49 protein-coding genes, 1 tRNA gene and 1 rRNA gene (1 of these 51 running past the window's edge) are annotated in these 57,671 nt (G+C 45.0%); 39 read left to right on the top strand and 12 right to left on the bottom strand.

All coding sequences use genetic code 11. The features are described 5' to 3' along the window. On the bottom strand, positions 1–1,881 hold the 5' portion of the coding sequence (locus tag BN8899_RS03785) for a HelD family protein (RefSeq protein ID WP_065218371.1). It extends 240 nt beyond the left edge of the window; 1,881 of the gene's 2,121 nt are visible here — the first part of the coding sequence; the start codon lies at positions 1,879–1,881; its stop codon lies off the left edge, out of view. 203 nt (positions 1,882–2,084) lie between these two features. Next, entirely contained in the window at positions 2,085–2,852 is a 768-nt protein-coding gene (locus BN8899_RS03780; protein WP_187376760.1) for a LuxR C-terminal-related transcriptional regulator, read from the bottom strand. 125 nt (positions 2,853–2,977) lie between these two features. On the opposite strand from BN8899_RS03780, the gene BN8899_RS03775 reads away from it, so the two are divergent. Further along, positions 2,978–4,129, top strand: coding sequence for a bacteriophage abortive infection AbiH family protein (locus BN8899_RS03775; protein ID WP_231932257.1), 1,152 nt, complete (start codon positions 2,978–2,980; stop codon positions 4,127–4,129). 228 nt (positions 4,130–4,357) lie between these two features. On the opposite strand, the gene BN8899_RS03770 is transcribed toward BN8899_RS03775, so the two are convergent. Then, on the bottom strand, positions 4,358–5,401 hold the full coding sequence (locus BN8899_RS03770; protein WP_065218369.1) for an alcohol dehydrogenase: 1,044 nt from the start codon (positions 5,399–5,401) through the stop codon (positions 4,358–4,360). A 558-nt stretch (positions 5,402–5,959) separates the two neighbouring features. Between BN8899_RS03770 and BN8899_RS03765 the strand changes: the two genes are divergently transcribed. Further along, positions 5,960–6,271, top strand: a complete 312-nt coding sequence (locus BN8899_RS03765; protein ID WP_018338199.1) for a hypothetical protein — start codon at positions 5,960–5,962, stop codon at positions 6,269–6,271. Between the two features lie 246 nt (positions 6,272–6,517). On the opposite strand, the gene BN8899_RS03760 is transcribed toward BN8899_RS03765, so the two are convergent. After that, positions 6,518–6,590: transfer RNA gene (locus tag BN8899_RS03760), tRNA-Phe, on the bottom strand. 317 nt (positions 6,591–6,907) lie between these two features. Here BN8899_RS03760 and BN8899_RS03755 point away from each other — a divergent pair. Further along, positions 6,908–7,201: an RNA recognition motif domain-containing protein gene (locus BN8899_RS03755; RefSeq protein WP_040371738.1), complete on the top strand. Its 294-nt coding sequence runs from the start codon at positions 6,908–6,910 to the stop codon at positions 7,199–7,201. 74 nt (positions 7,202–7,275) lie between these two features. On the opposite strand, the gene BN8899_RS03750 is transcribed toward BN8899_RS03755, so the two are convergent. Continuing rightward, positions 7,276–9,786 carry a heavy metal translocating P-type ATPase gene (locus BN8899_RS03750; RefSeq protein ID WP_065218368.1) on the bottom strand — a complete coding sequence of 837 codons (2,511 nt, stop codon included), beginning with the start codon at positions 9,784–9,786 and terminating at the stop codon, positions 7,276–7,278. Between the two features lie 84 nt (positions 9,787–9,870). Beyond that, positions 9,871–10,446 (bottom strand): helix-turn-helix transcriptional regulator, encoded by a 576-nt coding sequence (locus BN8899_RS03745; RefSeq protein ID WP_187376758.1) that lies wholly within the window; start codon positions 10,444–10,446, stop codon positions 9,871–9,873. Between the two features lie 242 nt (positions 10,447–10,688). Between BN8899_RS03745 and BN8899_RS03740 the strand changes: the two genes are divergently transcribed. After that, the gene (locus BN8899_RS03740; protein WP_316244987.1) at positions 10,689–11,741 is read left to right on the top strand and encodes an HPP family protein; all 1,053 of its coding nucleotides are present in this window, start codon (positions 10,689–10,691) and stop codon (positions 11,739–11,741) included. A 197-nt stretch (positions 11,742–11,938) separates the two neighbouring features. Here BN8899_RS03740 and BN8899_RS03735 read toward each other — a convergent pair whose 3' ends face one another. The 4 genes from BN8899_RS03735 to BN8899_RS03720 all read right to left on the bottom strand — a co-directional run bounded on the left by BN8899_RS03735 (position 11,939) and on the right by BN8899_RS03720 (position 16,092). Beyond that, positions 11,939–12,541, bottom strand: coding sequence for a hypothetical protein (locus BN8899_RS03735; protein ID WP_065218367.1), 603 nt, complete (start codon positions 12,539–12,541; stop codon positions 11,939–11,941). A 10-nt stretch (positions 12,542–12,551) separates the two neighbouring features. Beyond that, positions 12,552–13,604 carry a thiamine-phosphate kinase gene (gene thiL, locus BN8899_RS03730; protein WP_065218366.1) on the bottom strand — a complete coding sequence of 351 codons (1,053 nt, stop codon included), beginning with the start codon at positions 13,602–13,604 and terminating at the stop codon, positions 12,552–12,554. Positions 13,605–13,806: 202 nt separating this feature from the next. After that, positions 13,807–15,090 carry an NCS2 family permease gene (locus BN8899_RS03725; protein ID WP_065218365.1) on the bottom strand — a complete coding sequence of 428 codons (1,284 nt, stop codon included), beginning with the start codon at positions 15,088–15,090 and terminating at the stop codon, positions 13,807–13,809. Positions 15,091–15,378: 288 nt separating this feature from the next. Further along, a complete protein-coding gene (locus BN8899_RS03720) occupies positions 15,379–16,092 on the bottom strand; it encodes a hypothetical protein (protein WP_148375261.1) in 714 nt (237 codons plus the stop codon). Positions 16,093–16,351: 259 nt separating this feature from the next. Between BN8899_RS03720 and sufB the strand changes: the two genes are divergently transcribed. The 19 genes from sufB (at position 16,352) to BN8899_RS03625 (ending at position 37,228) form a co-directional block, all read left to right on the top strand. Further along, positions 16,352–17,797, top strand: a complete 1,446-nt coding sequence (sufB, locus tag BN8899_RS03715) for a Fe-S cluster assembly protein SufB (RefSeq protein ID WP_018338192.1) — start codon at positions 16,352–16,354, stop codon at positions 17,795–17,797. Between the two features lie 40 nt (positions 17,798–17,837). Next, the gene (sufC, locus tag BN8899_RS03710; protein ID WP_018338191.1) at positions 17,838–18,605 is read left to right on the top strand and encodes a Fe-S cluster assembly ATPase SufC; all 768 of its coding nucleotides are present in this window, start codon (positions 17,838–17,840) and stop codon (positions 18,603–18,605) included. 6 nt (positions 18,606–18,611) lie between these two features. After that, positions 18,612–19,973, top strand: a complete 1,362-nt coding sequence (sufD, locus tag BN8899_RS03705; RefSeq protein ID WP_065218363.1) for a Fe-S cluster assembly protein SufD — start codon at positions 18,612–18,614, stop codon at positions 19,971–19,973. A 3-nt stretch (positions 19,974–19,976) separates the two neighbouring features. Further along, positions 19,977–21,197, top strand: a complete 1,221-nt coding sequence (locus BN8899_RS03700; RefSeq protein WP_065218362.1) for an aminotransferase class V-fold PLP-dependent enzyme — start codon at positions 19,977–19,979, stop codon at positions 21,195–21,197. 5 nt (positions 21,198–21,202) lie between these two features. Then, complete coding sequence (locus tag BN8899_RS03695; RefSeq protein WP_065218361.1) at positions 21,203–21,619, top strand: SufE family protein; 417 nt, start codon at positions 21,203–21,205, stop codon at positions 21,617–21,619. 6 nt (positions 21,620–21,625) lie between these two features. After that, on the top strand, positions 21,626–21,940 hold the full coding sequence (locus BN8899_RS03690) for a metal-sulfur cluster assembly factor (protein WP_018338187.1): 315 nt from the start codon (positions 21,626–21,628) through the stop codon (positions 21,938–21,940). Continuing rightward, positions 21,937–22,854, top strand: coding sequence for a tRNA epoxyqueuosine(34) reductase QueG (queG, locus tag BN8899_RS03685; RefSeq protein ID WP_065218360.1), 918 nt, complete (start codon positions 21,937–21,939; stop codon positions 22,852–22,854). Before BN8899_RS03690 ends, queG begins: the two co-directional genes overlap by 4 nt. Positions 22,855–22,935: 81 nt before the next feature. Next, positions 22,936–23,499 (top strand): RNA polymerase sigma-70 factor, encoded by a 564-nt coding sequence (locus tag BN8899_RS03680; protein ID WP_065218359.1) that lies wholly within the window; start codon positions 22,936–22,938, stop codon positions 23,497–23,499. A 58-nt stretch (positions 23,500–23,557) separates the two neighbouring features. Beyond that, positions 23,558–23,893: a hypothetical protein gene (locus BN8899_RS03675; RefSeq protein WP_065218358.1), complete on the top strand. Its 336-nt coding sequence runs from the start codon at positions 23,558–23,560 to the stop codon at positions 23,891–23,893. Next, the gene (locus BN8899_RS03670; protein WP_065218357.1) at positions 23,890–24,531 is read left to right on the top strand and encodes a nucleotidyl transferase AbiEii/AbiGii toxin family protein; all 642 of its coding nucleotides are present in this window, start codon (positions 23,890–23,892) and stop codon (positions 24,529–24,531) included. The genes BN8899_RS03675 and BN8899_RS03670 overlap by 4 nt, the downstream gene beginning before the upstream one ends. A 78-nt stretch (positions 24,532–24,609) precedes the next feature. Continuing rightward, positions 24,610–25,749: a FecR domain-containing protein gene (locus BN8899_RS03665; protein ID WP_065218356.1), complete on the top strand. Its 1,140-nt coding sequence runs from the start codon at positions 24,610–24,612 to the stop codon at positions 25,747–25,749. Positions 25,750–25,889: 140 nt separating this feature from the next. Next, positions 25,890–29,603, top strand: coding sequence for a SusC/RagA family TonB-linked outer membrane protein (locus BN8899_RS03660; RefSeq protein WP_187376756.1), 3,714 nt, complete (start codon positions 25,890–25,892; stop codon positions 29,601–29,603). A gap of 10 nt (positions 29,604–29,613) precedes the next feature. Then, entirely contained in the window at positions 29,614–31,212 is a 1,599-nt protein-coding gene (locus tag BN8899_RS03655; RefSeq protein WP_187376749.1) for a RagB/SusD family nutrient uptake outer membrane protein, read from the top strand. A gap of 31 nt (positions 31,213–31,243) precedes the next feature. Beyond that, complete coding sequence (locus BN8899_RS03650; RefSeq protein ID WP_065218354.1) at positions 31,244–32,236, top strand: hypothetical protein; 993 nt, start codon at positions 31,244–31,246, stop codon at positions 32,234–32,236. 97 nt (positions 32,237–32,333) lie between these two features. Further along, positions 32,334–33,413, top strand: coding sequence for a DUF4369 domain-containing protein (locus tag BN8899_RS03645; RefSeq protein ID WP_065218353.1), 1,080 nt, complete (start codon positions 32,334–32,336; stop codon positions 33,411–33,413). Positions 33,414–33,427: 14 nt separating this feature from the next. Then, complete coding sequence (locus BN8899_RS03640) at positions 33,428–34,558, top strand: TlpA disulfide reductase family protein (protein ID WP_065218352.1); 1,131 nt, start codon at positions 33,428–33,430, stop codon at positions 34,556–34,558. A 25-nt stretch (positions 34,559–34,583) separates the two neighbouring features. Then, a complete protein-coding gene (locus BN8899_RS03635; RefSeq protein WP_187376747.1) occupies positions 34,584–35,747 on the top strand; it encodes a TlpA disulfide reductase family protein in 1,164 nt (387 codons plus the stop codon). Positions 35,748–35,877: 130 nt separating this feature from the next. Further along, positions 35,878–36,225 (top strand): toxin, encoded by a 348-nt coding sequence (locus BN8899_RS03630; RefSeq protein WP_065218350.1) that lies wholly within the window; start codon positions 35,878–35,880, stop codon positions 36,223–36,225. 40 nt (positions 36,226–36,265) lie between these two features. Beyond that, positions 36,266–37,228, top strand: a complete 963-nt coding sequence (locus BN8899_RS03625; protein ID WP_187376745.1) for a type II toxin-antitoxin system antitoxin SocA domain-containing protein — start codon at positions 36,266–36,268, stop codon at positions 37,226–37,228. Between the two features lie 23 nt (positions 37,229–37,251). On the opposite strand, the gene BN8899_RS03620 is transcribed toward BN8899_RS03625, so the two are convergent. After that, positions 37,252–37,824: an RNA polymerase sigma-70 factor gene (locus tag BN8899_RS03620; protein ID WP_231932256.1), complete on the bottom strand. Its 573-nt coding sequence runs from the start codon at positions 37,822–37,824 to the stop codon at positions 37,252–37,254. Between the two features lie 116 nt (positions 37,825–37,940). On the opposite strand from BN8899_RS03620, the gene BN8899_RS03615 reads away from it, so the two are divergent. The 9 genes from BN8899_RS03615 to BN8899_RS03575 all read left to right on the top strand — a co-directional run bounded on the left by BN8899_RS03615 (position 37,941) and on the right by BN8899_RS03575 (position 52,472). Further along, the gene (locus BN8899_RS03615) at positions 37,941–39,023 is read left to right on the top strand and encodes a FecR family protein (protein ID WP_187376743.1); all 1,083 of its coding nucleotides are present in this window, start codon (positions 37,941–37,943) and stop codon (positions 39,021–39,023) included. A gap of 153 nt (positions 39,024–39,176) precedes the next feature. Further along, positions 39,177–42,860 carry a SusC/RagA family TonB-linked outer membrane protein gene (locus BN8899_RS03610; RefSeq protein WP_231932255.1) on the top strand — a complete coding sequence of 1,228 codons (3,684 nt, stop codon included), beginning with the start codon at positions 39,177–39,179 and terminating at the stop codon, positions 42,858–42,860. 10 nt (positions 42,861–42,870) lie between these two features. Then, a complete protein-coding gene (locus tag BN8899_RS03605) occupies positions 42,871–44,535 on the top strand; it encodes a RagB/SusD family nutrient uptake outer membrane protein (protein ID WP_065218345.1) in 1,665 nt (554 codons plus the stop codon). Position 44,536: 1 nt separating this feature from the next. Beyond that, positions 44,537–45,694 (top strand): hypothetical protein, encoded by a 1,158-nt coding sequence (locus tag BN8899_RS03600; protein WP_148375259.1) that lies wholly within the window; start codon positions 44,537–44,539, stop codon positions 45,692–45,694. A 24-nt stretch (positions 45,695–45,718) separates the two neighbouring features. Next, positions 45,719–46,624: a S1 family peptidase gene (locus BN8899_RS03595; protein WP_065218343.1), complete on the top strand. Its 906-nt coding sequence runs from the start codon at positions 45,719–45,721 to the stop codon at positions 46,622–46,624. An 11-nt stretch (positions 46,625–46,635) separates the two neighbouring features. After that, positions 46,636–47,451, top strand: coding sequence for a GLPGLI family protein (locus tag BN8899_RS03590; protein WP_065218342.1), 816 nt, complete (start codon positions 46,636–46,638; stop codon positions 47,449–47,451). Positions 47,452–47,469: 18 nt separating this feature from the next. Then, the gene (locus BN8899_RS03585; RefSeq protein WP_065218341.1) at positions 47,470–51,162 is read left to right on the top strand and encodes an insulinase family protein; all 3,693 of its coding nucleotides are present in this window, start codon (positions 47,470–47,472) and stop codon (positions 51,160–51,162) included. Between the two features lie 24 nt (positions 51,163–51,186). Next, complete coding sequence (locus tag BN8899_RS03580; RefSeq protein ID WP_065218340.1) at positions 51,187–51,597, top strand: carbohydrate-binding module family 20 domain-containing protein; 411 nt, start codon at positions 51,187–51,189, stop codon at positions 51,595–51,597. 431 nt (positions 51,598–52,028) lie between these two features. Beyond that, the gene (locus BN8899_RS03575; protein WP_065218339.1) at positions 52,029–52,472 is read left to right on the top strand and encodes a LytR/AlgR family response regulator transcription factor; all 444 of its coding nucleotides are present in this window, start codon (positions 52,029–52,031) and stop codon (positions 52,470–52,472) included. A 64-nt stretch (positions 52,473–52,536) separates the two neighbouring features. On the opposite strand, the gene BN8899_RS03570 is transcribed toward BN8899_RS03575, so the two are convergent. After that, on the bottom strand, positions 52,537–53,397 hold the full coding sequence (locus BN8899_RS03570; RefSeq protein WP_065218338.1) for an Rpn family recombination-promoting nuclease/putative transposase: 861 nt from the start codon (positions 53,395–53,397) through the stop codon (positions 52,537–52,539). Between the two features lie 206 nt (positions 53,398–53,603). Here BN8899_RS03570 and BN8899_RS20615 point away from each other — a divergent pair, with 206 nt between their 5' ends. From BN8899_RS20615 to BN8899_RS03535, 7 genes are all read left to right on the top strand, one after another. Beyond that, positions 53,604–53,867, top strand: coding sequence for a hypothetical protein (locus BN8899_RS20615; RefSeq protein WP_148375257.1), 264 nt, complete (start codon positions 53,604–53,606; stop codon positions 53,865–53,867). After that, positions 53,867–54,493, top strand: a complete 627-nt coding sequence (locus tag BN8899_RS03565; RefSeq protein ID WP_065218337.1) for a DUF6266 family protein — start codon at positions 53,867–53,869, stop codon at positions 54,491–54,493. The genes BN8899_RS20615 and BN8899_RS03565 overlap by 1 nt, the downstream gene beginning before the upstream one ends. Continuing rightward, positions 54,490–54,876 (top strand): 3TM-type holin, encoded by a 387-nt coding sequence (locus tag BN8899_RS03560; RefSeq protein ID WP_065218336.1) that lies wholly within the window; start codon positions 54,490–54,492, stop codon positions 54,874–54,876. The genes BN8899_RS03565 and BN8899_RS03560 overlap by 4 nt, the downstream gene beginning before the upstream one ends. Before the next feature lie 15 nt (positions 54,877–54,891). Then, positions 54,892–55,497, top strand: coding sequence for an N-acetylmuramoyl-L-alanine amidase (locus tag BN8899_RS03555; protein ID WP_065218335.1), 606 nt, complete (start codon positions 54,892–54,894; stop codon positions 55,495–55,497). Positions 55,498–55,530: 33 nt separating this feature from the next. Continuing rightward, entirely contained in the window at positions 55,531–56,169 is a 639-nt protein-coding gene (locus tag BN8899_RS03550; RefSeq protein ID WP_065218334.1) for a DUF6266 family protein, read from the top strand. Positions 56,170–56,245: 76 nt separating this feature from the next. Further along, positions 56,246–57,061, top strand: a complete 816-nt coding sequence (locus tag BN8899_RS03545) for an ATP-binding protein (protein WP_187376741.1) — start codon at positions 56,246–56,248, stop codon at positions 57,059–57,061. Positions 57,062–57,546: 485 nt separating this feature from the next. Continuing rightward, a 16S ribosomal RNA gene (locus BN8899_RS03535) occupies positions 57,547–57,671 on the top strand; the annotation flags it as partial.

Genomic DNA, 57,671 nt, shown 5'->3' with positions numbered 1-57,671 from the left:
AATGCCTTTGGCAAAAGCGGAGCTTTGGTTGGAAAGGAAATAAATGCCGTCCGTGTATGTCTTGAGTTTTTCGGTCATCTCCTTTGCCTGTTCTTCGGTTTTGCATATGATCCCGAGGGATTTGTGGTTCGATGCCTTGAATATCGATAGCAGACCGGCGATGCCGGCAATTTCTTCTCCCGGGTCGGTGAATTGAAGAATGGCGGGGTGTTCCCCGTGGCGCATGACGGGTTCCAGCTCGTCGTTGGTCTGAATCTTTTGCGCGAAATCGGTAATCTCGAAAGTGGAACGGTAACTTTTGCATAGTTTCATCACCTCGCCCGTGACGAACGCTTTCCGGATCATGTCGGCAGTCGACGAGCCGTAAGGATTCACCGATTGGCAGGCATCCCCGAGAATGGTTTTTCGGCAGGGATAAAGTTTTTGGATGACCTTGTACTGTACCGGGGAATAATCCTGCATCTCGTCGATCAGGAGGTGTTTTACCCGGTGGCAGGCTGCGTTCCCGTCCAATGCCATGTGCAAGTACGCTAAAGGTGCCAGATCGGCGTATTCCAACGTATGGTTCTTGCGCGTCTTGAACATCTCGGGCTTCCCGATCCACCCGAAGAAGTCTTTGTACACTTGCAGGTCATTGTTGCCCGTGAACATTTTCTGTATCTCCTTCTTCAGTAGATTCCTCTCCGCCGTGGTTACCGTGAAACCGTATTTGACTTTCATCCGGTCTAAAATATAGTCCGTCATGGTTTCAAATCGCTGGCGCATGGGATAGCGGTTGAATCGCCGGAACTGTTCCTCGATAAATTCAGCCGGAATGGTAATCAGCCGCGTGAGTTTTACATCCGTCGCCTTGAAATAGTGGTTCTCCATGTACAGGATAAATTTGTCCAGCAGCGAGATGAACTCGAACGACGCCTTGTATTGTATCCGCTCGATAAAGTCCGGGGCGGGTTTCCCGAGTAATTCCGTTACTTGATCGAAGAAATTGCGGTAGCGGTATTTATGGTCGAGTATCCCCGAGAGAATCTGTTCCATGCTGGTTTCGGGTACGGTTTCTTCGCCGAGTTCCGGAAGCACGTTGGAAATATAATCGGCAAAGACTTTGTTGGGCGAAACGATCAATATATCCTTGGAAGAAATATCCCCTTTCAGGGTGTAGAGCAGGTAAGCGATGCGATGCAGGGCGATGGAGGTCTTGCCCGATCCTGCCACTCCCTGTATGATGAGCACGGGGGCATCCTCGTTACGGATAATCCGGTTCTGTTCCCGCTGAATCGTGGTCACGATGTTTTTCATCTTGTCGTCGGCGTTGGCACTCAACTCCTTTTGCAGGATGTCGTCGTGAACGGTCAGGGAACTCTCTATCATGTATTCCATTTTCCCGTTGCGAATGCGGTATTGCCGTTTGAGCGAAATCTCCCCGCAGATCTCTCCCGCCGGGGAAAAATAAGCTGCTTCTCCCAGTTCGTAATCGTAAAACATACTCGAAACAGGAGCCCGCCAGTCATAGATCAGGTTCATCTTTTGGTCGGCATCGTAGAACGTGTGTATCCCGATATAGAGAGGCATCGTTGCGCTGCCCTCTTTCCTCTCCCTGAAATCTATCCGCCCGAAATAGGGAATATCCAGAATCTTCCCCAACCGCTCTCGTTTATGAATCACCCCTTCGCCCGATGCAAAATGGCGCAGGATGCTCTCCCGCATGGAGCGTATCTCGTGAGGGTCGATGTCCTTGTTCGACCATAGGTAATCCTTGTACTCCTTCAAAGTATCCACGTGCTCTTTTACCGACTTGTCCGTGTTGTTTATCGTATCGTTGATGATACCGATGATCTGCCGTAAATACTCTTTCTCCTGTTCTTCTGTCTTGTTGAATATCATATACCTCTCCTTAGTTATATAAAAATGCACGAAAAGAGGAACAAAGTTAATTCAACAGGGGGAGGCAGTAAATAGTTATTTATAGCTATCTCAATAATCCACGTGACAATATTTTTTTGATGTTTTCTCTTTTAGTACCTTTTCGGGTATCGTTTTTATTTTGAAGAGTAAATTGATACCCTTTCGGGTATTTTTTAGAGCAATTATTTTAAAAGCCCTAAATCTATTCCTTTATTGATCGCTTCAATCGAATTCTGCACGTCTAGTTTGCGAAGAAGATTCTGACGGTGAATATTCACCGTGTGGATGCTGATACCGAGTTTGCAAGCGATCTCCTTGCTTAGCAATCCACCCTGTATCAAGTGTAGTATTTCTATTTCCCGTTCGGTCAAATTGATTTGCGGTGAGGATAATAGAGTCGGGGAGAACATATCCCCGTTTTTAAGATTAAGCACCGTGCAGTCTACCTGCCCGTGTTCTTTTTGGTCGGCAGCGATATCCATATTCCCCACGATCAACCACGCTTTTCCCGTGCGCTCCTGTTCCAGTACCTGTTGCCTGCTGACCACCCGTACATATTGTCCTTTGGCATTCCGCACCCGGAAGCTGTAAATATTGCAATAATCATTCCGCTGTTCGAGAGGCAAACTATATATAAACCGGCTTAGTTTTATCTGCAATTTTTCCAGTTGCGAGAAATCATCCGGGTGGAAACGGGACTCCAAATAATCCCCCTGTCTTTCCAGCGTGCTGATTTTACGGCTGTCATACCCTAGTAAATCCGCGAAATTCGAGGAAGCGAAAACATATTTGCCTTTATATACGTCAACCACAAACGAACAACTCCGGCTGATTCTCTCCATTTGGTGTAACACCGCCTTATCCCGCTCCCACACGGCATAATCAATATCCTCTGCCGCCAGGCATTGCCTTGCCCACATTTCTTCCCGGGTGATGTTGGTTGGTTTCATAATATCAAAAATACTATAAATTTCTGACAACAAGGAATCTTTATTCAAAAAATCTTTTCATGCACGAGTATTCGCATTTATCAGTCACTTTGTTTAACTTTACCTTATCGTTTATATTTGCCTTTATGCTTAAGAACTTGATTAACGGAGAACCTGTCAGGCATCTTTACGTGATAGGAAATGGATTTGATCGATACCACGGGGCGAAATCCACTTATTGGGATTTCAGGGGGTATTTAATCAGACATGATGACTTTGCGCTAAAGATGTTTGAGTTGTTTTTCGGGCCAAGGTCAATGATGAATAATTTTCAGTCTATAAAAGATTATTTGCTTTGCCTGCAATACGGGCGTGCTTTGCCTGCCCCGAGGAATACATGGGCTTGTAAATGTTTGTGGAGCGATTTCGAGAGATACCTCGGCGAGTTGAATCGGGAACGGGTATTTGACTTCGTGGATGAGGATTTATCGGAGTTGCACGAGGAAGAAGGTGGTTCTGGTGCGAATTTCCATGCAATTATAGAGCGGGTAAGCGATATTGTGAAGGAGTGTTCTGTCGAGATGCAGTATCATTTCCATCGCTGGATTAATACCGTGCATTACGAGAAGGGATTTAGGAAGAAAATGTTGCAACTTGATGGGGATGCAGCTTTTTTAAACTTCAATTATACATTGTTTCTTGAAACTGAATATGGCATTCCACGGGAGCAAATCGTGTATATACATGGAGATCGAAGACAAAGGTTTGGTAAGCTGGTGTTGGGACATCGTGTGGAGGATGATGAGGCGGCTTTTGATGAGTGGATTTATAAAAACAGAAACAGAAGAAGGTATCGTCCTAATTTGAAAGGAAAAAACGGAAGGTATTTCGCGAATGATAAGTTGGTTTATTTGGCTTTCTTTTTGGAAAATGAAACAAAAGGTAACTGGCGGTTTCCTGTCAGGTATTATGCCGTGGATTTGATAGAAGAGCGTTTGGAGGATTATTACAAAGAAAACGTGAAACGATGCGGAGAGATTATAGACCGGAATTGGGGATTTTTCAAGTCATTGCGGGAATTGCAGGAGATAACGGTACTTGGACATTCTCTGAGTGACGTGGATTTGCCCTATTTTGAGGCTATTCTAGACAATGTGGTTGATCCGGAATATTTGAAATGGCAATTTAGTTACCATAATGATGCTGATATATGTAGAATTAAAAGATTTTGTCGACAGCTGAAAATCCCAAAAGTGGAAAATGTCCAGTTGTTCAGCATGTCGGATTTAAAGCGTTAACTGGACTTGCGCCTATTCGCGTACCCTATGAACTCCAACTTGATAGGGCGGTACGCGACTTGTTAATTACATCCTTTGGATGAGAATTCTACTGCGTAGGCGTATTTGAAGTGCTACTTTTGTAGGACTTGTTTTTGAAAACCAAAGTCGTTAGTAGATGCGTCAGGCATTCGAAAACTACTTGTGAATGGTTATGAGGATAGGTGAAAATCTATCCTCTTTTTAGCTTCAGCTTTCTTTCCCTGTTATCGCTACTTTTATCACGCCATCCCGTTTATTCTCGAAAATGCGATATGCCTCTTCTATTTCGTTTAATGGAAATCGATGAGTGATGAGTGGGGTGGTATCAATTTTGCCTTCTTCTATCAAGTGAAGGATTTCGGCGCAATCGCACCCATCCACGCCCCCGGTTTTGAAAGTAAGGTTTTTGCCGTACATATCGGGTAAAGGTAGGAATTGCGGTTTGTCGTAAAGAGCGACCACGGTTACGATGGCGTTGGGACGGGCACATTCCCATGCCGTGCGGAAGGTGTCATTGCTTCCGGCTACTTCCAGTACCACGTCAGCCCCTCCATGATCACTATGCTGAAGGACGAATTCTTTGCATCGTTCCGGTTCGGTCACCAGTACATCGGGGTAGTGTTCCCGGACAAACTGAATCCTTTCCGGGGATTGTTCACAGACAATAATTCGTTTCGGTTTCTTTAGCATCACGCAAAGCAGAGTACATATTCCGGTTGGTCCGGCTCCAATGATGAGTACGGTATCGTCTTCCGTGATCTCCGAAATGCGTGTAGCCCAGAATCCGGTGGCAAGTACATCGCCCACGAAAAGAGCCTGTTCATCGCTCACCGTATCGGGAATGCGGTTGAGTCCGCTGTCGGCATAGGGGACACGCGCATATTCAGCCTGTCCGCCGTCAATGCGGCACCCCAAAGCCCAACCGCCATTGGGATCGGTACAGTTGTTCACGAATCCCTTTTTGCAGAAAAAGCACTCTCCACAAAAAGTTTCCACGTTCACGACCACCCTGTCCCCGGGTTTCACGGTAGTAACGTCACTCCCCGTTTGTTCTACAACGCCCACCATTTCGTGCCCAACGGTAATGCCCGGTACTGCCCGGGGTACACTTCCGTGTTTGATGTGTAGATCACTGGTACAAATACTTCCAAGCGTGACCCGCACGATGGCATCTCGTGAATCCTTTATTTGAGGTATCGGCTTCTCTTGGAGTCCGAACTTCCCTTTGCTTATGTATGTGCATGCTAACATTTAATCGTAAATATATGCTTTGATATTGAAACTAATAAGAAACGTTTTTCTTATCGGGTTTCAAATATAGGTTTTTAATCTCAAAAGAGAGATTTTGGAAGTTCTGAATATGACCTTTTACTACTGAAATCCCAAAGAAGAGCCGAGGAAGTTCTTGGGAAAATATACTATGTGGGCGTTGTATGAACAGTTTCGCTCCTATGTTTCTATATGAAAGATTATAGGATCTTTACAGGAGAAACGGAGCAAGAACGGAGGCTGTGTAGGGTTACTGTATTTCTTGGGTAGGATTACAGTGGGTCTTCAGTAGGTTCTCGTGTAAAAAAGGAACGAATACGACTTACCCGATGAGTGCGATTCTCTGTAAAAGGTACTTTTTCTTTGATTGTGCTCGTGTCTGGATTATTAATAACTGTAATTTCTGCGTGTAATTGTATACTTTTTACGACAAATGCCAAGTGAGATTAACGTGTAAAGAATAAACCTTTTTGCTCCTTTGTCCGTATAGAGCGGTGTAATTTATGAAATATAGCATATACAATTTATTAAGAGAAAAGAATGAAAGCAGCATTGTTTTTAGAAGATAACCAACTTTGCCACCTTAGTGGAAATATAGAGGAAAAAGCGATAAAAGTATCGACGATTACGACGGAAGACGATAAGGTTGTTTCTATAAAAAATAGAGAGGTGAAAAACTGGAATGTGAATTATTTCGTCCAATGGCTTGCGGAGTGCGGGATAAAAATGATTTATGTTGCCGGAATTGACGAGAGGATAAAACGTTTTTTTGAACAGATGAAAATTATCGTGAACGTGAAAGATTCGTCAGATCATCCCCTATTAGTGAGAGAGATTACCTCTTGGGGGTAAAGTAGGAATCCCGGGTTTGTTTCCGGTTTAAACATAGTTTAAACGAAGGTCAATCGAAAAATCTGTGAGTGAAACAATTTGTGAGCCATAGTTTTTTCGATTGCTCTTTTTTATGAGGAGTTGTTGTTGAAATGTACGCGGCAAATGTTGGATGGGTGTTCCAGTTGATCCGACAAAACCATTGAGAATCATACAAAATGAGGCAAAAAGAAAAAAGAGTTACAAAAGTAACTCTTTTTCTTTCAGTGGTGCCACCAGGAATCGAACCGGGGACACAAGGATTTTCAGTCCTTTGCTCTACCAACTGAGCTATGGCACCAGCGTTATGTTTTAACGGGTGCAAAAGTAAGGGAATTTTTTGAAATTACAAGCGATTGTGAAGAAAAAATAGGAATGTACACAAAAAATAGGGGAAATAATGAGGGGGGGGAGATAGGCTATGTGATTTTCGGGGGGGAGTATGGAGGGGTAGATAAATTTATATAGGATGATGAAAAAAAGTGATATTAATTTTTGATTATTAATAAATTAGTTATATTTGCTGCGGTAGAAGTTAAATAGTTGTTTATCGTTGAAACCAAAGATATATCTCTACGTACTCTTCTACATGTATTATTAATTTTAATTATTTTTATTGTGAATATTTTTGTTGCAAAGCTAAGTTCCACCACCACGAGTGAAGACTTGCAAGCTCTTTTCGCAGAGCACGGTTCTGTTTCTTCAGCCAAAGTAATCATGGACAAAGAAACTGGTAATTCTAAATGTTTTGGTTTTGTTGAAATGGAAGATGAAACAGAAGGTTTCAACGCAATCAATGCTTTAAATGAAACTGATTTTCAAGGAAGGAAAATTGTTGTTAAAAAAGCAAGACCGAGAGAAGAGGGAGGCGATAATAGAGGTTATAGAGCACCGAGAGAAAGAAGATTTTAATGCCAATCGCTAAGATTAAAAAAGCCGTGCATTCTAGTTGCACGGCTCTTTTATTTTAGTCTTTATCAAATTATTTACTCGTGCAGTTTGTAATCTCCTGCTTTATCGGTCACGACTTGCTGTAATTCGCTCAATGGCAATTCGCCTTTTGTGAATTCGATCGTGGCAGCCGGGGGATCCAGTGTTACGACTGCTTTTACCCCGTCAATACTGTTCAGTGCGTTTTCCACGTGTGTACGACAATGGTTACACATCATTCCGTCTACTTTGAATGTCTTTTTCATTTCTTCTTTATTTATTAGTTCAACTTCTTTTGATACGATATTTGTCTTGTCGGGACTCTCTTCCGTGTGGGTTGAGGGGATGTTGCCGCGGGAAACGGAGCCTATCTTTTTACGTTTCAGGCGCAGGCTGTTGCTGACGACGCTCACGCTGCTGAATGCCATGGCAGCACCAGCGATCATTGGGTTGAGCAGAAAGCCATTGATCGGGTATAGTATGCCTGCTGCGATAGGTACGCCGATCAGGTTATAAATGAATGCCCAGAACAAGTTCTGCCGGATGGTTTTCACTGTGAGCTGGGAGAGGCGGATAGTTTCCGGGATTTTCATCAAGTCGGAAGCGAGAATCGTAATCATGGCGGTATCCATGGCGATGTCACTTCCTTTGCCCATGGCGATACTCAGGTCGGCTTGTGCCAACGCGGCGCTGTCATTTATGCCGTCCCCGACCATGGCGACTTTCCGACCTTCCTGTTGCAGCTGTTTTATGAAAGTAGCTTTATCCTGTGGAAGGACGCCCGATTTGTAATGCTCGATGTTTGCTTTTCGGGCAATCTCCCGGGCTGTGTCCGCGTTATCTCCCGTCAGCATATGAACGGTTATTCCCATTTTCTGCAATAGGGCGACCGCTTGTGGGGAGGTTTCTTTTATCTTGTCGGTTATGGCGATCACGGCGATGGCTTTTGTCGAGTTGCCGAACCAGATGACAGTTTTAGCTTCTCGCGACCATTTATCGGCTTCTTGTTGCAAGCTCGTGTCGATGCTGATGCCGTTGCCTGCAAACAAAGCAGCCGTCCCGGCGTAATAAGTTTCATCACCTACCGTGCCTTTTATCCCTTTGCCCGGGATGTTCTCGAATCCGGTGACCGTGACGGTGCTTTCGTTTTTCAGTTCGTTTACCACGGCTTCCGCCAGCGGGTGTTCTGACAGCCGTTCGAGGCTATACAGAATTTCCCGTGCATTCCCGAACTCTTCGCTCCACCGGGTGTCCACGACCACGGGATGTCCCTCGGTGATGGTTCCCGTCTTGTCGAGCACTACCGTGTCTATCTTGCGTGCGATTTCGAGGCTGGTGGCGTCTTTTATCAGAATGCCGTGTTCCGCTCCTTTGCCGATGCCGACGATGAGGGCAGTCGGGGTCGCTAACCCGAGGGCACAGGGACAGGCGATGATAAGCACGGTGACCATTGCCAGTAACCCGTGGGTAAACCCGTCCGCCGGGGCAAACAGCCACCAGGCTATGAATGACAAAACGGATATGCCTATGATGACGGGAACGAAAATTCCCGCTATCTTGTCTACCAATTTCTGCACGGGGGCTTTACTTCCCTGTGCGTCTTGTACCATACGGATAATTTGAGCCAGCATTGTGTCCGAGCCTGTTTTGTCTGTGGTGAAGCGGAAGGAGCCTTTTTGGTTGATCGTTCCGGCGTAGACTTTCTCTCCCGCCCGCTTGCGTGCGGGGATAGGTTCTCCGCTTAGCATACTTTCGTCCACGTAAGATTCCCCATCAGTTACGGTGCCGTCCACGGCTACCCGCTCTCCCGGTTTTACGGCAATAATATCACCGACACGGGCTTCCTCGATAGGTACTGTCCGTTCGCCGGATTCCGTGATGACCGTGACTGTCTTCGGTTGTAACCCGACCAGCTTTTTGATGGTTGTCGACGTGTTGCGTTTTGCCCGTTCTTCCAGCAATCGTCCCAGCAGGATAAAGGCGATGATGACACTTGCCGCCTCGAAATAGAGGTGGGGAGTCACGCCTCTCGATAACCAGAAATCCGGGAACAGCAAGTTGAACACGCTGAATAGGTAAGCGATGCCCGTGCTGATGGCTACCAGTGTATCCATGTTCGACGTCCTGTGTTTTAATTGCCGCCACGCGTTGGTGTAAAATTCCCGCCCAAAACCAACGACCACGAGAGTGGAAAGAGCCCACAAGAGGTAGTCCATGTAAGGGAGGGCAATGTGTGCCATGCTGATGACCATGATCGGCAGTGACAGTATTACGGCTCCCCATGTCCGGATTTTCAGTTGCCGGTATTTTTTCGTGCGAGCCTGTTCTATCTCGTCATCCGTGCCGCGGTTCGTGTCGATCAATAAATCGTATCCTGCGTTCTGCACTGCTGCTTTCAAGGACGATCCGGAGCATTTGTCCGTGTCGTACACGACTTGTGCACTGGCTGTCGCGTAATTGATATTCGCCTCGTACACGCCGGGCTGGGCGTTCAAGACTTTATCCACTCTGGCGGCGCAGGATGCACAACTCATTCCCTGCACCGGAAATATTTTTTTGACTTTCATACGCTTTATCTTTTATTCTTTGCATACAAAGATAAAACGTATCGTGCCGCGAATCGTTACAGAATTATGGATATGATTTACATCTTACACTTTGTCCAGCGGTTCTCGCCCGTGTTCCTTGAGGCGTTTGAACTGGCTCGGCGACATTCCCGTCACGTTGTGGAACTGCGTGCTCAGGTGTGCCACGCTTGAATATTGCAACAAGTCGGCTATCTCGCTGATGGAGAGTTCGTCGTAGACCAGCAATTCCTTGATCCGTTCCACTTTCTGGGCGATATAATATTTCTCGATACTGATTCCGTTGACCTCGGAGAAAAGTTTGCTCAGGAAGCTGTAATCGTAATGGCATTTCTCTTTCAGGTACTCGGATAATTTCAACTTGGAGGTATTGTCCTCGTAGTGTACCAGCTCGATGATCGCCGTCCGGATTTGTTCGATCACGCGCATTCGTTTATCATCTATCAGTTCGAAGCCGTATTTCTCGAGTGCCGCTTTGATCGTTTCCCGGTCAGCGGGTTGCAATTGTTTCTGCACGATAGCCATGCCTAGCTCGACCTTGAGAGGTGTCAGGTGTAAGTCCTTGAGCATCTCTGTCACAACGAGAATACAACGGTTGCAAACCATATTTTTGATAAAGATAACGTGCTCTTGTTCTTCCATGATGATAAATGCCTTTCTTTGGTTAAATCTAGTTGCAAAAGTACGGAATAAAAAGGAAATTTGTCAAAATAACAGGGTAAACGGTCTGACGGAAAGTTTTTGCAGGGGTGGAATTGTGTTTTTTTAGCTGGAATTGTCGCTACATTGCTCTTTTTTTCAGATATTTGCAACCGCCGGGGCGAAAAGTAATAGCGGGAAACATGGATGAATACGGGAAAGACCGGCTTTTTAATTAGAACGATATGGAATGTCAAAAGGATAAAAATAACACGGGAAGGCGTTTGGCTCTGTTTGGGGATGCCCGGCAACGCAAGCGATACCTTTGCGCTTTGGTTATGATATTGTTGATGATTGGTGTGGCTGAGTTTTTGGGCGAGAAAGAAATTATATTTCCCGAGATGGCAGCCCTTACCATTGGTATGTGGATTGTCGACAAACGGGTATGGCGGGTGAGATACGGGCAGATGGTATTGTTGATGACAGCGGGAGCCTGTGCCGGGGTACTTCTCGTGCTTTATTCCCCGTTCCCGCTGGTGGTCAATGTTGCCGCGGCGTTCCTGTTTGCGGCTGTCGGGCTTTTGTTCACCCGGTCTTCGTTGTTCCCGATGATCTCGGCGTGTGTGCTGCCCGTGTTGTTAAGGACTGAAGGTTGGATTTACCCGCTGTCCGTTTTTATCATGACGTTGATTATCATTGTAACCCAACGGGGGATGGAACATCTGGGGGTTCGAAAACCGATTACTTACGAGGCAGTGGAACGTCATTGGAAAACAGATGTTTACCGGTGGGCGTGTTTGCTGGTGAGCGTGTTCGCGGTGGCTTGTCTGGCTGTATATACTTCTAATTTTTATTTTATCATTCCCCCGCTGATTGTGGCGTACGTGGAGTTCGTGAACTCGAAGGCAGGATTCCGTAACCGTCCCGTGCTCACGGTATTGTTACTCACGGTCGGGTCGTTGATCGGGACTGTCTTCCAGTTGTTCGGCTATCATTACTTGGGTTTGTCCGAAACGGTGGTGGCACTTTTTATTATTGTCGTGTTATTCACCTTGTTTGAATGGCTTGGGAAGTTTTTTGCTCCGGTGGGAGCGTTGGTACTTATCCCGATGTTGCTTCCGGCGGAGGCGTTGCCTTGGTTGCCCTTGCAGGTGCTTGTAGGGAGCAGCTTATTTATTTTCATGGGGATGGTGTTTTTCTTGCAATGCTACAAGTGGTCTAGGGCTCAAGTGGTCTATTGTCTGATTCCCCACTATTTGTTGGGACGGTTGAATCGGAACAAGAGGAGGCGAGCCTGAAGTAAGCCCGCCTGTTTTATCGGGGAGGTTTGTCGTTTGCTAATACAGGAACTACGTTAAATTAGGGAATAACCTATGATTAACGAAAAATATTCGTTTTTTTACATAGCGGGCGAAATGTCGCTCCTCCTGTTTCTGCGGCAGGAGGAGGGAAAGTTTTACGTTTCGCGGTAGCTTCTCCCCGGGGTAATGGGGAGTTATTCCCTGTATTTCGCTTTTAGGTAGGCGTATAGCACACGGTGCATGAGTTGGGCTTCTTCCAGTTCTTGGTCGGATAGGTTGGGGGCGAGTTCGATGCCGTTGCTGACGTCGGCGAGTTGCTCGTCCCGGTCGATACGATTGCCGAAGTTCTGTTCCATGAAGAAGATGTCAAACAACTGCATCCGTTCGAGGGATTCCAGTGCAAGTTTCCGGGCTTCCAACAAATTGTTCTCCCTGTATTTCTTCAAAAACACCTCGATCATGCTGTCCGTGAAATAATCTGCAAAATAGTGCATCAATATGATGCGTTTTTTCACGCGGTCATAGAGGTTTTCCGGGTCGCATGCGATTCTCTCGCTGAAGCCCAGGTATGCCAGTTCTGCCAGTTCGATACTTTCCTCTTCTTCCTCGTCCAGTTCGAGCAGAAGGATTTTGTATAACATATCGGCGTATTCCTCTTGGCGGGTGATCGCCCGGCTCTCGTGGTAATACTGGAATCTGTCGGGGATGACCTTTTTCAACAACAGACGGAGAGCTTTCCGATCACCGCTGGCGCTGTGGAGTAAAGATTCGTCCAGTATATTGTTCAATTTGCTCATGACGGAAGGATTATTGTTGGTTATCGGGATTGAAGTTTACCCAGCCTTGGGCTTTCAACTCGAAGGAATTGCCGTCTTTGGTAATCAGGTTGTATCCCTCGCTTTTGGCACAAGTGTGCCCGATGACACTGATGCCTTCCATGGCGGATAGTTTCTCGAAGTCTTCCAGTGGTGCGGTAAACAGCAATTCGTAATCCTCGCCGCCGGAGAGAGCGCAGACGGTGGCGTTCATGTTTAGTTCCTCTGCCATTTTGTACGTTTGGTAGTCGATAGGGATTTTTTCCTCGTAGATTTTACACCCTAGACCGGAGTCGTGGCAGATGTGCAGTACCTCGGACGAGAGTCCGTCGGAAACGTCCATCATAGCCGTGGGGCGAATGCCTTTTTCTTTCAGCAGGCGGACGATGTCCATGCGGGCTTCCGGTTTCAACTGGCGTTCCAGGATGTACTCGTAGCCGGAGAAGTCCGGTTGAGAGTTTTGATTTTCTTGGAATACTATTTTTTCTCTTTCCAGCAATTGCAGTCCCATGTAGGCGGCTCCCAAGTCCCCGCTGACGCAGATGAGGTTGTTTTCTTTCGCCGTGTTGCGGTATGTGATCTCGTCTTCGTTTGCCTCGCCGATGACTGTGATGCTGATGCACATTCCGGTTTTGGAGGAAGTCGTGTCGCCGCCCACGAGGTCAACACCGTATTGTTTGCAGGCAAGATAGATGCCCTCGTACAATTCTTCCATGGCTTCCAGCGAGAAGCGGTTGGATATGGCTATCGACACCGTGATCTGTTTCGCCGTGCCGTTCATGGCGCAGATATCACTGACGTTGGTCGCCACAGCCTTGTAGCCCAGGTGTTTCAATGGGGCATATGCGAGGTCGAAATGTACGCCTTCTATCAACATGTCCGTGCTGATGAGCACTTTTTTATCCTTGTAGTCCAGTACTGCGGCATCGTCGCCGACTCCTTTCACGGAAGAAGAATTTTTTAATTTTATATCTTGTGTCAAGTGACGGATTAACCCGAATTCCCCTAACGTGGATAGTTTTGTCAATGGTTTGTTTTCACTCATACTTCGTGTCTTTCTTGTTTCGTGTACAAAAATACACTAAATTGCCGAATGACGCAAATAAGTACTTGGTGGCTCAAGTCAAGGGGGTATGACGTTCATGAAGTATTCCGAAGCGGGGAAGGTATAGGTTACGTCCCTGCTTCGGTTAGTTTATATGTCGCGGACTTGAATTTATGAAACAAAATGTTGGCGGTTGTCCCGGTTACATGAAATATTTCAGTACGAAGATAGCGCTGAGTAAATACATGGCGAAAGATAGTTTCTTGTATCTTCCACTACACAGGTTGATGACCACGTAACTAATCATACCGAGCACGATGCCTTCCGATATACTGTAAGCAAGTGGCATGAAAATGATGCAAATAAATGCCGGAATGGCTTCCGAATAATCTGACATGTCGATTTTTTGGATAGAGGAAATCATCATCAGACCGACTAGAATCAGCACGGGTGCGGTGGCTGCTCCCGGTATGGCAAGAAAGAATGGTGCTAAAAACAAAGCTGCCAGAAAGCAGAGAGCCGTAACAAAAGAGGTCAATCCGCTACGTCCTCCTTCGCCTACGCCGGCGGCGCTTTCCACGAAGGTGGTGATGGTGCTCGTGCCGAGCATCGCCCCGACGGTTGTTCCGAGGGCATCCACCATAAATGCCTGCTTGAGGCGGGGAATTTTACCGTTTTTCATCATGCCCGCTTTATTTGACACTCCCACTAGCGTGCCGATTGTGTCGAACATATCGACAAATAGGAAGGTGAAAACGACAATAATCATATCTGACGAAAGGAGATGCTCAAACTTGAATTTGAATGCGATAGGTTCAATAGAAGGCGGGACGCTCACGATACCCTCTAGATGAGTGACACCTAGTGGTATCCCGATGACGGTTGTTAATAGGATGCCCCATAATAGTGCTCCCTTCACGTTTTTTACCAGTAGCACGGCAGTGATAGCCAGACCGATGAATCCCAGCAGGGGGCTCCCTTGGGTGATGTTACCGAGGGTTATCAAGGTGGCGTCGTTTTTCACGATGATACCCGCATTCTGTAGTCCCAAAAAAGCGATGAACAAGCCGATGCCGACACCGATAGCATTTTTTAGCGATGCCGGGATGGCATCGACGATTTTCTCGCGTAAGTTCATTACTGTCAAAATAATGAAAATAATTCCTTCCAACAGAACGGCAGATAATGCAAAATCCCATGAATACCCCATAGTGATGCAAACGGTGTAAGCGAAAAAGGCGTTCAGTCCCATCCCGGGAGCCAACGCGAAAGGCAATTTCGCGTAGAGAGCCATAAGCAGGGTTGCGAATACCGCGGACAGAATGGTGGTCGTGAATAGAGCTCCTTTATCCATGCCTGTCGTGCTTAGGATGTTGGGGTTGACGGCAAGGATGTAAGCCATGCTCAGGAAGGTTGTGATTCCCGCTAGAATTTCAGTGCGGATGGTTGTGATTTTCGGGTTGAAACCAAATAATTTTTCTAACATGATTGGCGGATTAGTTTAATGTTTAACTTTGGGGGGGAGTTCACTATCACTCGCTCTTGTTGCGCATTTCTTCGGGTTTTCCCTACCTTGAAACTCAAGATAATTCTGTTATAAAACAATTATTGGATGAATTATTTCGTTTATCAATCGAATAACAATCGAACGACAATCATTTGGCAGGTAGAGAAGGGACGGAAAAATGTAAGGGAAATATGCGAGATTTTAGCTTGTATAAATTGTAAAATTAGGCTGTGCCTCACGGGCACAGCCTTTTTATCTGACTTGTTTTTAATCTGTAATCACCACGGGCACCCAAATCGTGAACTTTTTATTGTCAGATTTAGATTCAACCGTTACAGCGTATACCCCGTTGTTTGCATTTTCGGAATCAACCATTGTTAGTGTAAGCCGTCCTTTGTTAAACTGCTCCAAGCAAAAATCCTCTTCTAAGGAAGTTCCCGTGAGGAAATTTACAAAGGATGCCTGGTTTTGGTTTCCAAAACCTCCGGCTTTTTCCGCGATAGCGGATAAATCTATACTTTCATCTTTATTGTCAAAATCTGCATCCGAGCGTTTCCATGTTACAGGGTCTGTCACGTAAACTTCGCCGTTTTCTTGTTTCATTAACACGGTGAAAATATTAGAGGGAAAATTGTTTTCCGTGCTAAAAGTGAATCCGATTGTCCCATTGAAAGCGACCTCTACGTCAGCTATCCACTCTCCGGCGGTATTGCCTTCCCGTACATCCTTCACTGCCCAGTGAAGTCTATCCCCGGAAGTATTTACTTTCAAAGCTCCCATTTCAATGGCATCTGCGGTCACTGTAAAATCTGTCGGGGTCACAGTGAAAGGTACTTTTATGGTTTGCTTTTCTCCGACTGTGTAGAACTCCGTTTGGGTTACTTTGATCGTTACATTGTCATTCTTGTCGTCATCGTCACAAGCAATAAAGGTAACTAGCGACATCAGAAATAGTCCTAGAAAATAAAAACTTTTTTTCATCTGGTTTGTTGTTATTTGCTGTTTGTTTATTTTTGAATTATTCGCAAAACTAACTAGACGGTAATAAATAAGCAAATCAATTTCCTTTTTTTTGTGCCAGTAAATATAAATTATCGGGTGATAGATAATATCTACTCTATAGGGCATTGGGGAGGAGATATTTTTTTGTACTTTTGCACAAATTGAATAATTGGGTCTTGTCAGGCGGTATTTCCCTGTCATTTTCAATTTTCGATTTTCAATTTTCAATTAATAAGTTATGGCTAAAGAACAAGACGATATATTGAATGAAGTAACCGAGGGTGAGTATAAATACGGCTTTGTTTCTGACGTGGAAACCGAGATGATCGGGAAGGGATTGAACGAATCCGTTATCCGGTTGATTTCACAAAAGAAGGAAGAACCCGAGTGGTTGCTGGAATTTCGGTTGAAAGCATATCGGCATTGGTTGACCATGAAGATGCCCACGTGGGCGAAATTGGAGATTCCGCCGATTAATTACCAGGATATAGTGTATTATGCAGCCCCGAAACAGGAAGCGAAGAAGTCATGGGATGAGGTCGACCCCGAGTTGAAAGCGACTTTCGATAAGCTGGGGATTCCTCTGGACGAGCAGAAAGTGCTGTCCGGGGTGGCGGTTGACGCCGTTATGGACAGTGTGTCGGTAAAGACTACTTTCAAGGAAACTTTGGCGGAACGGGGGGTTATTTTCTGTTCCTTCTCGGAGGCGGTGAAGACTCATCCCGATCTGATAAAACGTTACCTCGGGTCAGTGGTGCCTTATTCCGATAATTTCTTTGCGGCGTTGAATTCGGCGGTGTTCAGTGACGGGTCGTTCGTGTATATCCCGAAAGGGGTACGTTGCCCGATGGAGTTGTCGACTTATTTCCGTATCAACGCGGCAAATACCGGACAGTTCGAGCGCACGCTGATCGTGGCGGAGGAAGAGAGTTACGTGAGTTACCTGGAAGGTTGTACGGCTCCGCAGCGGGACGAAAACCAGTTGCACGCTGCCATCGTGGAGATCGTAATCGAGAAGAACGCCGAGGTGAAGTACAGTACGGTACAGAACTGGTATCCCGGGGACAAGAACGGGAAGGGCGGTATTTATAATTTCGTGACGAAGCGGGGTATCTGCAAGGGCGAGAACGCCAAGCTGATTTGGGCACAGGTGGAAACCGGTTCGGCAATCACGTGGAAATACCCGAGCACGATATTGAAGGGCGACGGTTCCGTGAGCGAGTTCTATTCCGTGGCGGTGACGAACAATTACCAGCAGGCGGACACGGGAACCAAGATGATCCATATCGGGAATAATACCCGTAGCCGTATCGTGTCGAAAGGTATTTCGGCAGGATTCAGTTCCAATTCTTACCGGGGGAAAGTGAAAGTCGTGAAAAGCTGCCAGGGGGCACGCAATTTCTCGCAGTGTGATTCGTTGCTGCTTGGCGATAAATGCGGGGCGCACACGTTCCCTTACCTCGAAGTGGCTAATCCCACGGCACAGGTGGAACACGAGGCTACGACTTCCAAAATTGGTGAAGACCAGATATTTTATTGTAACCAGCGGGGTATATCCACGGAGGATGCTATCGGTTTGATCATTAAAGGATACGCCGGGGATGTTATCAATAAAATGCCGATGGAGTTTGCCGTCGAAGCGCAGAAGCTGTTGCAGATCAGCCTGGCGGGAAGCGTGGGTTAATAATCACTAAATCACAGAATCACTAAATCTAAAATGAATTATGAAGGGTTTACTAAAGATAAAGAATTTGCACGCCTCGATAGACGGGAAAGAGATTTTGAAGGGAATCGATTTGGAGGTGAATGCAGGCGAGATTCACGCGATCATGGGACCGAACGGTGCCGGAAAAAGTACACTTTCAGCCGTGTTGACGGGACGGGAATGTTTCGAAGTCACGGAAGGTGAAGTTTGGTTTGAGGGTAAGAACTTGTTGGAATTGCCCGCGGAAGACCGGGCTCGGGAAGGGATATTCCTGAGTTTCCAGTATCCGGTAGAGATTCCCGGGGTAAGCACGGTCAATTTCCTGAAGACAGCCGTGAACGAGCAACGTAAGTACAGGGGGCTTCCCCCTTACCCGGCAAGCGAGTTTTTGAAGATGATTCGCGAGAAAATGGAACTCGTGAGTATTGACAGCCGCTTGTTGAACCGGTCGTTGAACGAGGGTTTTTCCGGTGGCGAGAAGAAGAAAAACGAGATATTCCAGATGGCGGTGTTGGAGCCGAAGTTGGCTATCCTCGACGAAACGGATTCCGGTTTGGACATCGATGCTTTGCGTATCGTGGCAAGCGGGGTGAACAAGTTGAAACGCCCGGACAATTCCACGATCGTAATCACGCACTACCAGCGGTTGCTCGATTATATCGTGCCTGACGTGGTGCACGTGCTGTATGACGGTCGCATCGTGAAGACTGCCGGCAAGGAGTTGGTGGCAGAGTTGGAGAAGCACGGTTATGATTGGATAAAAGAGGAAGTGAATTCCGCTAAGTAATAGACAATGGAGAGATTAGAGAAAATAAATAACGATTTCGCCACTCTTTTCCGGGAGGGACAACAATTGTTGCGGGAGGATTGCGGCGACGTGATGAACCGCTGCCGGGAGGAGGCATTCGGGCGTTTCATGGCGTTGGGTGGTGTCCCGTACAAGACGGAAGATTACCTGTACGCGGACACGTTGCCCGTTTTCGATCGGGATTACAAGGTGGTGTTGAAGCATATCAAGCAAGGGGTAGATTTGAACGAATTGTTTAAATGTCATGTCCCGAACTTGGAAACCGATCTGTTGTTGACGATCAACGGGTGGTTCGTGCGTGAGAATGTCGTACCCGAGATGCCGGAAGGGGTGATTATTTGCAGCTTGGCAGAGGCGAGCGTGAAGTACAAGGAGATTTTCGAGCAACATTATAATCAATATACGTGCCCGGCGGATACGGACGGGCTGGTGGCTCTGAACACGGCTTTCGCGCAGGACGGGGTGTTCGTGTATGTCCCCGATAACGTGGTGATGGAACGTCCGTTGCAGGTGGTGAACCTGATGCGGGCAAATGCTGACCTGATGTCTTTCCAGCGGAACATGGTGATCTTGGGACGTAATGCCAAGGCGACGATCCTGGTGTGCGACCATACGTTGTCGGACGATGCGTTCCTGTCGAATAATGCGACGGAAATCGTGGTCGGGGAGAATTCCGCGTTCGAATATTATCACGTGCAGAACCAACATATAGAGGCATCGCAGATCAACAGCGTGTTCGTTTCACAGAAACGGGATTCGCGTTACGATGCGAACGTGATCTCGCTCTACGGCGGGTTTATACGCAACAATTTGTTTGCCGCCTTGACCGAGGAAGGATGCGAGTGTAATTTGTACGGTATGTATTTGTCGGACAAGAAGCAACAGGTGGATAATTTTACTTTTATCGACCATATAGCACCGCGTTGCACGAGTAACCAGCATTTCAAAGGGGTATTGGATGATGCCGCGTTGGCGAATTTTGCGGGGCGGATCGTGGTTCGGCCGGATGCCCAGAAGACGGAGGCTTACCAGGCAAACAACAATTTGTTGTTGACGGATACGGCACAGGTGAACACGAAGCCGCAGCTGGTGATCGATGCCGACGACGTGAAGTGCAGCCATGGGGCAACCGTGGGACAGATCGACGAGGAAGCCATGTTCTACTTGCGTACGCGGGGTATCGGGGAGGCGGAAGCCCGGTTGATGATGATGTTCGGGTTTGTCCACGAGATTGTCGGACGGGTGAAGTTGGAACCCCTCCGTGCGGAGATCGATGATTTGGTGGATAAACGTTTAAGAGGAGAATTAACGAAGTGCCACAATTGCGTGATGCACTGTAAGAAATAAATTATGTTCGATGGATGTCAAATCAGGAAGGATTTTCCGATACTCGAGGAAAAGATATACGGAAAGCCGTTAGTTTACCTGGATAACGGGGCAACCACCCAGCGTCCGCTGACCGTGGTCGATAAAATGACGGAGTATTACTTGCGTTATAATTCTAACGTGCATCGCGGGGTGCATTATTTGAGTAATAAATGCACGGACGCGAACGAGGAGGCCCGGGAGATTGTGCGGAAGTTTATCGGTGCAGCATCCGCGGAGGAAATTGTCTTTACCCGGGGAACGACGGAGAGCATCAATCTGGTGGCGCATTCTTTCGGAGAGGCTTTCATTCATGAGGGGAACGAGATTGTCGTGACGGAAATGGAGCACCACGCGAATATCGTGCCGTGGCAGATGTTGTGCGAACGCAAGAAAGCCGTGTTGAAGGTTGTTCCTTTCAATGACAAGGGAGAGTTGGATATGGAGGCGTTCGGCAAGTTGATGAACGGGCGGGTGAAGCTGGTCGGCGTGGCTTACGTGTCGAACGTGTTGGGGACGGTCAATCCCGTGAAGCAGATCATTGACGCCGCGCACGCTTTCGGGGCGTATGTGCTGGTCGACGGGGCGCAGGCGATACAACATATACCGGTGGATATGCAGGCGTTGGACTGTGACTTTTTCGCTTTTTCCGGTCATAAGATTTACGGACCCACGGGGGTAGGCGTGTTATACGGGAAGAAGAGCCTGTTGGAGCAGATGCCGCCATGGCAAGGCGGGGGCGAGATGATTAAGGAGGTTCGTTTCGAGAAGACGACTTATAACGAGTTGCCTTTTAAATTCGAGGCGGGGACTCCCGATTTTATCGGTGTAATCGGTTTGGGCGAGGCGTTGGAATACGTGAACCGGATCGGTCGGGAGGAGATGGCACGTTACGAGCACGAGTTGTTGGGGTATGCGATGGAGCAGATTCGTGCGATACCCGGTATCATCCTGTACGGGGATGCAGCAGAGAAATCTTCCGTGATTTCTTTCGGGATCGAGGGCATCCATCCTTTTGACTTGGGGACGTTACTGGATAAGATGGGAATTGCGATCCGCACGGGACAGCTTTGTGCCGAACCGGTGATGCAACATTTCGGGGTGAACGCGATGGCTCGTGCGTCGCTTGCCATGTATAATACCCGGGAAGAGATAGATGTCTTCTGTGCCGGGTTGAAGAAGATTGAACAGATTTTCAAAATGTAGGAGAAATGACTATAAAAGAAATTCAAGATCAAATCGTGGAGGAGTTTTCCATGTATGACGATTGGATGGATAAATATGCTTACCTGATCGAAATCGGTAATGGCTTGGAGGCTATGGACGAGGCGCACAAGACGGAAGATAACCTGATTAAGGGTTGCCAGTCACGGGTGTGGTTCCATGCCGAACTGAAAGATGGGAAGTTGTATTTCGAGGCTGACAGTGATGCGATTATCACGAAAGGTATTGCGGGGCTGTTGATTCGGGTGTTTTCCGGCCAGACGCCTCACGACATCGTGAATGCGAATCTGGATTTTATCGATACCATCGGGTTGACGCAACATTTGTCGCCCACGCGGTCGAACGGGTTGCTGTCTATGGTGAAACAAATCAAGTATTATGCCTTGGCTTACGAGGGAAAATGATGTGATATGGGAAAAAGTTTAATGGAAGATTTGGTGATCGAGAAGTTGTCGACCGTGTACGATCCGGAGGTTCCGGTGAATATATGGGAGTTGGGACTCGTTTACGGTATCGAGTTCCCGAAACAGAATGAGGTGATCATCACGATGACCCTCACGGCTCCGGGATGCCCGATTGCCGACCAGATCGTGCAGGAGGTGCACGACGTGGTATTGACGATTGACGGGATTGACGAGGCTACCGTGAACTTGACTTTCGAGCCCGCCTGGACTCCGGAAAGAATGAGCGAGGTGGCGAAGTTGGAGCTCGGGTTCGGGATATGAACCTTATAAACCTCTCCGTTGCCGCCCGGCGATTGGGATTCGATGCTTGCGGGGTGGCTCCGGTCGATGTGTTGACCGGGGAGAAAGAGGCGCTGCTTCGTTGGATAGAAAAAGGGTTCCACGCGGGGATGGGGTACATGGCAAGAAATGTGGAGAAGCGGGAGAACCCCGCTTTACTTGTTGAAGGAGCCCGTTCCGTGATCGTGACATTGACGAATTATTATACTCCTCGGCAACAGGAGAAGAGTGTACCTGTCGTTGCCCGTTACGCCTACGGGAAAGATTATCATATTGTATTGAAAGAGCGATTGTTCCGGTTGTTGGCTTTTTTGAAGGAGATGTCCGGGCGGGACGTTCGGGGCAGATGTTTCGTGGATTCCGCCCCGGTATTCGAGCACGAGTGGGCTCGCCGTGCCGGGTTGGGATGGATCGGACGCAATACTTTGTTGGTGAATCCCCGCTTGGGATCGTATTGTTTTATCGGGGTGATTATATCAGACCTGGAATTTTCTAGCTATTCCCAGCCGGAGGAACGTGATTTTTGCGGGACGTGCCGTCGTTGCGTGGAGGCTTGTCCCACGGGGGCTTTATCCCCTCACGAGGTGAATGCCAATTTTTGTATCTCGTATAATACCATCGAGCAGAAAGGTGAAATTCCGTTGGCGGTAAAGGAAAAGATGGGACAACGCTTTTTCGGGTGTGACGCCTGTCAGGAAGCGTGCCCGTGGAATGGGAAAGCGATACTGCATCATGTCGGCGAATTTCAGCCTAACGAGTGGTTGACACGTATGAGCCGGGAAGATTGGCTGGAATTGGATGAAGCTACTTTTGAAACCCGTTTCAAGGATTCTCCGCTTTCACGTCCCGGGTTGGAACAGATTAAACGGAATTTATCGCAACCGCCATTGCAGTAACCACGGTTGCGATAAGAAAATTATTTTGTTGTTGTATTTTCTTTTTTCTTATTTTTGCACGATATAGAAGTATTTGGTGTCATGGATATAGACAAATTAAATCAGAATAACGGGGTGGAGAATAATCGGATTTCTTCAGAAAAGGAATTCGAGAGTGCTTTTCGTTACTATTATCGTCCCTTGTTTTTATTTGCCTATGGTTATGTCATGGATGAGGAGGAAGCGGAGAATATCGTTCAGTCCGTTTTTGCCGGGATGTGGGAGAAGCGGAAGCAGTTGCCGGAGAATCTGAATTTGAAAGCTTATCTTTATTCCTCTGTGAAACACGCTTGTTTACGATATTTCAGGCGCTTGCGTCTTTTGGACGAGTACAAAAAACGACAGGCGGAAGCATTGGTATTGTCATTTGCCGACGATGAAGTGGAAGACGATGCCGAGTTGGTCGCTTTGGTGCAGCAGGCTCTGTCGAAACTTTCCGAGCAACAGCGCAAAATAGTAGAAATGCACGTGATGGAGGGTAAAACGTATTTGGAAATCGCAGAACAACTGGAATTATCTGAAAATACCGTGCGTACCCATTTGAAACGTGCGTATAAGATTCTACGGGAAAATCTTTCTTGCCTTTTTCTTGATATTTTCTTTTGAAGAGTTTGTTTCTGAATCGGAATCTGACTAAATTTGTATATCTCTAATAATTATTGATATGTCAGTAGCAGATGTAATAAAGCAGGATTTGTTGGAAAAACTGAAACAAGAACATTGTTTTTGGTCATTCAATGAAGATTCGATTAAAAATATTTCGGATGGTATTTTAATCGAGAAAACATTGTTGCATCTTGATTTAGATGATATTAAGCAATTATTTAAAATTTATTCTTTCGCTAAGATAAAGAAAGTTTGGTTGGAGAGTCTTGTGCCACAAGGAGATTATCTTTATACTTTAAACCGTTTTTTAGCATGGTATTATTTTAAGATAAGGAAACCTGACATTTATCTTAAATCAATGGAAACTCGTCACTTTAATAAATTGATGCAATGAAAGGATTAGCCCCTCATACCGGAGAAATTTTTGAAGCGGTTTCAAGGCTTGAGTGTATAAAGCCTTATATTCTTGTAGGGGGAACTGCTTTGTCTTTACAGATAGGAACTCGTCAAAGTGAAGATCTGGATTTTATGAGGTGGCGCACGAATAAAGCTGAAAAGATGGAAGTCGCTTGGTATCAGATTGAAAAACAGCTTGCAACTATCGGAGAAATACAACATAAAGACATATTGGATATTGATCACGTTGAATATCTCGTGTCAGGAGTGAAATTTTCTTTTTATGCTTGCGATAAATATTCTCCGGTAAGTAATCCGATAGACTTTTTGAATAATTTGCGATTGGCGGATGTTAAATCTATTGGTGCCATGAAAATGGAAGTAATGCTTCGCAGGAGTACCTTTCGTGACTATTATGATATTTATTCTATATTGAAAAGTGGTATCCCTATTCAAGATATGGTTTCGTTAGCATTAACTTATTCGGGGCATCGGTTAAAATCTAAAAATCTTTTAGCAATGCTTACGAATGGTAAGCGTTTTACCAAAGATTCGCAATTTGAACAATTGTATCCAATTTATTCTGTTACAGCACAAGAAATAGAAGAATTTCTCAAATCCTGTTTGATGGAATAAAAAAAGTGTAAAAAAAACATTTTTCGTGTCACCCAAAATTGAAGTTCGTGTCTTTTAGAGGAAATTTAAGGAAAAGACATGAATCAGGAACAGATTGATTGGACTTTAATCCGGAAACGGATAGACGGTAGCTTGACTGACGAGGAGCGGGGACGCTTGGAGTGTTGGATTGCGGGAGATGAGCAACGGCGGCGTTTCGTGGAGCACGCTTGTCGGTATTACGAGCGGGAATTGCCCGTGATCGATGAGGCTCGGGTATCGAAGGCATGGCAACGTTTTGCCCGGGATCGCAAGGATAAACGGATTCGTTCGTGGTACACGTGGAGTGCGGCGGCAGTGGTGCTTTTGGTCGCTAGTATCGGGCTTTGGTTATCGACATCCCGTGAAATTTCAAAAGAGATGCCTTTACAGACGATTGCTTTCGGGAACAATAGTGTCCGTCTGGTTATTTCGGATGGAACGACGATTGATTTGGCAGCCAAGGAACCGGGACAGATTATTATAGATAAAGGTGTAAACGTGCGTTTGAAAAAGGAAGCGCTTTCTTATGAAGATAATCTTGTCGCGGGAGATACGCTTTATCATACGGTGGAAGTTCCTCGGGGTGGAGAGTACCATCTTACGCTGAGCGATGGTTCACGAGTATGGTTGAATGCGGAGAGCCGGTTGACTTACCCGATAGCGTTCGGGATGTCGGAGCGCAGGGTACGTTTGGAAGGGGAAGCATATTTTGAAGTAGAATCCGGGAAAGGACGTTTCGTGGTGGAAACGGGTGACATGAACGTGCGGGTATTGGGAACGGCTTTTAACGTGAACGCTTACGGCGACGAGGCAGTCACACGTGCTACTTTGGTTCACGGAAAGGTGGAGGTGCTGACCGCAAAGGATGATTTGCGGCAGGTATTGGCTCCCGGGGAGCAGGCGGTACTCGACCGGGTGAGCGGTCTGTTGGATGTGAAACAGGTAAACACGGATCTTTATACCCGGTGGATAAAGGGGCAATTTGTCTTCCGGGACACTCCTTTGCGGGATATCATGCGGACTTTAGCCCGTTGGTACGAGATTGAGTACGAGTTTACAGATCCGGAATTGGAAGCACTTTGTTTCTATGGTGTAATCAGCCGTTTTGAACGAGTGGAAAATTTGTTGGAGCAATTTGAAAAAACAGGTAAAGTGCATTTTGAATATCAGGGAAATAAGATAATTGTAAAGAAATAAGGGATGCTGGAAACATCCCTCGGGTTTAATCAAAACGGACTGCTGGAAACAGTCCATAATATTAACGTCAATACAAATGTATGAAAAAAAAGTTGAATGCGTGCTATTGCCGAAGGCAATGGCTGGAAAAAATGTTACGAATGATGAAAATTGGATTTTTCCTATTGGTGTTAAGTTTGACATCGGTGCATGCGACAACTTTCTCCCAGCAGAAAGTGAGTTTGGATGTGAAGAATGAAACACTCCTGCACGTGTTGGATTTGTTACAGGAACAATCGGGATATACCTTCCTGTTTTCCAGTGAGGATGTCAAAGAGGTGGCGAATCTTTCTGTAAAAGCGGAAAATGAAGATTTGTTTGCCGTGTTGGAGCGTTGTTTACAAGGAACGAATCTGAATTTTGAAGTAAGTGGGCAGTTGGTTGTTTTGCGACTTCAAACAAAATCTGATGAGCCGGAGAAGAAAACGATTCGGTTGAAGGGATTCGTGCAGGATGCCCAAAAGTCCCCGATGGCAGGCGTAACGGTAAAAGTGACCGGGGTATCTTTGGGTACGACAACCAACGTTCGGGGATGGTTCGCTTTGGATCTGCCGATAACGGAAGGTTCGTTGGAATTCACGTTTATCGGATTCAAGAAACAGACCGTGCCTTTCAACGTGAAGACAGATACGTTGCATGTTATCATGGAAGAGGATTTGGAAGAATTGGAGGAGGTGGTATCCCTCGGGTATTTCAACCAGGATAAGCGGACGTCGACCAGCGCGATTACTTCTTTGAAAATGGACGAGATCATGCAGCCGGGAGTAGCCACGTTGGACCAGATGCTGGAAGGTCGGGTGCCGGGTATGATTTTCATGCAAAACACGGGGCAGGTGGGTGCTACCCCGAAGATCAAGATCCGGGGAACGACTACGATCCTGGGTTCCACGCAGCCATTGTACGTGTTGGATGGTGTAATTTTAGATGACCCGGTGAACATTGATCCGGCGGAGATCAATAGTTTGGATTATGTGAATTTATTGGGTAATGCGATTTCCGGTTTGAATCCAAGTGATATCGAGCAGATAGATGTGCTAAAAGATGCCTCCGCCACGGCGATTTACGGTCCGAAGGCATCGAATGGCGTGATCGTGATCACCACGAAAAAAGGTAAAGTGGGTAAGCCGTCTATCTCTTATAATTTGACCGGTACTTTCCGCCAACGTCCGCGGTACACGGACCGGGCGGTAAACGTGATGAATTCCATGGAGCGTATTGCTTATTCCCGGGAGGCGATCCAAGCAGGTTGGAGGGTACCGCCATTACAAGCGTGGGTCGGTTACGAGTCGGCTTATTCCGATTACTTGAATAATAAAATTAATTATTCTGAATTCATGGGACGCGTGAACGAGATGGAAACTGCTAACACGGATTGGCTGGGGCTCTTGTTGCAGGATACCTACTCTCACAATCACACGGTCAATGTTTCCGGTGGTACCGAGAACTTGCGTTACTATTCCTCCGTGGGGTACATGGACGATCGGGGAAATGCCAAGGGTGAGGTTAGCAAGCGTTACACGGCGATGGTAAACTTGAATTTGAATTACGCGAAGTGGGATTTTCGTTTTGGTTTGAACGGGAATTTGCAGAAGAAAGAATATACGCCGGATAATGATATTACGAGTGTCGCTGATTACGCCTATAACACTTCCCGGAGTGTTCCTGCTTACACGGAGGACGGGGAATTGCTTTATTACGACGTGGATCCGGGAGGGTATCATGTTTCTAATTTTAACATTATCAACGAGATGAAAAATTCATGGAACCACATCAACACGGACCAGATCGGTTTGCAGATGTCGTTGGGTTATCGTTTTATCTCGTCGTTGAAATTTGACGTGAACTTCTCGTATAACGTTTCCCACACGGATAATGATACTTGGTTTGGTGAAGATTCATATTACTCTATTTTTCGAAGAAAGATTTACAAAGTGGGTTTTGGTTCTTATAAACCGGGAGACCAACAAGAGGGAATTGCTGAAATTGTGAATGGTGGCGAATTGCGCTTGTCGAACACGACGAACGAGACTTATAATTTGCGAGGTACGCTCTCTTTCAACAAGGCGTTGAATGACAACCAGTCTTTAAGCGCTTCTTTGATCGGGGAGGTACGGTCGTCGAAGTATTCAGGTTTCAAGATCACGAAGCGAAATTACCTGCCAGACCGGGGGATGATTTTTGATAATTGGGATGAAGCTAAGTTCCGTAAGTTTACGACGTGGTCACATTCCGATGAGGCCAGGGGATCCTTGCAGGATAATTTGACTCGCCAGGTAGGTGCGATTGCTTCTGTTTCTTGGGCTTGGAGAAACACGTATATCCTGAACGGTAACATGCGTATGGATTGGTCGAACAAGTTCGGTGACCGGAGTAACGAGAAGTTCCTGCCGATATGGTCGCTATCCGGTCGTTGGAACATGCATGAGGATTTACTTTACGGGGTAAGCTGGGTAAATACACTCGCCTTGAAACTCTCGTTTGGTTACCAGGGGAACATGTCGAACACGGAATCCCCGCGGTTGATCATCAAGAAGGGTGGAACGAACGTTATTTTTGGCGAGTACGAGTCGCAGATCGTCAATTTCCCGAATCCCGTGTTGAGTTGGGAGAAAACCTCCACGTTTAACGTCAGCACGGAGTTTGCCTTGTTTAACCATAAATTGACAGGAAACCTGGGATATTATTACCGCCGCACGACGGATGCCTTCCTGGAGAAAACGGTGTCTTGTTTTAACGGGACGAAGAGTTACACGGTAAATGCCGGGACATTGATCAATCAAGGTTTCGAGTTCGGTTTCTCGTTCACGCCGATTAACAACATGATAAATAAAGCCTCTTCCGCGTTGTCTGCATCGGGGGAACGTCGCGGTTTCCGCTGGCGGTTTGACCCGAACTTCGGTTCGGTGGTCAATCAGCTGGTGGACAAGATTAAGCCGAAAGATAAACGAGTGCAGGATAACGACATCTCCATTACCGAGTACTTGAACGGTTCGTTACCCGTTTCGGGTCGTCCGGTGAACACGTTCTACAGTTACCGGTTCAAGGGGTTGAACCATGAAACGGGAGCTCCTGAATTCTACGGAGCCGAGGAGTACACGGATATACAGAAAACGGATGAACATGGGAATCTCCTGTTTGACGGGGAGGGTAAACCTGTAATGCTTTCCACGCACGAGATGTACACGGAAATGATGGCTGATGGAAAAGACAAGGAAGATATATGGTTGTCGCACGTGTTGAAACGTTCCGGTTGCCGAGAACCTTTCTTGCAGGGAAGTATCTCGAACACGTTCGAGTATAACAATTGGGTGTTGGCGTTCAACTTGGCGTACAGTATCGGTTCCAAGATTCGTTTATTCAGAATGTATGACGACAACGCATCCATCCCTCGCCCGGAGAGAAACATGAGTCGGGAGTGGGAGAAGCGCTGGCGAGTGCCGGGAGACGAGAAATACACGAATATCCCGGGTATTGTAGGTGGTGAAGCGTATAATAAAATGAATAATTACTGGTGGAATGGTAAACCTTATAATTGGGAACAAAATTACTGGGATATGTATGACTTCTCGGATGTGCGTTTGGCTTCCGGTAATTACTTGAAATTATCGAGTATTCAGTTGCGTTATGTGGTACCGGAGCGGATTTGCAAGTATCTTTATATGCAATCGGCTTACTTGTCCGTCAGTGGTACGAACCTGTTCACGATATGCAGCAAAGACCTGAAAGGGCAGGATCCCTCGCAATCTGGTAGTACGGAATTGATTAATATATCGGTTCGCCCAACTTATTCGTTAACCTTAAATGTGACGTTCTAAAATGGAAAATATGAGATGTAAATTGTTTTACGTGTATTTTGCGATTCTGTGCTTGATCGTGAACGGGTGCGGTGATTTTTTGGAAGAGTATTCCAAGGATCAGGTATATGCTTCCTCGTGCAAGGATTTGGACGAGGTGTTGATAGGGAATGGGTATATGAAGCATAACGATAGCCAGGGTGCTGCCGGTGGTTACTATCCTTGGTTGTTCGTGATGGACGATGATGCGGAGGAGTTGATGGCGGCTACGAGTGAAATGGGGTTATCCGGTACGCCTATCGGTTATTTGCGGGCAGCAGCCACATGGCAAAAAGATCCTTTCCGCAGGTCATTTTATGATGAAGAGGTGAAAGACGAAACGTGTGATAAATTGTACGCACACATCGCTTACGTGAATACAATTATTAATTACGTGGATGAGTTTACAGATGAACCGCTTGAAACACGGATGAGAATCCGGGGTGAGGGACAGTTCCTTAGAGCGGCTTATTACTTGATGTCAAGTAATATATATGGTTGGGCTTATGATGCGAAAAACGGGGGAACTGATTTGAGCGTTCCCTTGAAAACCGATGAATGGGTGACGGAGGATAAATTTTCCCGGGCGACAGTCGGGGAGGTGTATGACATGATTGTGAAGGATTTGAAAAATGCTTGCGATAATTTGCGGGGAGTGGAACAACCTTCCTTTTATCGAGCCAATCATTTAGCTTCTCGTATCTTGTTGAGCCGGATGTATTTGTACATGGAGAAATATGATGAGGTAATCGCACAATGTGATTCCGCTTTTGCTTTGGGAGGAGATCGTTTATCTGATTTGAGGGAGTATAATACGGAAGGAGGGGTTGTTGAGCGAGATCACTTGTACACGAAAGACAATCCGGAGATCGTGTTCTCCATGGGGAATGCTATCGTGCAGGAGATGTTTATTACGGTGAAACCTACCTCCGGGCATGGGAATGGAGCGATATATACTTTGTCGGAAAGTTTAGTGAATGAATTTGATAATCGAGGAAGCGTGAAAGATTTGCGTTTTGATTGCTATTTCCAGCGACATTCAACGGCAACTTCCCGTTACGGGGTGGTGAAGAATGCTTATTATGATGGAGGTACCAAAGGAACGGAATATCCTAAAATTTTCGAATCATTCTTGATCCGTACGGTGGAGATTTATTTGAATAAGGCCGAATCGCAGGCGATGAAGGGGGATTTGGCGGGTGCTGTTGCCACGTTGCAACCCTTGTTGGATACCCGTTATGCGGAAGGTATGTTGCCGGAAATTTCTTCTTTAGGAGAAGAAGAGTTGGTGAATTTCATCCGTTCGGAACGCCGCAAGGAACTTTGTTTCGAGGGGCATCGTTGGCCGGATTTGAAACGCTATGCCGTGAACACGAAATACCCGTATAATGAACCGATCCGTCACGGTCAATACCGTTTCACGGGTAGTATGACAGGAGGAGATCTGGAGGGGTATTATGTGCTGGGGAAATACGAGGAGGATGACGGTTGGATTATGCCATTCCCCTCGAAAGAGATCACATATAACGAAGGGACGATCGAAAACCCGGAACGACCGGATCGTTCTTTACAAGTTGGAGGGAAAAATTAAAAAAGCTGGTGTATAAGTAAGAAATAAGAGTATGCTGAAAAAAAGTTTATTATATGTTTTTTGTTCCTGTCTGTTGGCATTTAACGCTTGTAACAAGGATGAAGAGGAGATTTCTACTCCCTCTTATAGAGATCAAAATTGGTTCGTGATTCCCGATAAGCCGGGAGAGTTGAATCAATTGGTGTATAAAATTTATAATGAAACAGGAATACCTATTTTTGTGAATGATACGTTGGGAGAGGAATATTACGCCAAAGATGCCCAAGGAAATCTATTGGTACGAGTGGAAACGTTTAACCTACTTTATGAAATATTCGGAGAAGCACCTTCACCGAATTTCCAGCCGACTCGTCATGCGGTCTTTAGTACAGATACAGCGGCAATGTTGCTTGCCGTGCAGATGATTCGGGACAAGGTTATCCCTTATTTGCCTAAAGAGGGAGAATATCGTCCCAAATCTTATTTGTTGGTTGATTCCATAAATGATCTGAAAACCGTGATGGATTGGAGCACGTGGGATGATGTCGTTTTGACTTATACGTCGTCGACTTATTCTGCACAAAAAGGCGTGGTGGTAGGGTTATTAGGAGATTTGAAAAAAATGATTGAAGCCGACGATAAGGAAGGCATTGATTGGTGGTGTGCTCGAATCATCGCTTCTAAAGTAGTAAAATGGATGTTGGCAGGAAATGTCGATTTGACAGAATGGTATGATATTACCTATGAAAATTGGGTCAGTTACGAGGAAGCCCGTTTTGCCTATGATGTAGAAGACTACGAGGAAAACGTGAAAGAGTCCGCGGGAATGTTGAGTTATTGTGTAGATAATCCCGAGGTACGAGTTTTGGTTTCCGAGGAACAGGATTTGCTGGATTATGTGGCTCTGGTGTATATATATCGAGGGCGGGAACAGGAATTTTACGCGAACCCGGATTATAACTATGACCGGGTGCATCGTAAATTTGAAGGGATACAGGAATTTGTTGCCGCATTCGAATCCCTTAACCCAATGCCCAGAAAATAATTAAAGTGTGTAGTTCATTTATGGACCTCATGGACCAGGAGGTGTGTCAAAACACACCTCCCCTTAAAGAGTCGTGTTTAAATTAAAAATTACTAGTATGAAAAAAATTGTATTGATGTTTTTAGCTTGTGTAGCATTTGGATTTTGTTATGCGCAAGATGGTTATCGTATTAAAGGAAAATTAATCAATGGAGATTCCAAAGAGGCTTATCTTATCGTGAATGAAGACACGATTGCCCGGGCCGAGATAAAAAACGGTATGTTTGAATTTGTCGGGAAAGTAGATGAGGCGATATACACGGTATTAAGCATAGACGGAATGTTTCAGATGATTCCAGTGTTCCTGGAAAATACTAATTTTAATATCACTGTAGATTGGCTTAATGCGAATGGAAGCATCGTCGAGGGAGGAATAGAACAAAAGATATTTCAAACGTTTAGAGAAATTGAAAGCCAAATTGGTATTGAAAGATTGAAATGTATGGGAATTATGCAGAATACGGAAGACCAAAAGTTAAGAGATTCTGCTCATAAAGAGATGTCCAATTTATCGAAATTGCAGCAAGCAGAGGAAAATAAAGTTATTCAGGCGAATCCTGATGCAGCAGCTTCTGCAATGATGGTCTCTGTTAATGTAGATCTGTTTTCTTTGAAATTCTCGAAAGAGAGATTTAATCTGCTTTCAGAAAAAGGGCGTGCAACACGGTACGGGAAAATAGCGGGAGAAGCGATTGCTTTAAAAGAGAGAACGGCGATCGGGGCTATTGCTCCGGATTTTGAATTGGAGAGCGTTGAGGGAAAAGTGTTTAAGATGTCGGATGTGAAAGCAAAGGTAAAAGTCTTGATGTTTTGGAAACCTTCTGTTGAAATATATCGCGAGAAAAGCGATTATATTATGCCTATTTATAACGAATACAAGGATAAGGGGTTGGAAATTATCAGTATTTCCCGGGAAGAAGACCGTGACGTTTGGGAGAAAATTGTCAAAGAAGATAAACGTCCTTGGAAAGAGGGATATGATTGGAAAAATGGAGTTTCTTCCGTCTTGGAGTTGTACGGTGGAAAAGAGCACAATGTATCTCATTTGTACGTGTTGGACGAGAATAACAAGATCATTTATGACGGAGTGCCTTACAATAGTTTCCGGACTTGCATGGAGCGTTTGTTTAAGAAATGAAAATGAGGTCGTTTATGAGATATTTGATCGTGTTGTTTTTGTTTAGCATGTTGGCTTGTACATCAGCTCGGGTTCCTAAAGACCATTTTGTTTTGCGAGGAGTCATCCCGGGGGCGAAAGATAGCATGAGAGTTACTTTATTTTTGAAAAATTCAATCGAACGACCTATAGGAGTGATAATGAATGAGAGATTTGAAATCAGGGGAAAGACGAATACTCCCACTTATTGTTTGTTGCGGGTGGACGATCGCTTGTTACATGGAGAAACGACGCATTACAAGGATATTGCTTGTTTTATAGAAAATGGAAATCTGGAATTTTCCACGCCGCATATTGATAGTTTATCCGATGGTTTCCATCTTTATGATCTTAGGAAAGAAAAAAATTACACGTTAAAAGGAAGTGCTTCGCAAGAAGCTTATTCTCGTTATCAACAACAAACTCTTTCCTGTCGTTATATGATAGAAAAATTGGAGAAAGAAAGTGATGGAAATTCTATAGATTATAAGCAATTGCGTTATAATAAGGAAAAATTGAAACGCTTGACGAAAGAATTTATTCGAAGCCAACGGAATCTGGAAGTCAACTTGTACTTGGCTCAGCAATTGAAGCGGGTGCCTTTTACTTATGATGTGTCAGAGGTGGAGGAGATGGAACAGTTGTTCGCTTTCTATCGGGATACTTGTAAGGTATTGAGGGAATATCGGGAGAGTTTGCGGGTAGAGAAAGATTTCGTGTCAGGAAAACCGTTGGAAGATGTCGAGTTGGTTACTCCCGATGGAAGGAAAGTGCGGCTTTTGGAACAACTGAATAAAGAGGGGTACACGCTTATCGACTTTTGGGCGTCGTGGTGCGGTTCCTGTCGAATGGGTATTCCCGCCATGGAAGAGTTGTATAAACGTTGTGGCGATCGGGTAAAATTTATTAGTATTGCTATATCAGATAGAGAGGAGCATTGGCAACAGGCAATGAAGGAAGAAAATATGCCATGGTTACAACTCCGTGATGAAGGGGAGTTTATGTCTGTTGCGCAAGAATTGTACCGGATTACGGCTATTCCGGTTTTGCTTTTGATTTCTCCTGAAGGTAAAATCGTGTATCGTACTTCTCGTGTAGGGGAGATGGAGTTTGCTTTGGAATCTTAAAAAATATGTAATAAAGAATATGAAAATGAGAAGGTATTTAAATTTATTAGTCTTAAGTGTTTTGGTTGGTTGTTCAACATCCGGGGAGGGGTTCGTGTTGAGAGGTATTGTTCCCGGGGCTGTAGATAGTACCGTGGTTTCGTTAGCCCCGTTGTCTAACTTGGACGAAAAGATCACCGGGTACGTGATTGGTGAGAAATTTGAGTTGCGAGGAAAAAATGATCGGGCGGAATGCTATAGTTTGGTGTTGGATGATCGGGATATAGCGGATAAGAAAGGGGAGCAAAAATTTCATCACCGGGAAATTCATTTCTTCGTGGAGGATGGAGAACTAACTTTTACGACCCCTCATATTGATAGTTTACCGATGCCTTTCCGTTATGTGAGACATGATTTTCGAAAAGAGAAACATTATAAAGTAACGGGTTCTGCGGTTCAGGATATATTTTATGTATATCAGCAAAAAACGATAGCGGCAAGATTCGGGTTAAAAAACTTACTTAAGGAGTTCTATATAAAGAAAGACGTGAATGTTTATCGGAAGTGGCAGCAGGAGAAAGCAGAACTGGAACGTTTGTCCCGGGAAACAATCGAAAAGGGGCAAAATCTGGCAGTCAGCTTGTTCGCTGCGGAAGAATTGAAAAGGGATCCGTTTATGTATGACCAAGCTTATTTGGACGATTTGGAAAGAATGTTTTCTTTTTACCGGGATACGTGCAAGGCGTTGCGGAATTTCCGCCAATACCTGAAAGATGCCAAGGTGTATTGCCGGGGCAAGCAACTGGAAGATGCGGAAATACTTACTCCTGACGGTGGAACGGTTTCCTTGTTGGAACAAGTGGAAAAAGGCGGTTACACGGTGATCGATTTTTGGGCATCATGGTGTGGTTCCTGTCGGGCAAGTTTTCCTTACTTGAGAAAATTGCATGAAAAATACGGGGATCGGGTGAAATTTATCAGTTTGTCGACGGATAGTAAAGATGAAGCATGGAAAAAAGCCATGGCGGAAGAGAACCTGCCTTGGGATGAATTCCGTTGCGGAGAGAAATTTCCTTCTAAAAAACGGGTGGAATTATACCAGATTAAATTTATTCCGACTTATTTGATTATTGATCCGAAAGGTGGAATCGTGTTCTATAGTGATAATTGCGGAGCGTTGGAGTTGCAATTAGAAAGCCTGTTTGAATAATGTTTAATATGTATAACCACTTTTGAAGTACATTTCGGGGGTGGTTATACATATATTTACAACTTTAAAGTTGCAAAATGGACGTTTTAAAGAAAAATCTTATATCTTTGTGCATATATAAAAATGTAGTATGCTTACAAAAAAAGAAGTACAGAAGTTTTTGAACCAATTTCACGAGAAGATGAAAATCTTTGGAATTATCTACCGTGATGACCGGGGAAAAAATCAAAAGGCTCTTGAAGAATTGGAAATTGTACCTTTATATAGAAGGGTCGTCATTGAAAGTCTAGTGGTTGAGGATTACGTGCAAGGACCTATTGTTGATGAACTGAATAAATTTGGGGAAATGTGGGTCTTTGGTAAAGATGTGAAGGGACGTGAGGTATATATTAAAATTATGTTAGGCAGTGTGGGATGTCAAACAATTTGTATTTCATTCCATATTGCGGAGCATCCGTTAAGGTATTTATTTAAATAGAGGAGGAACAACGATGAAGAGTCCGTTTACAGGTAAAGAGATGAAGCGTATATATGAAAAGCGTACGTGGAACTTTCGAGGAGAACAGTTCGAGTATGCTCATCAGGCTTGGCTTTGTGAAGACACGGGTGAACAGTTTACGGATGATGCAAGTGATACGGCAGGATTTGTTCAGGTAACGAATCAATATAGGGTAAAGTACGGTATTCCGTTTACTGACGAAGTTATTGCTGTACGGGAGCGATATGGCGTGAGTGCGGCTAAAATGTCATTAATACTAGGTATTGGGGTAAACCAATATCGTTTGTACGAACAAGGGGAAGTGCCGAGTGTTTCTAATGGCAGAATGATTCGTTCTGTCATGAATCCAGAGGTGATGCTGGAAATGGTTGAGAGTGCTAGTCATGAATTAACACGATCGGAATATAATAAAATAATGTATAAAGTGAAGTCGGTTATTGCGAATGGCGAATCTGACAAGTTGGAGCGTTATGAAATGAAGCGTGTTTTTAGTACGCTTCGTGGTGCGGAAAATGGTTACGCTCAATTATCTCTGGGGCGATTGAAAAATATTATGCTCTACATTTTGGAGAGGTGTGGAGAGGTGTGGTATACTAAAATGAATAAGTTATTGTTTTATATAGATTTTTTGTCTTATCGCGAGAATGGAATGGCAATGACGGGATTGTCATATCGAGCAATTGATTTTGGGCCGGTTCCGGAAAGATGGGATAGGGTGTATAGTGAGTTTGCGGAGATCCGGCAAGAAATTCGGCAGGTGGGCGACTGGGTGGGGAATGTATTGGAATCATCTGATCAGGCTGATGTTTCTTTGTTTTCAGATAGTGAATTGCAAATAATGAATACAATATGTAATAATTTTGCTTCTACTACTTCACGCGAGATATCTCGTTTGAGCCATGGGGAAAAGGCATGGATCGATTATCATGAAACTTGCGAAAGAATCCCGTTTGAAGCTGCATTTACTTTAAAAGCAGTATAGATGGATGGCACGAATCCTTCGGGTTACATCTGCAATAACCAAGCTAGACACGCTATGGTCAGGTAATCTGCAAGTTCAACCCGGAGTTTACGGAGGGCGATTTCGATATGTTTTTCTACTGTCCGGGGAGAAAGTTGTAATTCTTCGGCAATCTCTGCCACATTTTTATTGTCAAAACGGCTCATGATAAAAATTTTCTGGCACTGGGGAGCAAGTTTGCGAATGGCTTTTTCTATGTGTTCCCGCAATTCGGCTTCCACGTAATATTCCCACGTGAGCATTCCGGTAATATCCCCGTTTTGGAAAATGTTTTCCTGGTAGTTATTGCGTACTTTCAATTGTGCCAGATAATTGAGGGATCGGTTGCGCACGGACGTGAACAAGTACGCTTTGATGCCTTCCATGCGTAGCATCTCTTGTTTTTCCCACATGTGGGTATACACATCACACACGATGTCCTCGGCGGCGGTAGTATCGCCCGTGAGATAGGCGGCATAAGCTACCAATCCGGAATAGTACGTGTTGAATAAGGATTCAAACAAATCAATATTCCGGCTGAATGGCATTGAAGGGGTATGTTGTTTTGGATGCTTCATTTTATATCCACGTTGTCCGTGCAAAGGTAGAAAATAAATTTTGAATTTTTTTTTCAAATTGGATTACGTGTATTTCCATGTTGAACTGTTTTATACATGTAAAAGATGAAAAACATATGGAAAAAGACGAACATGATATTGAGGTTCCGGGAGTGGAACAAGCGAAATTGGACGAGGCTATCCATGTATTGAAGCGGATGGAGGCGGTGGATAAAAAGAAGGGGTACGATCGGCTCGTGAAACCTTTGCGGCAACGGGAAAGGCGGTTACGGGCGTGGCGGCGGATAGCGGCGTGTGCGGCGGTTGTATTCCCGTTGGCGATCGGGTCTTTGTGGTTAAGTAAAACTCCGTCGACTGAAATTCTGCCACTTGTGAAAGCGGATTCCATTGTCCCCGGGAGCAACAAAGCCCGGTTGATACTGGCGGATAAAAGCGAGATCGTTTTGGATACCGTGGCTACACGTGATATTATAGAGCTTGCCGGAGTGTCCGTGCGGAAAGAGGGGGATGGGGTAATTTACGAATCCCGGCAACAAACCAGGGAAGACAAGATCGTTTACAACGAACTGGTCGTTCCCCGTGGCGGGGAATACGATGTTATTCTGGAGGACGGAACCCATGTCTGGTTGAATGCGGAGTCAAGGTTGAAATACCCGGCGGTGTTTGCCGGGAAGGAACGCCGGGTTTATCTGGAAGGCGAGGCGTACTTCGATGTGGCGAGAGATACGGCGAAACCCTTTTTCGTGGAAACCCGGGAGCAAAGTGTACAGGTGTTGGGAACCGCTTTTAATGTCTGTGCCTACGCGGGGGAAAGTGTGAATTACGCCACTCTTGTCCGGGGACGGGTACTCGTGGAGGATAAGCAAATGGGTGTGAACCGGGTATTGCGCCCGGGGGAGCAGGTGTGCTTGAACGTGTCGGACGGCGAAGCGGTTGTGCGTGAAGTGGATGTGCGGAAAGAGATTGCCTGGAAAGACGGATTGTTCGTGTTTAACGGGCAAACGCTGGAACAGATCATGGGCAAGTTAGCCCGTTGGTACAATATCACGGTCTTTTACCAGAACGCGGAGGCGAAAGAGATGCTCTTTAAGGGAAATCTGCCTCGCTATAGTGATTTCCGTACCGTACTGGAGGTACTGGAAAAGAGTAGTGATGTCAAATTTACAATACGTGACCGGGTGGTCGTGATAAGTATATAAAAAAACAAGAGGAATCTGCTAAATTCCTCTCGTGTAGTCAACCATCTGCTGCTAACAGATGAATGTCGAATTTAAAATTTAAACAAAGGTATGAAAAAAAAGCAAGACTATGTCTTTTCCCCGCGGGGGAAATGGCGAAAAATTTTGTTGATTATGAAATTGAAATTATTCATTTTACTATGTTGCGTTCAGACGGTGAATGCAACCGCTTTCTCGCAAGAGCAGAAATTGGATGTCGCTTTCGACAACGAACTTCTCGTGAAAGTGATTGATTATCTGCAAGACCAAACCGGTTTACAATTCTTTTACCAGGATAAAAGCGTGTCGGTTTCCGACCGAGTATCGGTCAACATGAAGCAGGCAACATTGTCTGAAATATTGGATAAGGTGTTGACCGGCAAGGGATACGCCTACGAGTTATTGGATGGTGTGGTTGTGATCAAGCCGATGGCGGCGAGGGACGACGAGAAACCGAAATCCGTTCGGGTGAAAGGATTCGTGTATGACACGGGCAAGCTCCCGATGCCGGGGGTAACGGTGAAAGTCGTTGGGTTGAACATCGGGACATCGACGAATGCCCAAGGATGGTTCGCTTTGGAGTTGCCCATGGTGACCGGAACGTTGGAGTTCTCTTTTATTGGATTCAAGAAGAAGACGGTTGCCTTTACCGAGAAAATAGCGAAAGATACGTTGCGCATCACGATGGAAGAGGATGTAACACAGATCAATGAAGTGGTGGTAACGGGGTATCAGCAGATAGACAAGCGTCATTTGACGAGTGCGGTAACCACGGTAAAAATGGAGGATATTGATGTTCCGGGAGTTAATCGATTGGACGCTATGCTAGAAGGACGGATTCCTGGATTAACTTTCATGCAAAATACAGGACAGGTAGGTGCTGCCCCGAAATTGAGAATTAGGGGAACTTCAACAATTTTGGGAAGTCAAGAACCTTTATGGGTGGTAGACGGAATTATTCAGCAAGATCCGGTGAATATTGATCCACAACAGTTGAACGATTTGGATTTCGTGAATTTATTGGGGAACGCCATTTCCGGCTTAAACCCGGACGATATTGAACAAATTGACGTGTTGAAAGACGCTGCCGCTACTGCGTTGTATGGTTCTAGAGCGGCAAATGGTGTGATTGTTGTGACAACACGCAAAGGGAAAGTCGGACCTCCACGAGTTTCTTACAGTATGAGTGGTACGCTCACGTTACGTCCTCGTTATTCTGATCGCGGTTTTAACATGATGAATTCTAGGGAACGAGTGGATGTTTCCCGTGAATTGATGGAGAGCGGCGTTCGTTACACTGGAACCTATGGCGAACAGAATCAATGGGTTGGAGTCGAACAAGCGTATATTGATTATTACAAGAACGGAAGCATTAATTTTAATGAATTTCAACGTAGAGTTCACAGATACGAAACGATGAATACGGATTGGTTGGATATTTTGACAAATGATTCATTCTCAAACAGTCACACGTTGAGTATTAACGGGGGATCGGAACATGCTCGTTATTATGCTTCGATTGGATATTCCGATGAACAGGGAAACGTTTTGGGAGAGTCGAACAAGCGTTACACGTTAAGCATGAAAACCCAAGCATTTTGGAATGAAAAATTCTCGGCGATGTTTAGTTCTAACATGAGCGTGGCAGACAGGAAGTATAATCCTTCTGATGTAAACGTGATGAGTTATGCGACCAAAATGAACAGGGCACTCCCTTTGCGTGAAGAAAACGGGGATTTGTGGTTCTACAAAACAGTTAATGCCACGGGGTACCAAGATCAGTATTCCCACATGAATATCATTAATGAAATTAACGAGTCGGATCGAACAATTGATCAAAACACGATTTCTTTGACGGGTCAGGTACAATACAATTTTTCCGAGGCATTCAAGCTCACGGGAACAGGCTCGTTCAGTTTTGCGCACACACAAGAAGAAACTTGGTACGGGGAGAATTCCGACTATATTTCTAAATTGAGGGCTGATGGAGGAATGAATAGTACATGTCCTTTTGGTGGAGTATTGTCTACAAACGCTACGCGTAGTCGTTCTTATACATTCCGCCTGGAAGGGAATTATACCAAGTCTTTCGGGAATGATGGCAAACATATGATAAATACCATGCTCGGTTATGAACTTTCATCTACAAAATATAATGGAACCAGTGAAGAACAGCGCGGTTATTATAAAGACAGGGGTATGGGTTTTGTCGATTTGAGTGATCTGACAGCTAATGATTTAAGTGTATCATCAAATCCCACGGAAACCACTACAAGAAATATATACTTTTATTTGTGGCGGGTAAAGAATTTCCCGACTTATACTCAAACGTTAACCAATATGATGTCTGCTTATTTGACATTGACATATTGTTTTGACGATCGTTACATTCTGAATTTCAATACACGTGCCGACTGGTCCAATTCTTTTGGAGATCGGAGTAACGAGAAACTTTTTCCTGTTTGGTCTTTGTCCGGACGTTGGAATATATCGGACGATATAGATGTGCATTGGATTGATAACTTGGCATTAAAGCTTTCTTACGGAATGCAGGGAAATATGCCTTCAGGACAACCGACCCGAACAACGATCACGAAAGGTGATTATAACACGACTTACGGGAATTATTCATCTACTATTTTGAATTACAAGAATCCTAATTTGAAATGGGAAAAAACACATTCTTGGAATGCCGGTTTAGATTTTAGCGTCTTAAATGGGGCGATTCAGGGGACGGTGAGCGTGTACTATAAAAAAACGACAGATGCATTTTTGACGAAAAGAGTGGCTAGCGTGAACGGTATTACCAGTTACGTGGTGAATGCTGGAAACGTGGAGAACAAAGGTGTCGAATTGTCTTTGACTTTTACACCTATCAATAACGCTCTTTCCGCGAACGGTAAACGTGGATTTGTATGGCGTCTTGATCCTCAAATCGGTCAGACGTTGAACCAGTTGATTAATCGGGCTGTATCGCAAACGAATGATGTATTGCAGGATGAACTCACGGTATCAGATTTGTTGAATGGAACTGGGCATGTTGCCGGAACTCCGTTAAATACTTTTTATTCTTATCGATATAAGAAATTGGATAATGAAGGGATTCCTACCTTTTACGGTCTGGAGGATGAGAATCAGGGCGAATTGCGTAAACAGTATACATCCATGGCTGCGGGAGACAAGAAAAATGTGTGGATGGCAGTGTTGGAAGAGTCTGGAACTCGTGTTCCTGTTATCCAAGGAGGAATTAACAACTATTTCTCGTATCGTAATTTTAGTTTATCGGTTAATTTTACTTATAGCCTCGGCAACAAGATTCGTTTGTTGAAACTTTGCTCCGGTGATTATAGTGCGATAAATCCACAGCCGTATAATAATTTGCGAAAAGAATTTGTCAATCGTTGGCGTTTCCCGGGAGACGAGGAACGTACGAATATTCCGGCTCTTCGGACAAAAATTACTTATCAGGGGTCAACTGAAGATGTCTATCGCGATTACGGGTGGTGGCGCAACGAGCCATGGAGCCCAACTCCAGGTAGTTCGTTCTCTAAATATGATATGTACGATAATTCCAATTTGCGGGTAGCCAGCGGAAATTATTTGCGTTTGTCTTCACTCGTGTTTAGGTATACTTTTGACGAAAAATTTTTAAATAAAATTGGACTATCAAGTGCTTATTTGTCATTGTCTGGAACAAATTTATTTACCCTTTGCTCTTCTAAGTTGAAAGGGCAAAATCCAGAACAATCCGGAACCACGGATATCGTGAATATTACGATTCGTCCGACGTTCTCAGTAAGTTTGAATGTTAATTTTTAGCACGTGAATTATGAAAAAAGTAATTTTGTATATTAAACTGCTTGTTTTATGCCTTGCGAATTTTTCTTGTGGCAATTTTTTGAATGAATATTCTCAGACTGCAGCTTATATAGAAACAGTGGACGATTTGGATGAACTGCTGATTGCGGAAGGTTATTTGGGACGAGAATATGGAGATGAGTCTGAATTTACTCTTTTGCATATCTTGGCAGATGAATCTCAAGAGGCAGTAACACAGCCTTACGGGGGAGGTGGCGCTGCTGCCGGAGGTGGTAATTTACCGTGGAAAACTATGCGTGGTTTATATGTTTGGGCGGAAGATCCGTTTGTCGCTTATGATGGTAGTACGCGAAGTGATGTGGTTTGGGCAAATTGTTATGCACGTATTTCCGGAGTGAACACGATTCTGGACGATGGACAAGCTTTCGTGGGGAACGAGAAAACGGACGCCCAATTGAATCGAATTTTCGGGGAGTGTTATTTTTTACGCGCCTGGAATTATTTTATGTTGGCAAATATTTACGGGTTGCCTTACAATAAAGATAATCTAAATGATGGGGGAAGTATACCTCTTAAGCTAAATCCTGAAATTGAGGACACAAAGTTTTCGCGTGATAATACGGGTGATGTGTATGATCAAATAGTTGCAGACTTGAAAAATTCCGTATCCTATTTAAATCGCGGAGAGAAGGCGTCTTCGAATTTGCATGCTTCTGTAGCTGCCGCTTGGGCATTGTTAAGCCGGGTATATCTTTACATGGAAGAGTATGAATTGTGTGAACAAGCGGCAGATAGCGTGGAAGGATACGGGTTGTATAATTTTGGTTCCTACTCGATTGGAAGCGGAAATACCTTTTTGACAACGAATTGTTCGGAGGTTATTTTTGCACAAGGAATTTCCGGGATAGAATCTGTTCATGAATCTACCACTAGAGGCAGTGGTCCTAACGTGGTAAGTGAAGGAAAATCGTTTTGCGTGGGCGATGAGTTAGAGAATCTGTTTTTTACGCGAGATGATTCCGATAATCGAATTAGTAATGATTTAAGAGCCAGTGTGTTCTTTACCGTTTCTTATTTTGTTGCGACAGAACAAGGGGGAAAACCTGCCCATCCTGGCTTTTTAGTCTGTCGTAAATATCGTACTGTACTTGACTACACGGAATACGATCCGCTTACACGTAATCGGATCACGAGTGTCGTGAATGGAACTGAACTGAACGAAGTGGGGTCTATTCGTTATGCTGAGGTCGTGTTGAATAAAGCGGAGGCGCAGGCTTGCAGGGATAGAGTGAATGAAGCTCGTGTGATGATGTCCAATTTTCTCGCGACCAGATATTCGGAAGTTCCGGATATGCCTACAGACAAAGCGGATTTGATCGAGTTTATCCGCCAAGAACGGTACAAGGAACTTTGTTTTGAAGGTCATCGTTGGTTTGACTTGCGGCGTTACGCTGTGAATAAAGCACATCGTCAAACGACTTCAATTAGACATGAATATCATGTGCAAATAACTCAAGAATCATTCCCTATCGAGGGGAACTATGTGTTGGAGGCGTATAATGATCAAACAAAGGGAGTGTGGATGCTTCCTTTGCCAGATGAGATGATCGATTATTGTTATCCAATAATGACAAGTTATGATAGGAAAAATGGTGTAACTAGAAATGTATATTGATATGAGAAATAAATTATGGTTATTTATTTTAGGAGTTGTATTTTTCTCAGCTTGTGAGAAAGAAGAAACATTGGCTCCCACGAATATGAAAAATTGGAATACCATTGAATATAGAGATGGAATGGACGAAGTGGATACGAAAATCTATCATCTTTACGATAATACCGGTATTGCCGTATTTTATAATGATACGCTTGGGAGGGAAGATCGCGGTTACCGTAATGTTAACGGTGATACGATTTGGTATTACGAGGTTCTGCAAGTGGGTTTCGATATGACAGAAGGAGAAAATGAGCGAAGAACCCAGTGGAGTCGGGTGAACGTGAGTTCGACCGCAAGTAAACGGGAGTTGTTGCCTATCTTGGAGTGGATGGAAGATGCATTTCAGGTTTTGGATGCAGAGAAAATGAATATTCCAGCTATATTGATTGTAGATTCTCTATTTCAGACCGAATCCGCTCACTCTTCCGATTACGTGCAAAAGAGAATAATTAAAGGGTTCAGTTATATTGCTGTGTCTAAACTTGCATTTAGTGAAGATCCGGAGGTATTGAGCGAGTACACGAAAACTTTGGTGAACGTGATTTGTGCTTCCCAGTTGAGTCGCCTTGCGCAAAATTTTTACAATATGCTTGAAATGTTTATGGGAATTGATGAACCTTGGGGACAAAATTACACACGTCGTCAAAATAGTTCGGTAAGTGCCATAGCCCCGGAGTATTATAGTTTGGCAACTTCTATTTATTCTATTGAAAATAGTTTTGAAGCTGATTCTGCGAGTTTGCAAGGAACGATCGATATGCTCAAAGGTTGGGGGTGGACTTCGCCTGATATGTGGGAACCATACGAAAAGCGATTAGCAGAGTTGATCGCGAATAAAAACAGGGTGCCAGAAATGAAGGAGGAGTTGGAAGAAATGCGTCCGGAAAAATGGGGTCTTATAGATACGGAATACGCGACTAGTGGGGGATCTAGCGTGATGATGAGGGTTTGGTCAAAAGAAGAGGATTTGCAAATTTTCTGGGACGAGTTGTTGACAGCCACGAAAGAAGATTTTTATGAACGTTATGGTAAATATCCCAACGTGACCGCCCGTTATGAATCTTTACGAAATAGCGTGATTGAATTAGGTGTGGATTTAGATGTTTTATTTGAATAGAAGGAATTATTTAAAATTCAAATCATGCGTTTTTGGATGTTTTTGATTCTTTTATGTTTAGGAGTATTCAATACCGAAGGTCAAGGTATTGAATACCCTGACTATGAATTTTTAAAAGAAGGATTGAATAAACAAGTGACTGCTTTTTTGGAGAAGAATGATAGCAATCGCATCAATTCGGTGCGAGAAAAGATTCTTTCCACGATGCATGCAGACGGCAAGGTACATACTGATGTCAAGTTACCTAAATCCCGGAAAAAAACATTAACGGGAGAAGATATTTATCGCTTATGTAAAGAGAGTTCCATGGTATATTGCAAAGCGGTTTGGAATGGAAAAAGCAAACAGGTGGAAACATCTGTATTGGCTACGGCAATTGTCTTGACCGAAGATGGTATTTGTGTGACGAATTATCATGTGTTGGCTGAAATAATTCTTTCAGGAGCGATGCAATTTTATTGGGCGAATGATTTGTTACGTTTTTTGGTGGATGCGAAGGGAAACGTATTTCCGGTAAAGGAGGTGTTAGCTTGTGATGCAGCTGCGGACATGGCTATATTTCGGGTGGATGTCGGGGATAAACGATTGAAACCGATTCCTCTAGGGCAGCCTGCACGGGAAGGCGCCCGGGTATATTGCTTGGCTCACCCGCACGGGAAGTTGTTTTTCATGACAGAAGGTATCGTGAATCGAAATGTAACGGAAAGGCGTTCCGAATTTAACGGTCGTCCCGTGGCTGTGATGCAGATTTCTGCTGAATACGCAGTTGGATCTAGTGGAGGTCCGATCATTGATGAACGGGGAAATTTAGTCGGGATGGTTAGTCGTACGGAAACATTGTATGGGGATCAAGAAGCGCAACGAAATTATCAGATGACACTTAAAAGTACCGTTCCCGTGAAGACAATTCGGGAGAAGTTCGAACGTTAATGTAGATTAATATGAAGAAATTATTGTTGTTCGTATTTATTGTAGGGTATGTTGCGGAAATTGTGCAGGCACAGGACTCGATAAACTATGGGGTGCGGTATCGGTTGCATTACTTGTATGATAAAGTTTACCATCGCGTATATAAAGAAGACAGGGTGACGCTTATCGCCCCGTCGGGAAGTGTTTACCGGAGTTATTATCATATGGGGATCGTGCGTTCGAAAGGCAAGAACCATCCGAAACCTAAAAATTGGTACGGTTCTTATGACTCGACCTTGATTTACAAATGTACACCTGACCAGGTGATTTGTTTTCCGCAAACGGGAATGGTATATGAAACGTATCGGGTGTTTCAAGAAAATTTTGTTTGTCGAGACACGATAAATATAACGTGGAAAATTCAAGATGCAACCAGACGAATCGGAGGTTATACCTGTCGGCAGGCTATTGGTTGGTATGCCGGTCGGAATTACACGGTATGGTTTACGGAAGAATTGCCTTATACCGGAGGACCTTGGAAATTAGTCGGTTTGCCGGGAGTGATTTTGGAAGCAGAGGATGGATCGGGCGAGATTCGTTTCTCATTTACGGAAATAGTGACGTTGTTACCCGAAGAAAAACAGCTTCTCTGTTTACCTCAAAATCACTCGTCGTTAGATGTGAAAAAATTCCAGTTGTTGAAAAGATTATTTGCCGAAACGACCATGAGTTTTATAAATGAGTCGGGCGTCGCTTACAAAAAAGGAGTAAATGACGGAGAACCAGATGGATATCCCATGGAAGGAGTGGACGGCTTGTGGATTACCAATCCGATGGAATTGAAATAACGATTAAAAAGTAAAAAAATGAAAATAGGTTTATTGTTGTGTTACATATTTGTAACGAATCTTTGCTTGGGAGAGGAGTGGTTAGGAAAGCGTTGTCCTAATTTTTCGTATCCTGATGTGAACGGGAAACTGGTTTCATTAAAGGATTTCAAGGGAAAGTATGTTTTTATTGATATTTGGGGTACGTGGTGTATGCCTTGTCAACATGAAGTGCCTTATATGCAAGTATTGGAAGAAGAATTTGAGAAAGATAATATCGTATTCGTGAGCATTGCTCACGAGAAAGACAAGACCGGTGACAAATGGCGGAAACAAGTGCAAGAAATGGGTATGAAAGGGGTTCAGTTATTGGCAACCGACCATTCGTTTGTGGATCAACTGAGTATCAAGGGGTATCCCACTTTCTTGTTGATTGATCCGCGGGGGAGAATAATGAACCTTAATTTTCCGCATCGTCCCTCCTCGTTAGAATGTCGTAATTATTTATTGAAGTTGTTACGTGATGTTGATGGAGAGAATTTGGATCAACGGGTAACGTTGAATCCCGAGATCAAGAAAAATGTTTTGAGTAACGGTTTGACGTATTATCTTGCCCGTAATACTTCTGGGGGACGTGTTAGTTTTTATTTGATCAGAAATGCGGGAGCCTTAATGGAAAGTGATGCCCAAAATGGATTGGCTCATTTTTTGGAACACATGGCATTTAATGGGACAACTCATTTTCCCGGGACAACGCTGAATGACGTGCTGAAAAGGAATGGAATACGCTCTTTTAATGCTTACACGGGGCAAAATGAAACCGTGTATCACATAGCAAATGTGCCGGCTCGAAATAAGACAGTGATAGACACGTGTTTGTTAGTTTTGCATGATTGGATTAGTGAATTGACCTTAGACCCGATGGAGGTCGATGCAGAGCGTGGCGTGATCGTGGAGGAGTTACGTTCCCGACGTGATGCGACAGCCCGATTGCGAGAGCAATACCTACCCGTGCTATACGGGGAAAATTCACAATACGTGAAACGAAACATCGGAGGAGATCCCGAACTCATCAAAACGTTTCCGGTAAAAGAATTACAGAATTTTTACCATGATTGGTATCGCACGGACTTGACAGCGGTGGCAGTTATCGGCGATATTGATATAGACGAAATGGAAGTGCGAATTAAAGAGTTATTCGGGGATGTTTCTGCCGTGAAGAATCCCAAACCTCGTCCTTTTTACAAGATAGAGAGCCCTTATAAAAGCAAATATGTGTTGGCAACCGATCGAGAAGTCGAGCGAACGGTAATTTATCAATATCGTTATGCTTACCAGCCGGACAGCGATGATCCTTATGCCTACAAAAATGTACGTCAAGAGTTGATCGAGGAATTAACATGCGGAATGTTGGCTGACCGTATGAAAGAAGCAAGCCACGAGCGTGATATCCCGTTTTTCCAAGGTCAAATGTCGAATGGAAGAATAGAACGAGGGTTCGATTCTTACGTGTTGAGTATAATACCCAAGAGTGCGGAAGAAGAGGGGCTCGCTCTCGAATATATCTTGACGATGAACGAGCAGGCAGTGCGTTATGGCTTCATAAATAGTGAATTGGAGCGACAGAAAAAAAATGTATTGCGTTCTTTGGATTTGGCTAAAGGTAATCAACATTTAACCACGCACCAAAGTATCGCTTCCGAGATACAAAATAATTTTTTGAACAAGAGCGGAATGTTTGATTTTGACTCTTATTATCAGGCTGTACAAAAAATATTACCGACAATATCAGTTGCGGATACTTGGAGTACGTTGAAAAGATGGAATCGTTTGAGCGGGGATGTCATCGTAATCACGGGTCCATTGGGAGCGACTCATTTGTCGGAAAGTGAAGTAATGGAAATCAAAAAACGAGTGAGTCAAAAAGAACTCACGGCTTACGTGGATGTCACTTCTGATGAGTCATTTCTAGATGAGTCGAAACTGAAAGGTTCGCCTATAGTTAAAGAAAATAGGCATCCAGAATTGCATGCTGTGGAGTGGCTTTTGGGCAATGGGGCAAAAGTGGTGTTCAGTTTTTCACCAGTAGAGCCGGACGATATTTCATTATATGCTTTTAGTGCGGGGGGAAGTTCTTTGTATGAAGGGGATATGTTACCAGCTTCTCGGGAGGGGGTAACTTTTACATCGCGACGTTTTGGTTTAGGTAATTTTACCAAAGAGGAACTTGAAAGAAAGAATAGAGGAAAAAACGTGGTGATGACAGCTTCCGTCGGTGAGTTGGAAGAATCTATTAGTGGGGCATCTAGTGTTGCAGATTTTGAACGGTTGATGCAAATGGTGTACTTGTGGTTTGTAGAACCTCGTTTTGACGAAGGAGAGTTACAAGATATATTGAAAATGAATCGTGAACGGTTGAAGACGAAAGGGAAAGCACCCAAAGAAGCCATGGCGGATTCTTTGAAATTGCTAGAATCGAATTACAGTTCTCGGGTTCGTTTTTTGGACGAGGAATATTTATCGTTGTTGACTTTGGATAGGATAGAGAAAATCGTGCGAGAACGTTTTAGTAATGCTGCTGATTTTATCTTCTGTTTTAGTGGAAACATACCGGAAAGTGAGATGAAAATTTTGGTCGAGAAGTATATAGGGTCAATTGGCTCCTCTAAAAAGCGGGAAAATTGGAAAGATACTGGAGTGCGTCCTCCTCGTGGAGTGCTTGAGAAAGAAATTCAAATACCCATGCAAGATAAAATAGCAACCGTGGCATTGGAATATCATAAGACGATGATGTACACGTGGGAGGATAATTTGAAGATGGAAATTTTAAGTAAAATTTTAGGAGAACGATTAACTCGGGTCATTCGCGAAGAGGAATCTGCCACGTATGCGGTTAATTGCCTGGGTATAGGTAATAACAAGCCTTACGGGCATTTCAAGTTTAACACGATTTTTGACTGTGCCCCGGATCGGGCTAAAGAATTGAGAAAGATCGTGTTTCGGGAAATTGAACGCGTGAGAAAAGCAGGCATCACTGAAGATGAATTGAAAAACGTGGTTGTTGATATGGTCGAGAATCAGCAAGCATCGCGGCAACCTCGTCAATTTTATAATTTGGGGAATGTGCTTTACTTGCACCGTTATTATACAACGGGTATTGATGATGCTAATCCGGATAATTACGAAAAGATCGTGGAAAAGATTCAAGTTGAGGATATTTGGGATTTTGCCAATCGATTTTTTGAAGAAGCGGATTTATTGGATGTGACGTTTATTCCAGCATCTCAAGAAGAATCTGTTACGGTGCTTGATATCGGGGAAAATGTTCCGAACGAGGAAGTGATTGAAAATATAGCCTCCTTTTTTTCCGGGGAAATGATCCTGGTAGATTCATGGGGGACGTGGTGTGGCTCGTGTTTTTCAGCAATGAACGATATGAAGCCGTTGAAAAAAGAATTGAAAGAAGCCGGAATCAATTATGTTTACGTGTATATGGCTGACGAATCTTCTCCGTTAGAAAAATGGCAGGAGGCGATAAAGACAATACCTGGTCACCACATCCGTTTGACAGCAGGGCAATTTGATTATATCCGAAAAGTTTATAAAATTCCTGGAGCTCCGGGATTCTTGATTATCAATCGCCAAGGAGAGGTCGTGTGGCATTCGGTAGCTGGATTTCCCGGGATTGACGAAATGAAAAAAGCAATGATTGCAGCTTGGGAAAAAAAATAATAGTAAATTAAAAAACAAGAAAACATGAAAAAGCAAGGTTATTTATTTTTATTGTGTGTAATTAGTTTAGTTTTTATGTCATTTGTTACCCGAACGAAAAATGTTTCTAACGAGGAATCCGTGAAAGTTGTTTTTTCCGTGAAACATGAATTGTCCGAAGGTGAATATTTCTTGATTACAGGGGAAGATGACGTACTTGGAAAATGGAATGTCCCAGAAGGTATTTTGCTGACCAAATCACCTTTAATGTGGTGTACAATCGTAGATTTACCGAGAGGTAGCAAACGTAAGTTAAGGCTCGTTATAGTGAATGACAAGAAGGAAGCTTTGTGTATACAAAATGGAGATGATTTGGAATTACAGGTACCGACAGATCAGGATAACTTGTTATACGAGATGGCATGGCAAGAGGATAAAACCATAAAATTAAGATGAAACGATAAATGTATTAAAGGTCGTTGGGGTATATCCTGTAAATAGCTTTAAAACAATGGCATGTTTCAATGCGTGTTGTGGCATTGTACATGCCATTGTTGGGGTGATGCAAATTGATATTCTATATGCAGATTTTTACGCGTAATTTCTCGAAAGAGATCATTTAATTTTTTATCGGAGAAACTATCCTATCTTTATAGATAGGATATTAATTGCGAATGATGAAGTCACTTTTTTAGTCAGCGTATGGTGGATGGTTATAACCCGTTCTGTTTACAGACTTGTCAAGTTCGCTTGTTGAGGTTTAGTGAAGATTTGAACGAGTGTTTGGTTGCTATTGTACATGCAAGAAAGGTGTCCCCCTGTTTTTTGTAAAATTGTAAATATACCTGCCGGGAGGCTTGTTTCCTGGGACATAATATTAAAAGATTATGACACAGAAACAAAATAACATAGAGATAGAAAATAGCCTCCCGGCAGAACCTGCCGCCGTGGTAAGTGATCGTTTGATGAACGATCGGATTTTTGTTTGGAGTAATGACTCGTACCGCTTGGTCTTGTTCTCGGGTATCGCCTGGTTGCAGGCGGATCGGGCTTATTGTTACATTCATTTCAAGGATGGTACCAAAATCATCGTGATTCACCCGTTGCAGAAAGTGCTGGCGGCACTTCCTCCCGAGCGATTCGCCCGGGTTCACCGTGGTTACGCCGTCTGCCTGGACCTCGTGGACCGGGTGATCGGCAACACGATTTACATCGGCAAGCAGGATTTCCCGGTGAGTTCCGCTTACCGTGACGACTTTCACTCCCGTTTCCGGTTCCTCGGCAAAGTGAAAGGATTGCATAAATCCCGCTCCTTTAAAAATAATAAATAAACATAAATAACTTATCCCGGGAAACATCCTCCCGGAATAGGTTCGCGATTCGGGTTTATTGAAACTATATTGCCTCGATTTCTTCCAAGGATAGCCCGGTCATTTGGGCGATGGCTTCCGGGGTCATGCCAAATGATTTCATGTTACGAGCGATCGTCCTTTTTTCTTCTTCTTTCCCTTCTTCTCTTCCTTCTTTCCTTCCACGGGCCAACCCTCTCTGCTCGGCACTGTAGAACAGTGTTTTCTCGGTACTGATGCTATCCCAGAATTTCTCGTAGCCGAGGAGTTGCGCCGGTGTGAACGCCGCCTCCTCGATCGCCTTGACAGCTTTGTTGACCTCGGGGTTGGCTAACAACTCCTCGGGCACGGACACGGTGCGTTCGTCAATCTCGGTAAGGAACCGTAACCAGAGGACCTGCATTTTTTTCTCCGCGTACGTGTGTGGGGTGAACTTGGGCAGTTCCACGAAGACGAGTTGCAACCCGTCGATGACTTTGTTGGAATCCTTGTCGTGCACGAGCTTGTAGTGGTGGTAGTATCCCTTCATCGCCGGCTCGAAAATCTCGTTCACGAGGTTGAGAGAGTAAACGGGTTGCAGCAGGTGGTAATTTTCCCCGCTCCCGATTTGCCGCACGTAGGCTTTGGAGGCGTTGAACAATACCCTGTACTTGAATTCCTGCGACCAGATCATTTGCATCTCGACGATGAATTGCCTTCCCCGTTTGTCCTTGCACCGCACGTCGACGATGCTGTTTTTTTTCCACGGGTTATCGGGCACCATCTCGGCGGGGAGGTACTCGATGTCCGTGACCTCTTGCCCGGGAGCGAGAGGAAGCAGGGCGTTGAGTAAACTCATCACCAGGTCGGGATGTTCCCCGAACACGCGTTTGAATGGCAGGTCTGCCTTGGGATCCAAGTATTTCATGGTGTCATTTTATTTATTAGTCATTCAACAATCACAAAGTTAGTGATTAGAATTGAATTTTACAAGTGTCGGTAACGCGCCGCGAAAAGGGATTGTTCGGTCGGTAGAAAGAGGCAACGGGTCAGTTGACGTGGTGGACGGGATAAAATAGTTGTATTGAGGGTTATACCAGTTTACTTTTGTCGTGTAATCAAAAATTAAACGCTATGGATTTATTACTTGAAACGGTTCGGGAGCGAGAGGGCTTCCCGGGAAGAACAAGGCGAAAGCGGGTCGAGAAAAGGGTGAGGACGGGCTACAACTCCAGTACAACGCTTACACGTCGGCTGGATAACACCTGGCGGGACAATCGCAGTACGGTTTTTATCGAAATCGTGTTCCCGTGGAGAGGCTCCATCTCTCCCTTTTGCAGGGCTGACCGCGGCGGGAAGCGGGTAAAAACAATTTATTCACTTAAAAATGTAGGGTGATGGCAGAAGTATGCAGTATTTTCAAGGTTAAGGGACGAATAGGCAACACGATTTTTAGCGAGCGGAACGGCAAGACTTACGCCTGGTCGGTGCCGGCGGCGGTGAAAAACCCGAACACGGAGAAGCAGCAGGCGGTCCGCAACCGCTTCCGGGTGGCTGTCCGATTTTACCAGCGATTGAAGGAAACGCCCCTGGAAAAGGTGTGGCAACGTTCAGGGAGAAACGTAAAACTCACGGGTTTTGCCCTGTTCATGAGGGTAAATTTGAGGATGTTCGACCACCGGGGAAAAATCGTCGATCACGAGGGGCTGCGCTTGTCGACGGGGAACCGGGACGGGGAGTATGATTTGTCGGCTTCCGTGGACGAGCGGGATCGGGTTACCCTTCGTTGGGCGGAGTCGGTCGATAGCGCGTACCTGGACCAGGATGACCGCTTGATGGTCGTGCTGTTACATGACGACCGCGCTTTCTCGCCGGAGGTGGTCGAAGGAGTGCAAGCCAGGCGGGGGGACGGGACGGCGACTTTCGCGTTGCACCGGAAGGAAGGGGTGCCGGTACACGTGTATTGCTTTTTCGTGTCGCCCTCGTTTTCCGCGTTCTCGGACTCACAACATTTACTGGTATGAGCGAGAGGGTGAAACCGGTAACGGGTATCGCGGGAGCCATCGGTGAGGTGGTGGACCGCCTGACGCTCCCGTCACGGGAGAAAAAGAGATTGGAAACGGATTTGCTCCGGCTCATCGCCGAGAGCGAGCGGCAACGCCTGGAAAGGCAGGCTGCCGTGATCGGGGAGGAAGCCCGGGGCAACTGGCTGCAACGCTCGTGGCGACCGCTCGTGATGTTGACGTTTGCCGTGATTATTCTCGCCGGAACGTTTACCAGCCTGCCGATCCTGGCGGAAACTTCCCGCTTCTGGGATTTGCTGGAAATCGGCTTGGGCGGCTACGTGGTGGGAAGGAGCGGCGAAAAGGTCGCGGGGACGATTTTGAAATTGATGGTCAGGAAATAATTTTAATTTTTTATCATGGATATATTAAATCATCGTCTAGTGGACTGCCAGGCGGTTCACCTGACTTGCTCGAAGAATACCCGGGCACTCGAAAAGCCGGACACGATTGTCCTGCACTACACGGCGGGCAGAAGTGTTTTATCCTCCGCGTTTTATCTTTGTCGTCCGGACGTGGCGGCATCCGCTCATCTCGTGATCGGGCGTGCCGGGGAGATCATTCAACTCGTCCCGTTCAATATTGAGGCGTGGCATGCCGGGCGGAGTTTTTACCGGGGACGGGTGGAGTTCAATCATTTCTCGATCGGCGTGGAGCTCGATAATCTCGGGCGATTGCAGCGTGACGGGGCGCGTTTTTTCGCCGAGTGTGGCGCGGAGGTGATGCCCTCGGACGTTTACGCAGATGACTCGGGCGGAAAAATCAGCTACTGGCACAAGTACACGGACAGGCAAGCGTGCGCCTTGCGTGATGTGTGCCGGATGTTGGCAAGGGAGTATTCGATAGCCCATGTCCTGTGCCATTCCGATATCACTCCCCGGAAGATCGACCCGGGACCGGCGTTGGAAGGGGCGCTTCGGGAGATCGGGTGCTTAAACATACAATCGCTAATTTCAAATCTTTAATTTTCAATTTTCAACTTTTAATTTTCAATTATCATGGCAGAATTTAATTCTTATTTGTTAGGAAAAGCGAAAAGATCGGTGGGTAACATCACGTTGTGTTACACGAGAAGAAAGAATATCGCCAAGGCGAAGGTGTTTTCCCGCAAGGATAACCCGACGCCGGAGATCCTTGACCAGCGGGCGAGGATGAAAACCCTCGTGTCCTTGTCACAAAAGATGATACCTGTGATCCGGAAAGGGTTCGCGGGTATCGGGCACGGGACGACCTCGAACGCGTTCGTGGCGCGAAACATGGGAGCGGTTATCGTGGACGAGAAACACGCGGGAACGGTAGATTTTGACTTGTTGAAGGTGGCGGCGGGGATGCTTTACCCGCCCAAGGTGGCGGTCGCGTATAACGCGGAGAGCCAGAAATACGTCTTCGAGCAGGAGATGCAAGAGGTGGAAGATGGATTCGCCTTGCAGGATGATAAGGTGTACGGGGTGCTTTACGAGACGGAGCTGGAGCGGACGAGGCTAGTCACCTTGCGGGATCGAGGCGAAAGTGGTAGCACGACTTACGCGTTACCGGAGGACTGGAATAACGAGAACGTGAAGGCGTATTGCTTCGCCACGTCGAAAAACGGGCGACAAGCCTCGGATAGTAGAGCCTTGACGATAGGGGAATCCTAAATTGATGAGATATTTTAGACTATCTGTTTTAGATTATCTAAAATAGATAGTCTAAAACAGATAGTGAAAAGATATTTTGAAAGGGTTGCGTCCCTTGATCGGGTATGATGCGTTGACGGGCGAGCCTCAAGTGCAAATTGTGTACCATACGCCACAAGAGAGAGAAAACACGTTGAAGGGGCTTTTGGATTTTTTGGACATGCAAAATGTGCCGATAGTTTTGGCTATTGATGAATTTCAGCAGATAGCGGAATACCCGGAGAAGAACATGGAAGCCTTGCTACGGACTTGCATGCAGCAACTCAACAATATCCGTTTTATTTTTAGTGGTAGTCGGAGAACTCTTATACTGGAAATGTTCTCGAGCGCGAATAGACCCTTTTTTGCCAGTACACAGTATTTGACCGTGGATAAAATAGATCGGGAAGTGTATGCCTCCTTTATAATTCATTTGTTTGAAAACTATGGCAAGGAGATTGAACGGGAAGCCGTTTATGAAATATTGGATTGGAGTAATGTACATACCTTTTACACGCAGAGTTTGTGTAATCGGGTGTTTGCCATGGATGAATTTTCCGTAACCGCGGAACACGTGAGGATGGCTTGTTCTGATTTGTTGGAACGTAACGAGCCCGCTTTTCTACAATATCGTCAATTGTTGACACCTATACAATGGAATTTTTTGATAGCCGTGGCTAAAGAGCGGGAGGTGAGGCAAATTTCCGCGCAAGGTTTTGTCGGGAAATACAATATTGGAACTCCGGCAAATGCCCGAAGATTAGTGAAAGCATTGGTTGATAAAGAATTGTTGCTGGAATCAGTGGATAAGAAGGGGATTGGTTATCGGGTTTATGACGTGTTTTTGTCCCGTTGGCTGGAACGGGAGTATTAATCCGTGGCAATACTTTGAGGTGTTTGGGGGCGTGTCTTGTTATTTTTAAATATTTGTTTTCTAGTGTCTTGTAAAAAAGTTCAAAAAAAGGTGGTAAAAAATTTGGAAAAGGTGATTTTCTGCTATTATCTTTGCACCCGCAAAACCGAAAGGGGCGCGAGTGATAGAAGATGTCGAGTGGCGGTTTTAGCGGAGTTCTTGAGATGTTTGAAGAGGTAAATCGAGGGGTGGAATTTATTATTAACGATCCCGCTCGAAAAAAGTTTGAAAAAACTTTGGAAAAGATTTGGAAGGGAAGGGAAAAACGATTTATCTTTGCATCCGCTTTCGCCACTAGAAATGGCGGCAGTGAAGACGAGAAAAAGAAGAGTTCTTTAACAATATTGACGTGAAAAAGAAACAACGTAGCGAGCGTGAATCGACCGACGTGATGTCGGGATTCATACACATGACCCTGCCAGATATAAATTTCTGAATAATATTTTACAATGAAGAGTTTGATCCTGGCTCAGGATGAACGCTAGCGACAGGCTTAACACATGCAAGTCGAGGGGCAGCATGAGGTAGCAATACCTTGATGGCGACCGGCGCACGGGTGAGTAACACGTGT

The organism is Butyricimonas sp. Marseille-P2440 (assembly GCF_900091675.1).
GTDB classification, from domain to species: Bacteria; Bacteroidota; Bacteroidia; order Bacteroidales; family Marinifilaceae; genus Butyricimonas; species Butyricimonas synergistica.
The sequence above is the reverse complement of the archived record's forward strand: the minus strand, read 5'-3'. Positions and strand labels throughout refer to the sequence as shown.

Excerpts from the sequence above, each read along its gene's own strand:
- BN8899_RS03780 (WP_187376760.1), bottom strand. The coding sequence starts at position 2,852 with ATGAAACCAACCAACATCACCCGGGAAGAAATGTGGGCAAGGCAATGC.
- BN8899_RS03775 (WP_231932257.1), top strand. The coding sequence starts at position 2,978 with ATGCTTAAGAACTTGATTAACGGAGAACCTGTCAGGCATCTTTACGTG.
- BN8899_RS03770 (WP_065218369.1), bottom strand. The coding sequence starts at position 5,401 with ATGTTAGCATGCACATACATAAGCAAAGGGAAGTTCGGACTCCAAGAG.
- BN8899_RS03765 (WP_018338199.1), top strand. The coding sequence starts at position 5,960 with ATGAAAGCAGCATTGTTTTTAGAAGATAACCAACTTTGCCACCTTAGT.
- BN8899_RS03750 (WP_065218368.1), bottom strand. The coding sequence starts at position 9,786 with ATGAAAGTCAAAAAAATATTTCCGGTGCAGGGAATGAGTTGTGCATCC.
- BN8899_RS03745 (WP_187376758.1), bottom strand. The coding sequence starts at position 10,446 with ATGGAAGAACAAGAGCACGTTATCTTTATCAAAAATATGGTTTGCAAC.
- BN8899_RS03740 (WP_316244987.1), top strand. The coding sequence starts at position 10,689 with ATGGAATGTCAAAAGGATAAAAATAACACGGGAAGGCGTTTGGCTCTG.
- BN8899_RS03735 (WP_065218367.1), bottom strand. The coding sequence starts at position 12,541 with ATGAGCAAATTGAACAATATACTGGACGAATCTTTACTCCACAGCGCC.
- thiL (WP_065218366.1), bottom strand. The coding sequence starts at position 13,604 with ATGAGTGAAAACAAACCATTGACAAAACTATCCACGTTAGGGGAATTC.
- BN8899_RS03725 (WP_065218365.1), bottom strand. The coding sequence starts at position 15,090 with ATGTTAGAAAAATTATTTGGTTTCAACCCGAAAATCACAACCATCCGC.
- BN8899_RS03720 (WP_148375261.1), bottom strand. The coding sequence starts at position 16,092 with ATGAAAAAAAGTTTTTATTTTCTAGGACTATTTCTGATGTCGCTAGTT.
- sufB (WP_018338192.1), top strand. The coding sequence starts at position 16,352 with ATGGCTAAAGAACAAGACGATATATTGAATGAAGTAACCGAGGGTGAG.
- sufC (WP_018338191.1), top strand. The coding sequence starts at position 17,838 with ATGAAGGGTTTACTAAAGATAAAGAATTTGCACGCCTCGATAGACGGG.
- sufD (WP_065218363.1), top strand. The coding sequence starts at position 18,612 with ATGGAGAGATTAGAGAAAATAAATAACGATTTCGCCACTCTTTTCCGG.
- BN8899_RS03700 (WP_065218362.1), top strand. The coding sequence starts at position 19,977 with ATGTTCGATGGATGTCAAATCAGGAAGGATTTTCCGATACTCGAGGAA.
- BN8899_RS03695 (WP_065218361.1), top strand. The coding sequence starts at position 21,203 with ATGACTATAAAAGAAATTCAAGATCAAATCGTGGAGGAGTTTTCCATG.
- BN8899_RS03690 (WP_018338187.1), top strand. The coding sequence starts at position 21,626 with ATGGGAAAAAGTTTAATGGAAGATTTGGTGATCGAGAAGTTGTCGACC.
- queG (WP_065218360.1), top strand. The coding sequence starts at position 21,937 with ATGAACCTTATAAACCTCTCCGTTGCCGCCCGGCGATTGGGATTCGAT.
- BN8899_RS03680 (WP_065218359.1), top strand. The coding sequence starts at position 22,936 with ATGGATATAGACAAATTAAATCAGAATAACGGGGTGGAGAATAATCGG.
- BN8899_RS03675 (WP_065218358.1), top strand. The coding sequence starts at position 23,558 with ATGTCAGTAGCAGATGTAATAAAGCAGGATTTGTTGGAAAAACTGAAA.
- BN8899_RS03670 (WP_065218357.1), top strand. The coding sequence starts at position 23,890 with ATGAAAGGATTAGCCCCTCATACCGGAGAAATTTTTGAAGCGGTTTCA.
- BN8899_RS03665 (WP_065218356.1), top strand. The coding sequence starts at position 24,610 with ATGAATCAGGAACAGATTGATTGGACTTTAATCCGGAAACGGATAGAC.
- BN8899_RS03660 (WP_187376756.1), top strand. The coding sequence starts at position 25,890 with ATGATGAAAATTGGATTTTTCCTATTGGTGTTAAGTTTGACATCGGTG.
- BN8899_RS03655 (WP_187376749.1), top strand. The coding sequence starts at position 29,614 with ATGAGATGTAAATTGTTTTACGTGTATTTTGCGATTCTGTGCTTGATC.
- BN8899_RS03650 (WP_065218354.1), top strand. The coding sequence starts at position 31,244 with ATGCTGAAAAAAAGTTTATTATATGTTTTTTGTTCCTGTCTGTTGGCA.
- BN8899_RS03645 (WP_065218353.1), top strand. The coding sequence starts at position 32,334 with ATGAAAAAAATTGTATTGATGTTTTTAGCTTGTGTAGCATTTGGATTT.
- BN8899_RS03640 (WP_065218352.1), top strand. The coding sequence starts at position 33,428 with ATGAGATATTTGATCGTGTTGTTTTTGTTTAGCATGTTGGCTTGTACA.
- BN8899_RS03635 (WP_187376747.1), top strand. The coding sequence starts at position 34,584 with ATGAGAAGGTATTTAAATTTATTAGTCTTAAGTGTTTTGGTTGGTTGT.
- BN8899_RS03630 (WP_065218350.1), top strand. The coding sequence starts at position 35,878 with ATGCTTACAAAAAAAGAAGTACAGAAGTTTTTGAACCAATTTCACGAG.
- BN8899_RS03625 (WP_187376745.1), top strand. The coding sequence starts at position 36,266 with ATGAAGCGTATATATGAAAAGCGTACGTGGAACTTTCGAGGAGAACAG.
- BN8899_RS03620 (WP_231932256.1), bottom strand. The coding sequence starts at position 37,824 with ATGAAGCATCCAAAACAACATACCCCTTCAATGCCATTCAGCCGGAAT.
- BN8899_RS03615 (WP_187376743.1), top strand. The coding sequence starts at position 37,941 with ATGGAAAAAGACGAACATGATATTGAGGTTCCGGGAGTGGAACAAGCG.
- BN8899_RS03610 (WP_231932255.1), top strand. The coding sequence starts at position 39,177 with ATGAAATTGAAATTATTCATTTTACTATGTTGCGTTCAGACGGTGAAT.
- BN8899_RS03605 (WP_065218345.1), top strand. The coding sequence starts at position 42,871 with ATGAAAAAAGTAATTTTGTATATTAAACTGCTTGTTTTATGCCTTGCG.
- BN8899_RS03600 (WP_148375259.1), top strand. The coding sequence starts at position 44,537 with ATGAGAAATAAATTATGGTTATTTATTTTAGGAGTTGTATTTTTCTCA.
- BN8899_RS03595 (WP_065218343.1), top strand. The coding sequence starts at position 45,719 with ATGCGTTTTTGGATGTTTTTGATTCTTTTATGTTTAGGAGTATTCAAT.
- BN8899_RS03590 (WP_065218342.1), top strand. The coding sequence starts at position 46,636 with ATGAAGAAATTATTGTTGTTCGTATTTATTGTAGGGTATGTTGCGGAA.
- BN8899_RS03585 (WP_065218341.1), top strand. The coding sequence starts at position 47,470 with ATGAAAATAGGTTTATTGTTGTGTTACATATTTGTAACGAATCTTTGC.
- BN8899_RS03580 (WP_065218340.1), top strand. The coding sequence starts at position 51,187 with ATGAAAAAGCAAGGTTATTTATTTTTATTGTGTGTAATTAGTTTAGTT.
- BN8899_RS03575 (WP_065218339.1), top strand. The coding sequence starts at position 52,029 with ATGACACAGAAACAAAATAACATAGAGATAGAAAATAGCCTCCCGGCA.
- BN8899_RS03570 (WP_065218338.1), bottom strand. The coding sequence starts at position 53,397 with ATGAAATACTTGGATCCCAAGGCAGACCTGCCATTCAAACGCGTGTTC.
- BN8899_RS20615 (WP_148375257.1), top strand. The coding sequence starts at position 53,604 with ATGGATTTATTACTTGAAACGGTTCGGGAGCGAGAGGGCTTCCCGGGA.
- BN8899_RS03565 (WP_065218337.1), top strand. The coding sequence starts at position 53,867 with ATGGCAGAAGTATGCAGTATTTTCAAGGTTAAGGGACGAATAGGCAAC.
- BN8899_RS03560 (WP_065218336.1), top strand. The coding sequence starts at position 54,490 with ATGAGCGAGAGGGTGAAACCGGTAACGGGTATCGCGGGAGCCATCGGT.
- BN8899_RS03555 (WP_065218335.1), top strand. The coding sequence starts at position 54,892 with ATGGATATATTAAATCATCGTCTAGTGGACTGCCAGGCGGTTCACCTG.
- BN8899_RS03550 (WP_065218334.1), top strand. The coding sequence starts at position 55,531 with ATGGCAGAATTTAATTCTTATTTGTTAGGAAAAGCGAAAAGATCGGTG.